Genomic DNA, 57671 nt, shown 5'->3' on the forward strand with positions numbered 1-57671 from the left:
CTTTTTAATCATTTGAATCACCCACATAAATTTAATAATTTAAGTATAACATAAAAGACCTAGAAAATTGTCTCCTGACAATTTTCTAGGTCTAATTTGCTAAAAGGGACTTTTTCAGTGCCCTCGCGACTTTCTTCAGTGATTTTTTTGCGCATCTGCCTTTTCTGAACGTATGTGAAGAATCTTACAGGCGATATATTCTTCTTTTTTATTCTTTGACTTATACTATATATTAAGTCTGTTCGCATATTTATCCACAGATATAATTTACATATAATTTTCTAAAGAATAAAGAATCCACAGATTTGCATTTATTTAATCGCAGGTCTGTGGATTTTTTAACTTAATATGTGGACATTTCTTATTTATATCCTTTTTCTTTATCTAAAGCTTCATCTTTAATTTCACTTCTAAATGAATTTAGTGCTTCTTCTCTTCTATCATTCTTTTCCTTTAAGTCCTGTTTTGTCTTTTCATCATCTGTGATTTCAATCATATCATTAGCTTTATGGATATTATCTAAAGTATCGTTAATGTGTTGTTGAATTTTATCAACATTATCTCTTCTATCATCTGGATTAACTTTCATAATCAAACATCTCCTTCACTGAATTAAATTAGTGTTTTTTTCTACTTTATTATGTGTTGGAGCATGTTTATTATACGTGAGAATAGTTTCAGTATATAGCTATTATTTCATCAATAATGTCTATAAGTTCAACTAAACTCTATGAAAGTGTAGACTTATAATAAAATATTTTTTGTTATATTCCTGCTCTATTCTTACTATTTTTATATCTTATTAATCTTAATACTAGATACGCTCCAAAAACTAAAGTGTAAGAGATATTTTTAGGCCAATCTGGATGTTTAGCCTTCATTAATATAAACATAACATGCACATACGCTAAAAGATAGAATAAATACGCCCATGTTTGAAGCTTCTTCCATACTTTAGGTTTCATAGCTTTTCTTATTTTCTTAAATGAAGTAATAAATAGTGGAATCATCAATAGGAATGCTATAATTCCTACTATCGAAATTGCTAAAGAGATTATTTTAACATTTTGTCCACTTATTAGTTTTGGTACAGTGTTTATTATAAAACTTACTAGATATACAATTCCATGAGAAAGCATTAAAATAGAAGCTATTATTGCAAGCTCCGCTCTTATACTCATAAGTTTTCGAGTTAATTTAAGCTTAGGACTCAATGCACCTGCATACATAACTAAAATAAAAAATGCTATTGCGATGATTCCTCTGGCAGACGCTCTTTCAAGTTGGTTTACAACACCTGTTAACTTTACTTTTGAAAACATCCTATAAAGTTCAAACCCTATAGTACTGCCTGTTATTAAAGTTGCTATACAATAATAAATCTTAGGATTCTTTTTTATATTTGATGAGAGGACTAAAGAAAATATTGTTACTGCAATTAATGAATAAATAAATATCATATGTGCTTCTCCTTTGTTAAGTTTTTATCGATAATGAATTTCATTTACATGTTAAATTAATTTTCATCCACTGTCAATAAAAATCTTTATTTCCAGCGAGCATATAGCTCTACCATAAAATATACTTACATCATATGAGAAAAACTTCTAAGATCATTGAAATATATGAGTTCTATTTAATTTGCTGCATCAATTAATCATCTAAAGTGTAATTACTTTAATATTCTTATGAAAAAATTTATTCTACTGCAATAATTTCTTGGCTTATGTTCAGAAAAGATGATGTGCAAAAAGACTCACTGAAGAAGAAATATTTTAACTTTATATAAAAACATTTTTATTATTTTCCTAGGGTTGTCCGTTTTTTTGTATGAATATTTACCAACATTTAATTAATATATAACCATATAAAGAAAAAATATAATGTAAGTCTAGGACCTGAGAAAATAAAAGACTATTACAAGACAGAATAAATTCCATCAAATAATAGCCTTAAGCATCATAACTAATCTATATTTATTTAATCAATTCATCGTAGTTGTTCTTAATAATTTTAAACACTATATCTTGAAAATCTAAGTCTTGACCTAGATACTTAAAATCTTTTGTTGTAGCTTTTATCAAGAATATTATATTTTCAGAATCTATTTTGGGTATATGACTTTATATATTTAACCAATTCTTCAACTTTAGCAAAAGATTTATCATGAACCGCACTGTTTCTTTCAAGAATAAATATCTTAAGCTTTCTATCAATTGCAGCTTTAATCTTTTCTTCAGTTCCACCTTCTACTCCACTATCTTTTAGAACTATTGCTTTAGCATCATATTCATCTATAAAGGCAAGATTTAGCTGGTAGCTTATAGGGCCTTTTATAGCAATCACATCTTCTGTTTTCACACCAAGTTCGTAGCATTTTTCCATGACCTTAGTTGATGGAAGAACTCTATGTATAATTCTATTATTAAGATTCATATCCATGAACTTGCCAATGTTATTGCTTCCGGTTGTATTTAGTATGGTTCCGTTAACCTCAAGTAACTTAGTATGAAGTTCATCGTAGCTTCCAACGCCTATTATATCTTCTCTGTAGTTTTCTGCAATCGATGGTCTCTCATATCTTATATATTCTATTTTAAGCTCTTTGCAAACCTTGATAGCATTCTCTGTTACCACTTGAGCATATGGATGAGAAGCATCTACAAGTATAGTAGATTTGTTATCAATTAAGAATTGCTTCAAGTCCTCAGCATCTAACGGTTTAGTATTTAATATCTTGTATCTATAATCCTTTAGTAGCTCTCCACCATAATTTGTGGCCGTAGTAACAGCAATATCCTCTGTAAATTCATTAAGCAAAGAAAGAATCTTCTTTCCTTCAGAGGTTCCAAGTATCAAAGTTATCATAACTTATATCCTCTTGGAGTTACAAAGTATCCATCTTTAATATAGCTTTGGCTGTTTCCTATAATAACTATTGAAAGCATATCTGCCTTCTCATAATCAAAAGTATCTAAAGTTGATACAGTAACCTCTTGTCCATCTCTTAAAGCATTCTTAACAAGTGCCACTGGAGTATCTCCTGTCCTATATTCTCTTATTGAATCTAAATTTTCTTTTAGATATTCTGATCTACCTTTACTTCTAGGATTATATAGAGATATAACAAAATCTCCTTCTGCAGCTAGTTTTACTCTTTTTTTAATAAGTTCATATGGAGTCATAAGGTCACTTAAACTAATATTGCAAGAATCATGCATAAGTGGCGCTCCAACTATGGAACCAGCTGCCGATGATGCAGTTATTCCTGGAATAACCTCAACTTCTTCATCTTTTCTAAGTTCAAGAATTAAACCAGCCATTCCATATATGCCTGAATCTCCAGTGCTAATTACTGCAACTGTACTATCTTTACATAATCTCAAGGCTTCTTTGCATCTTTCTTCTTCACCCATCATACCTGTTGAAAATACCTTCTTACCATCTAATAAGGGTTTGATAAATTCTATGTATCTAGTATATCCAACTACTATTTCACTTTCCTCTATGGCTTCCTTAGCTCTTATTGACATATGCTCAATACCGCCAGGTCCTATTCCAATAACATATAATTTTCCCATTATACTTCCTCCACTCCTATACATAAAGTCATTCCATCGATACTTAGTTTTTCTGTTATCAGTGTGCCTCCAAAAATTTCTACAGAAGGCTCACAAACTGCTCTAACACCTATGGTTTTTTCTACAAAATCACTACCTTTGTATCTATGCTGTATTTTTTCAATTTCTTTTAATGATGCTATCTTGAAATCAGCTTCTAAGTATTCTGTGAGCTTCTTTATAGCCTCTTCATTCTTTTTCACTTCAACTGTAGCTACAGTTTTTACAGCACTTTTATGAAAACCAAATTCCTTAAGCTTTCCTATAACAATTTCTCTCATCTTATCAACTGAATAGTCTTTTCTACAACCTATACCTAAAATGATATTTTTTCTTATAAGGCATAAAGTATTATCTTTATTTAAATATTTTTCTTTATTAGTAACTATAACAGTTGCTAATTTTTCATTATTATTATTTATAGTATTTTCATGATAACATGTGTTTTCTAAGTTTTTAGTATCACAGTTTTGCTTATCATAAGCTTCGTCAATATATCCCTCTGGTGTAGGTATTTTTTTCTCTTCATCAATAAAAAACACTTTTTCGCCTGCAACTAAAAGGGCGGCTATCTCTTTAGCCTTTTTTAAATCATCTATTACTAAGTTATTATTTTTAGCAATCATATCTGGAGCAATAAGGCCCATATTATCAGTTGCTGTTGTGATTATAGGCTCAGCTTTTATTAGCTTTGCTATTTCCATGCTAAGCTCATTTGCTCCGCCTAAATGTCCACTTAGAAGACTTATTACATACTTACCTAACACATCAATAACAAGCACTGCTGGGTCTTTATCCTTTGATTTAATATAAGGTGCAATAGCTCTTACTGCAATTCCAGTGGAAGTAAAGAAAATCAAAGCATCATATTTTTGCTTTTTAAAGATTTCACCAACTACTTCACTTATATTAAACGGTTCATTATGATTTTTATTAAACAAATCTAGCGAAATATATTTATTTATATTTTCGTAGAGTTTTTTTCCTTGGCTATTAATACAAATTGCTGCTACCTTCATTTATTACTTTATTCCTTCTCTGAACATATGAGTAAAGCTCTTATCATAAAGCTTACTCTTTTCATATTCGCAATCTATAAAATCTCCAACTAGTATCTGGGCGCACTTAGTTATTTTTGCAGCTTTAATCTTTTCTGCTATATCATCAAGAGTTCCATATATAACTCTTTCATCTTCCCAAGTAGCTCTTTCAACTACAGCAATTGGAACATTTCTTCCATATCCCTTTCTTAGCTTACCTACTACCTTGTCAATCATGCTGATAGAAAGAAATATAGCCATGGATGCTCCAATTCTAGCTAAAGCTTCTAAGTCCTCAGTTTCAGGTACTGGAGTTCTTCCTTCAACTCTTGTAAGGATTACAGTTTGCGTAACACTTGGAAGAGTAAACTCACTTTTTATTGAAGCTGCCGCTGCTGTAAAGGAACTAACCCCTGGAACAACTTCGTAATTTATTCCTAAGGTTTTAAGTTCATCCATCTGCTCTTTTATAGCTCCGTAGATTGAAGGATCTCCAGTATGTAATCTAACTACTTCCTTACCTTCAGCTTCACTTTTTTTCATAACTTCTATAACCTCATCTAAATTCATTGAGGCTGAATTGTAGATCTTTGCTTCTTCTTTGCAAAACTTTATATGCTCTTCGCTAACCAAAGAGCCCGCATATATTACTACATCTGCTCTTGATAATATATCTCTACCTTTTACAGTTATTAAATCAACATCTCCTGGCCCTGCACCAATAAAGTGAACCATTTATTTATTCCTCCTATAGCTTTAATATATCTATTCCTTAAAACCTGCATGTTTCCTATAAATTTTTCTATCTATGAGCAATAATTAAAGCCATATACTCTCTATTTCTTATTATATCAGCTCTATCTCTTATAACCTCTTGTCCTTCTCTTCCTGCTTTCTTTATATACACATAGTTGAAGCCTTTTTCTTCTAAAATATCAATTATTTTTTCCTCTTGTTTATATACTTTCATAAGTACAACATTTTTCTCATCTGTTATCTTATCTATCTGATTACCTGGAAGTATTAAAAGTGGTTCATCCCCTATTACAAGTGGTTCCTTAGCAAGACTTGCACATGCACAGAAGGAAGTTATTCCAGGAACAGTTTCTGTCTCATAACCATGCTCTTCTATATGCTTCAATAAATATATATAAGTGCTATATATGAATGGATCACCAATGGTTAAAAATGCTACATTCTTTCCTTCTTTGAGCTTCTCTTCAACTGCCTTAAAAGCTTCAAATATCTTAGCCTCTTGTTCTTCTCCTCCCATTGGAAAATGTTTTACCAACACTTCAGTGCCTTCTTTTATATAGTCCTCTGCAATCTCTAAGGCTATGCTCTTTCCTCCAGCCATTCCACTAGGAACAACTACAACTTCACAGCTTTCAATAACCTTAACTGCTTTTATGGTGATAAGCTCCTTATCTCCCGGTCCAACGCCAACTCCATATAACTTTGCCATAACTTCCTCCTAATCAATTAACTGCCGTTTTTTTAATTACTATATTATTAATTAAATCTCTCAATTAAGCACTACCACTTTACTTCTTTGTGGCAGTGATTATGAAAATAGGATTATTAGCCGTAAGCATGAGACTCTTCCCTTTTGCTTTACTTACTGCAAGCTGAGTACAATCTATTTCGTAACCTAACTCTCTAAGACAATTTACAGCCGTATATAAATTATCTATAGTTATAAAATTTAATACCATATTTCTATTAGCCTTTAATTTATTTCCATATACCTTTATTATATCCTGAAGGTTTCCACCACTTCCGCCTATAAATATCCCATCATATAGACCTTCAACTAAGTGTTCTACCTCAAGTGCCTCTCCACTTATGATCTGCATATTTTCAGCATTAAACTTTTCTTTATTTTTATGTAAAAGCTCTAGTGCCTCTTCATCTTTTTCTATGGAAATTACTTTTCCCTTTGTTACAGCCCTACTCATCTGAACAGACACTGAGCCTGTTCCAGCACCTATATCTAGCAAAGCATATTCTTCTTCAATTGCTAGCTTAGCTATACTGACTATCCTTACCTCTTCTTTAGTCATAGGGCAGTTGCCTCTTATGAATTCATCATCTTTAATATAAATCATTTTCTATCACCACCACTGATAGCTCGTCAAAAGCTTTATTCATCAATTCTTCTGGACTTCCACTTGAAATCACTTCATCCGCGTAAGATAAATTTTCTCCTACATAAACCATCGCTATTATATTCTCTTTATATAATCTTCTACATAGGCTATTCGGACTATTATTTTTATCTGTAAGCCATATAGATAGTTTGTTTTTCTTTACCTCTTCTAAAAAGCTCTCTTCTCTTCCATGAAGACTTCCTAGATGACTGTTTTGCCAAGACTTATTTAATTTGGCCATTAGGTATTGAAAAGAACTTATTCCAGGAATAACTTGCATTTCATCTTCATATTTTGCTCTTATATAATTTGAAATCCCATAAAAACCTGGATCACCAGAAGCAATAACTGAAATTTTCTTATGTTTATTTAAGTTTGCAATACTTATTATTTCTTGTAAACTATTAACGGTTATTATCTCAGTCTTAATATGTTCTATGCTTTCTATTGCTCTAGAAAAACCTAAGATTAGATCTGAAGTTTCAAGTATTTCTGTAGCCTTTGGAAGTATGTACTCCTTACTTCCTGGTCCTATACCTACTATATATAACATAAAAAATCACATCACTTCCTGCTATCGTAAAGCACTCCACTATCCATAGCATACATTATAGCTTCAACTTCCAGTTTATTATAAGTAAATATATTTATTCTATTTATTATCTTCTCTCCAATATTTTTGTACAATTGATCATATCCGTCTCCAAGAAGCTTAACTGCACCTTCTGTAGTTTTTTCTTCATACACCTTTTTAATCAGTTCAGTACTTTCTCCCATCAGTGCTAGTTCAAGTGCCATGACCTCAAGTCTAACATCACACACTCTACTATGTGTATTAAAGCAGCCTGCAGCTATCTTGCATATCTTACCTATGTGACCTACTACGGTAACTTTTTTGATTTCTTTTTCCATGCAATAGTTTAGAGCATCTCCCACATAGTTGGACATTACAACAAATTTACTACTGTCTAAACCTAGACTTTCAGCCTTATCTTCACCCATATTACCAAATAGAAGAACAAGTTCATCATGTCCATTTGCAACCTTTTGATTTATCTCAAGCTTTATAGACTCCCTTAAGGCTTCTTCTGACATAGGGGTAACTATTCCTGTGGTTCCTAAGATTGAGATTCCCCCAATTATATTGAGTCTAGGATTAAAAGTTTTTTTCGCAACCTCTTCTCCCTTTGGAACAAATATTGTTATTTCTATTCCTTTCCCAATAGGCAAAACTTCCTTAACCTCTTTTTCAATCATAGTTCTTGGAACTGGATTTATGGCTGGTTCACCCTTTTTGACATATAAGCCTTCTCCCATTACTACTCCTACACCTTTACCACCTTTTAAACTATATCCTTCTTCTTTTTTTGTAGCTCTAGCCCAAATCTCCAGACCATGAGTAACATCCGGATCATCACCGCCATCCTTTAGTACGCAACACTCAACATAATCCTTACCTCTTACTATCTTTTCTATAGGAAGCAATAGAACTATCCCTTTGGGCGTATCTATTTTTATCTCACTTATATCTTTCTCTTCATATAACATCTTTGTAGCTGCCTTAGCTGCTCCAGCAGCACAAGATCCAGTGGTATACCCACATCTAAGCCTCTTTCCATCGCAGTTAACATATAAATCTAACATTTTAGCCTCTATTCACTACTAGATACATCAACGCATTTACGATAGCAGCTGCAACGGTACTTCCACCTTTTCTACCTCTTATAGTTATCATAGGCAGTGGTAGCTTTTCAGCCTCTTCCTTAGACTCAGCTGCACCTACAAAACCTATTGGTGCTCCTATAATAAACTTAGCATTAGCTTTGCCTTCTTCTATAAGTTCTTTAAGTCTATATAATGCTGTTGGTGCATTTCCAAAAACAAAAAACTCTACTCCTTCTTCCACAGCCTTTTCTACTGCTGCCATTGAGCGAGTGATTCCTCTTTCCTTTGCTATTTGAGCTACATCTTCTCTATCTACGAAACACTCAACCTTGCAATTAAGATCACTTAAAGCTTTTTTATTTATACCTGATAAAGCCATCTTAGTATCTGTATACACTGTAACTCCGCTTTTTAAAAGCTTTAACGCTTCATCTATAGCATTTTCTCTTATATATAATAAATCTTTATATTCAAAATCTGCTGTAGTATGTATAACTCTTTTTACTATACTAAGCTCTCTTTCATTAAAACTGTGCTCTCCTAGCTCTTCACCAATTATTTCAAAACTTCTCTTTTCTATATCCATTGGGATTTTTATATATTCCATGTTCTCTCTCCTATTTGTTTTAGAGTATTATAGTTTCTAATATTATTATTAAAATTTAGGTATCTTTAAGTTTAAATACTGAATTTAATTATAGATGCACCATTTACACACAAAATGTATTTATAAAATTAAGCTCCTATTCTAAATTTATATCCACTAAACTACTAAACATTTCAATGTTTCCAAAGAAATGTACGTGAGCATAAGCTGCAAGGGTATTATTCTTGTAATAGCCACACTCCCACTGTTTTATTGAGTTATCAAAAGTAGTCTTTGAAACCTTATATATCGTCTTTTCATTGGACTCTATCTTTGATCTATGAAATTCATGACAGTTAATCTTACTTCCACTTTTAAGAATACTATTTTCCTCAGAAACTTCTAACTCAGAATAGCCAAAATTTTGTAGCCTACTAGTAAGCATAGCTTTTCCTTTAAAAAAGCCTACTGAATCAATCCCTTCTATTTGTTCCATGAGATACATGAGACCGCCGCATTCACCATAACATCTTAAACCTTTATTTAGCTGAGTATTAATGGATTTTAGCATAGATTTATTATCACTTAATTCCTTTATAAATACCTCTGGGTAGCCTCCTCCAAGATAGAGAAAGTCAATATCTTTAGGTAACTCTTTATCTTTAAGTGGGCTAAAATACACTACTTCTCCAATCTGTTCTAACAGTTCTAAATTTTCCTTATAATAAAAGCTAAACGCTTTATCATATGCAACAGCTGATCTTATCTTCTTATTAGGTAAGTTAAAATCATCTCCATATATTTCAGTATTATAAAAACAACCCATAAGTGCTTCTACATCCACATAAGCTTGTATTAGGTCGGAACATATATCAATTTTTTCATCTAAATCATTTATTTCACTGCTTTGTACCAGTCCTAAATGCCTACTTTTCAAAACTAATCTTTCATCTTTTGGAAGGTAGCCAAATACCTTTACACCGCAGTTTTTCTCAATTGCAAGCTTTAGAAGTTTATAATAACTATCACTTATATTATTTAGCACCACACCAGCTATATTAACTTTCCCAAAGCTTTGTAGCCCTAATATTTCTGCACATAGAGTTGCCACTTGAGCTTTAGGCGAGAGTACAAGTACTATAGGTATGTTCAGAACTTCCGCCAAATGTGCTGTAGAGTATTCATAGGTTATTCCCTTGCCATCATATAGTCCCATGACTCCTTCGATTATTCCATACTCCCCGACTCCTCTTGAAAAACTTGCCTTAACACCTTTATCTCCCATGAGGAAAAGATCTAGATTTCTGGAGGAAGATTTGGTTATATGGGAATGAAAGGCTGGATCTATATAGTCTGGTCCAGCTTTATAACCTTGCACCTTTAACCCTTTACGTTTTAATAAATTAAGAAGGCCTAGAGTAAAGGTGGTCTTACCTCCTCCGCTAGAATTTGAGGATATAATTATACTTTTCATAACTTGTATCCTCCTATAATTTCTTTTCTAATCCTACTATTTCGTATATCTTATCCATGTCTAAAGACTCTCTAACGATATCTGCTAACTTATCAAGTTCACTTTCTCTTAAGCTTTCATAATTGTTTGCTTTTTTATAGGGTAATCCTTTTTTCTCTCTTAATTTATTAATAACAAACTCTCTAAATGAGCATCCATCAAAAATACCGTGTATATATGTGCCCATTATATTGCCATTAGTATTTATTGCTCCATCTTTATAAATTACTTGTTTTTCTAAGGACTGACCATTTCTCTCTACTATTTCGAATAGTGGATCTGCTTCTATTCCATAGCTACTTGTTCCCATATGAATCTCATAACCATATACTTGTTCTAACTTGTTACAATCATTATTAGATGTCTTATGTTTTCTAAAAAGTTCAGCTATTACATTTGCCTTAACTCTTGTAGTAACCTTTTCCTTTTCAAACACAGTTTCTATGTCTAAAAGCCCCATGCCCTTTATCTCTTTAAGCTCTGTTTCAACCTCATATGGATCCTCTATATTTTCCCCAAGCATCTGATATCCACCGCAAATTCCAATAATCATACCATCCTTTGAATAAGTTATAATCTTATCCTCTAAGCCATTTTCTCTTAAGGCTTTTAGATCTTCTATGGTATTTTTACTGCCTGGTATTATTAGAAGATCTGGTGTTCCGAACTCCTCTATAGAAGTTATAAATCTTACAGATACACCTTCTTCATTTTTTAAAGCATCAAGGTCTGTAAAGTTTGATATTCTAGGAAGCTTTATCACTGCCACATCTATAGGTGCAGTTACCTTCTTATTAAAATCTACAGCTCCGTCTTCATCTTCTAATTTTAGTCTAAAATAAGGAACAACTCCAAGGGTAGGTTTATCTATTATCTCCTCTAACATATTAAGTCCAGGTTCAAGTATCTTAACATCACCTCTGAACTTATTTATAATCGTCCCTTTAACTCTTTTTTTCTCATCTTCCTTAAGTAAAAGCATAGTTCCAGCTAATGCAGCAAATACTCCACCCTTATCTATATCTCCAACTAAAACCACTGGTGCATCTACAAGTTCTGCCATCCCCATATTTACTATATCTTTATCTCTTAGGTTAATCTCTGCAGGGCTCCCCGCACCTTCCATAACAACTATGTCAAAGTCTTCTTCTAACTTATCAAAATGTTTTTTTAGCATATCCTTAAAGCCAGATTTCATATTATGGTATTCCATAGCAGTATAGTTGCCAAACACTTTCCCATTAACTATAACTTGAGATTTTTTATCTGAAGTTGGCTTAAGTAAAATAGGATTCATATATACTTCTGGTTCTAAGCCGCAAGCATAAGCTTGTAGAACTTGAGCTCTACCCATCTCTTTTCCATCTAAGGTTATATAAGAATTTAAGGACATATTTTGTGATTTAAACGGTACTACCCTAAAGCCATCTTGTTTAAATATCCTACATAACGCAGCTACTAAAATACTTTTACCAACCGAGGATGCAGTACCTTGTATCATGATTTTAGCCAATTTAGTCACCCCTTAAAAATTGCTAGCCATTCCTTTTTTATTTTTCCCAATACCTATGTATTTTTCACTTATAGCATCTTCTAAATGCTCAAGGTATAGATTTTGTATATTAATATTCTCACCCAAACCATGCATATACACATCAACTTCAAAGCCTTCTGTTTGAAGTATCTTTTTCCATGAATCTTCTTCATCTCCAGCCATATCATTTACGGCATGATCACCAGCTACTAGTAAAAGCGGCATTAAAGTAACTTTGTTTATATGATTTTTTCTGAGATTCTTTATAACGTGATCCAAGGTTGGATACCCATCTATAGTTCCTATAAATACCTTGTCAAAATCATTATCCCAAAATACAGTTTGTAGACAGCTATAGGTTGAATTTGCAGGATGATGTGTACCGTGCCCCATAAAAACAACGGCTTCATCTCTTAGGACTTGGTTTTCTAATGCATTTACCATCAAAGTATAATCATCTGGTATATCCTCTTCTTCTCCTTTAAAATATAAAAGAGGTCTTCCAAGCTTTATGCTTTTAAAATCATTATCCTTTGAAAAACTTTCTATTACATTTCTTATATAGTCATATTCTAAACCTGGTATTAGATGAAGAGGCTGAACTATTATTTCATCAAAACCTTCTTCTTTAAGCTTTTTTAACGCCTCTTCAGGCGTATCTACATGCATGCCATACTTACTGGCAAGTTTTTTTATTACTCCATGAGCTGTGAAAGCCCTTCTTATTTCATATTCATTATATTTTTCTTCTATTAATTTCTCTATCTTTTCTATGGTTAGCTTTCTTGTATTCTCATAAGTAGTTCCAAAGCTAACTACTAGTATTGCTTTCTTACTAATACCTTTATTTTTTGCTAGATCATTCATTGGATTTCCCCCTAAAACTATGTTTCTTTATCTATTCAGCTGGTTTATTAATATTAAAAACAAAAAAAGATAATACTCTTCCTCAAAAGAATACTATCTTCATAAAAAACGTATATAGAAATTCTGCGTATAAACTATACCAGTAACATATAGTATAATCCTGCTCACAATAAGCATTTATTAACGCATATTAATTCTGTATAAACTATCGATAAAAATAGTACTTTCCCTCCGAAAGACTTACTTTTCCTAAACTTAGGCAGGTCTCCTGGCTCGTGCTTCTTTCTCACCTTAACCTTCCCCTTTTTTCATTAGCTTAAAGTTCTTACCTAAATTTTAATCTTAGGTCATAACCTTACCTATACATAAGAGTGGTATTTAAAGGTTCGTCTTCACTTACAGTAGCGGGGGCTGCTGCGGACTTTAACCGCATTCCCTTTTCACCTTTCTAAGAATGCTTACTTGAAAGGCACCTAAATCTGTTATTAACTTGTCAAAATTAGCTTACATTTATATAAGATGTTTGTCAATAACTATAAATCTACAATAAAAATTCGCCGAATCGACTTTCTGCCGTAAATTTTTTCGCACTGCATTTTCTGAACTTAAGTGAAAAGATTCTGTCGCCACAGGTAAAAATCCACAGCCAAAAACTACATAGGCTGTGGATTATGTGGAACAGTTTTATATTGAATTTATACTATATTTGCATTATTACCTAGTCTTTAGATCTCTATAGTTTAAAAGCTCAATACCTTATTAATCCAAGTAAACATCAATACTTCTAAACTTTCCTTGTCTTATCATTTCAGCATATCGGCCCTCAACAACACTACCCACTATTTCAAATGCTTCTTCATCAAAAGTTCTGAGCTCTAATCTTTCTACTACAGCACCATTATCCCCATAAGTATTTTTGTTGCTCTTATTATGGTAAGTAACAATAGTTTTTCCAAGGAACTTAAAGCTAATTTCATTATTGCTGTTAAATAGCCAATGTGGAAGTATAGGCTTTAGCTCTAATTTTAGCTTTCCATCTTCATATCTAAATACATTTTTACCAGCCATCATTACAAACCACATACTTAACATTTCTGAGGTTGATCCAGTAAGTCTTGATACAAATCCTCTTCCATGTACTTCTTCATCTGGATTTACTGAGCTTGCTATAAATGATGAATTTTCCAGAGTACTTCTTCCATAAACCTTAGGATCTATAAAAGGTATCAACGCAGTCTTTATATCTTCAAAATATTCATCATACAAACCAGCTTTTAATAGTCCTAAAAGATATTTATATTCCATATGAAGGAATATTGACTCTCTCTCAAGCCAACCAGCAGTGAAGGCTCTAGCTCTTCCTACTTCATGAGTAGTTTCATCTAAAGGCTCTGAGGTCTTATACATATTAAGCTTTTTATCGTATATCTTACTATTCTTTATCTTATTATAAAGTGTTTTTGCCTTATCTGTGTCTTTTAAACTCTTAAGCATTCTAGCTGGACCTTCAAGGAACAGTGGTATCGGAACGCATTCGAATTCCTTAACTAAAACATTTTGATATCCATTCACAGGATTTTTCTTACCTTCTAATATCTCATACTCTTTAGCTTCATAAGTTATATAAGTAGGATATATACCCTTGCCTAATTCTAATGCTTTTTCAAGACCTTCATTAAGTTTACTTCTAAATTTATTAAAAATCTCTAGTATATCTTTACTAGTTAATTCTTTTTCTTTTCCCTCTATTCCAAATCTTATTTTTTCTCTATAAGCCTCCTTTAAATAAGAAATCTTATCCCAATACTCAAATTGACCTATTTCTCCATTAATATTTCTATTTAAAACAGCGTCAACATCAGTGATAAACTCAAATAATTCTGAATAAATTGGAACTGTTTTATCAAATCTCTCCGAAGCATCTATTACAAAGTTTAGAACTCTAAGTAACTCTGCAGACTCATTTACACTAGCTCCAAATATTCCAGGCAATCCATTCATAGCGTCATTCCAACCTGGCTTATTTGCTTCCATTTCAATTCCCATTCCCATTGGATCAAGATTTACAAACTTGTTTAACGCAAGAGAAATAAGTTTTGCATATAAATTTGTTTGATATACATCTCCAGCTCCATTGTCCTTTTTAAGCCAATTAGTATCAGTAAGATGTATATTAAGCTTATGGCATTTTTCTTCATCTTCCAAAATGGATCCATATTGACGAACCTTGCCATTGGTAATTACATATTTATCGCTTCTTGGAAGCACTCTTACTGGGCTATCGAAAAACCTATAGTCTTTAGTTTCAAATAAAAACTTTTCCAACTTATCTGGATATATATTTAAATAATTGTCTATAAGATCCATGTTATAAGTCCAGTGATCCGTCCAATATCCTTCTCCAAACTCGGCCTCAAAGCCTTGTGTAGAGTACTCCAGAACTCGTTCTACAAGCTCTTCGTAAGAACACTTTATACTTACATTATTATCAGCTATATAATTGATAAGCTTACCTGGAGTGAATTTGCCACCCAATATATTTTTCACATTATTATCTTCTTCATCAAATAGCTCAAATACTTTATCAAACTTCTCTTTATCAAAGGTAAACTCTGATCCTTTTACTGATAAAGGATTGTATCCATCTGCTTGAATTAAATCCATAAACTGCTTAACATTAAATTCTTCAACTTCTGGATTTATTAAAACATCATTTCTACGATTTTGATTAACGTCTCTAAAGTTACCGTTACCTTGAGAATAGTATGCAGGTTCTATAGAGAAGAAATTATATTCTCTTTCAAGATCTCCATGTTTTCTTGAGTATACATGATAAACATGATTCTTCCCATTACCTTTAAATACTAATGGATATCCACCTCTAAGAACATTATCCATATAGCATTGGCTTACATATTGATCGAAAAGATGATTTCCTGTTTCTGTATACGTATTATCAACTAAATCTTCAATTAATTTTCTTGCTTCTTCTTCTTTTGTTTCCACGTATGACACATTAAATCTATCTTTAATTGAATTTATAAGTTCAACGCTTGCAATATGTCCATAAATGCTGCATAAAGTAAACTTTTTAGTTAGTCTCACAGCTTTTCCTGCGAAACCTCCTGAAACTTTGTTCTGCGGCACTTGCTTCTTAGAATATATGTTATCTAAGTTATTATCTTCGAAGCCTAAAGGTCTAATAAGTGATGTATTGCATCCAAAAATTAAATCCATATCTATTATAGGGCTTATTAACTGATTATCTTCACTTGAGAATGATAAGAAGAAATTCCCCTTATTAACCTCTCCAACTTCTGCAGAATCATTTGTTGTTGCTCTAACCTTATAATAAGCTATATTGTTTTCTAGATTAAAAACATCAAACCAGGATTTCATAAGATTGGCCATAGCTTGATAATCAGCATTAGTTATTCCATATGGAAGAACTTGAGTTAATCCATCCAATACTTCTATAGACTTTTCTGTGCTATCTAAATTTTCAACATCAACTTTTCTGATTAACCCTGCATAACTTTCCTTAGGTACAGTAAAGTAAGTAACAGTAACTTTAATGTTTAAAGTCTTATTTATTTCTTCTACCTTAAGTATATTCTTTTCTATTAACATCCTTCTTTTTGTATCATCTTTTGATGCGGAAGAAAATATTTCATGTACTTCGCCATTATATTTTATAAAAGTTCTAAATCCTTGTAGTTCTATATTCTTGTACATTAAATGCGCTGGGAAGAACTCCATTATTGTATTATTCTTATCTTTTACACCAAAGCTTCCAAGACCTTGTCCACGATTTACATAATATGCCCACATAGGAATACCATCTACACCGGCAACACCAGGAAGAAAGCTAGAAAAAGTTTTTGCTTTATCATAATCTTTTATTATAAATTGATTATCTACATTAAAAATATATTCTACTGCCATATAATCACTACCTTTCAATATTATAAAAAGATGTCCCAATTCACCTTTAAAACATTTTCAAAACTTTAAATATTCTTAGGAGAGATCTTGAAAATATACATTCAGATGTGAAATGGTACATCTTTAAATTTAGGCACTAAAGTACCTTGTTGAAATTAATTGGTTACACATCTGATGTTTTAATGAGCTTGCTCATATATCATCTCCTGAATAACCAATTAATTGAAATAACTTTATTATACATAGACTAAATTTAACATAAAGCTTAATTTTAGCATTACACTAAAGAACAAATGTAGCTATAGAATGCGCTTCTAAAACATAATTAGCATATTGTCCATCAGATTCTATATCAAAACTTTCTGTGTTGTCACTTTCATTCATAACAATTAAAGCTATTGATCCATCCTCATTTTGAAAAGCAACTTGCTCAAGATTTGAAGTACTATCAATAATGCTTTCAATTCTTGTAGCACCTGGCTTAACATACTTACTAAAATGTCCTATATAGTAGTAAGAACTATTATAATGAACTTCTTGAGTTTTGGTGTCTGCAACTATAGGTGCATCACAAAGATTTCCAACATGATTTGGACCACCAGTTTCATCAAGAATTAAGTTCCAATCAATCCAACCTTCTTGCCAATTTCTAAAGTCACCTATCATATTTCTTCCATATCTTTCACCAGTTAACCAAGAACCTAGATGTAATCCACCTTCTTGACAACCTTCTGTAAATAAAATATGTTTGTCAGGATATTTATCATGAAGCTTTGAAAGATTTTCAAACTCCTCTGAAACATACCAGTGGTTTCCTGTGCCATAAACATATTTTGCTGCTTCTGGGTCAGATAAAACTGTGTCTGCTCTTTCAAATAAAATATCTCTGTTATGATCCCATATATATATCTTTACATCAGAAAGACCTTCTCTTTCTAAAGTTGGTCCTAGATGATTCTTTAAGAAATCTCTTTCTTCTTCTGCTGAGTACAAACAGGAGTCCCATACTTGCAAAGCTGCTGGTTCATTCTGAACAGTTATAGCCCAAATATCGAAGCCTTCTTTTCTCATTGCTTTAATATATTTAGCATAATATTTTGCCCAAGCTTCGTAGTACTCAGGAAGTAAGGTTCCACCGTGATTCATTTCTCCATTTGATTTCATCCAACCTGGAGGACTCCATGGAGATGCAAGAAGCAGGATTTCTCCATTTCTAGTTTTTCTAGCTGCATCTATGAAAGGTAGCACCCATTGCTTTTCATGGCTTATATCAAAAGTTTTTAGTTCAACATCATTTTCTTCTACATAAGTATAATTTCCTAGAGAAAAGTCACAGCTATGTATGTGAACTCTTCCTATAGAATAAGCTAGTCCATCAACTGGATCAAAGTATTTACTAACTATCTCATCTCTTTTTTCTTCATCCATTCTAGATAGTGTATAGGCAGCTGATTCAGTAAAAGCTCCACCAAATCCAACTATTTTCTGATACTTTTTATTTCTATCAATCTTTAAAATATTATTTCCTACCCTTTGTCCATCAAAACTAAGTGAATCTTTTTCAGTTAATCTGTCTGCAGTCTCTTTTGATGTCTTGATTACTCTTATTTTCCCCATCTCTACACCTCAACTATTCTTTTCCATAGGTTTTTAATTCCTATTGTATAGCTTTACACTTAATATGGTATAATTTATGGTATTCATGGTAAAGGGGTGTTTTTTTGGTTATAGAGTTGATTTTTTAGATGTTTTATATAACCATAAAAATACTAAATGCAAAATAAAGAAGGAAAAAGAAACTACTTTCTAATATAGTTTCTCTTCCCTCTTCTAATCTGATATTCAAATTAATTCTACGTTTCCTATTAGTTTAACACTAAATTAATCTTATAAGTCTTTACTGTAACTCCATCTTCAGCTGTTATATTAATTGTTGATGTTCCTGGAATTTTATCTACCTGACTTACAGATACATAAGCATTTGTATCATCAGCTACTGCTGTAACCTTAGGTGCAGCTGTAGTTGAAGCAGGAAGTAAAACTTTGTATTCCAGAGTGTTCTTATCAAAGTTAGCTAAAGCAGTATCACCAATTTTTATGGAGCTTGCATCTGAATTATGAGATAAGGTAGCTGAATCTACTAAGTTTACAAGAGACATTGCAAATATTTTAGCTCCACTCTTATTTGGAAGTGTTATACTATCAATTTTCTTAGAACCATCTACTGTAATAGCTTGCATAAACAAATTAGTTGCTGGAGATGTAATTCCAGATTTATTATAAATTCTATGATCTATAGTATTCACTACCTTTTCACTTGAACTTGGACCTTGGCACCAGTCAGTAAAGGTTAAACTTCTTGAATCACTGGTTCCATCTGTATAATTTACTTTCACCTCAACTCCAGATTGAGTTCCAGCACCTGCTTCAACTAAATAAACTTTTTGAGCTGTAGTTGGATTAGGTAGTTTTATAGTTTGACCTACACATGAAACAATATTTTTATTTGCGCCATCCATTGCTCCAAGTATAAACTTAATGTTAGAATAGTCAATACTTGATGGCATAACTGAGCCATCATATGCCCATCCTGCTGTATCAAACATACCTTCAGCAGGCTTATCTGGAGTACTTGCACCATCCTGATTAAAATATGTGGATAAGTCGACAGAGGTAGATTTATTTTGTAGTAACTTAAAGCTTACTTCTTTACTAATAGCTCCTTGTCCCAGGACATTATAAGGAATAACACTAAAGTAATATGTCTTTCCTATCTCTAGGTTATTAATTGTGATTGAATCGTTGGTTACTCCTGTAATGGCATTATCGTATACCCCTGGTTTTGTACCATATTTAACTGTAACGTTATCTGTAGTCTTGGCAAAGCTAAAGCTCAATGTGGCAGAAATATCATTTTGAACTATACCTGTTATTTGAGGAGCATCAGGTACAGCTTGTGGGAAGTCTGAATCATCACCATAAACCTGAAGTTCGTATATTCTTACTGCAGTATTACCATCACTTGTTGGTTTAATTGCTTCAAACTTAACATATCTTCCTGCAACCGGAGTCTTTAATAGGTCTTCAGTTACATTTTCTTTATTTCCAGTACGATTAACAACTTCAGTCCAGTTCTTATTATCTTTACTTACTGATATCTTGTATTCATTAGTGTTCCAACTACTAGACTCTCCTCCAGCTCCAGCATGGAATATCTTAAATCCATCTATTGTCTTCTCTGCACCTAAATCTATGATATTCCAGTGAACTTTGTTTGTACCGTCATTATAACACCACTTTGTAGAAGTATTACCATCATTAATAAGTGATGCTGCTTCACTTGAATTCATCTGTCCATCTGCTGTAGCAGGTTTGAATAATGCTATATTTGCTCCAGCATATACGCCTTTTATATCCGAGATTGGTCCGATGTTACCAGCTTCATCTTGTGCGCATACTGCGTAGTAATATTTGTTTACACCAGCAAAATCCGAATCAGTATACTTTGTGTCAGAAGTAGTAGCCAACAGCTTGGCGTCTGATAGATCTTCTTTGGTTCCTCTATAAATAAAATAATTAGCAACACCAATATTATCTGTTGATGAATTCCAACTTAAATCAATAGATGCATTGTAATACTTCTTAGCACCAACTGCATTAAAATTCACTACCTTTGATGGTGCCTGTTGATCAGAACCTATTACAACGTCTCCATCAACAAAAGTCATTGCAGCAATCTTTATAGCCTTAGAATTAGGTAAGGTTATACTCTTAACTTTTTCTGATGAATCTAGTGGCATCTTATATACAAATAGGTTATTATCTATATCAAAGGTATTTCCACTTGGAGTATGTGTATGGGATAGATTAAGCCCTATGGTTTCCTTTATATAAGTCTTTTGTGCATAGCCTATAGTATCCTGCCATCCTGCAAAATTAAAGAACTTTGAAGTGGAACTTCCATCTTTATAATTAACTTTAAACTCTCCAAGACCAACTCCACCTGTAGAATTTCCAAGTATAAATAAGTATTGATGTTTATCTGCCTTATCCATCTCAATAGTCTGACCTTTTGCCTGCACTATATTTTTCTTTCCATCTTCCTTTGGCCCTATTTTAAATGTTACATCTTCACTTACAACCTTATCAGGCATCAAATCTGCTGAGTATGTCTCACCATTTCCTGTTAAGTCACCATCTTTTCTATTCTTATCATAAGACATACCATCTAGATTGTAGTAATTTGAAAGATCAACTTGAGCAACTTCGAACTTTTTATTCTTCCATATCTTTTTATTGTTGAATTTAACAAGGAAAGTCTTAATCTCATATTTATTTAATGTTGTTTCGAAGCTATCTCCTTTAATACTTGGTTTAGGTGCACCACTTACTACATCTTCTATTAAATTCACTTCTTTAGCATCTGTAATTGAAGCTGGTAGAGTTACCTTAACCTTTGTATTATCTTTACCTTCTGTTTCAACTAATCTAACTATATAGCTATCTAATCTATCTTCGTTATTATTTTTGTCTACAGCTCTTACTTCTGCCTTCTTAAATACAGACAATATAGCATTGTTATCTTCAGAAGATGCCTTAGCAAAAGATTGAGACGAATGTAGGTCTCCAGAATGACTATTTGTCTTTAAGGTTGTTATTGGATAATTATACTCATAAGCTTTTTGCTCTACATCTGCTGACTTCCAGTCACCACTATGAGGGTAGAAAGAGTACTTTATATCCCTCTTTCCCATATCTGTTGCTCCTCCTCTATTATCAAGTGGGGATCTTAAAAGTGAAAGACGTAAAACTCCATTAGGACAATCCCATCCTTCTTTACTATCACTTAACACAGAGACACCATATCCATCCTTAGACATATCTGCGAACTTATATCCTTCAACTTCAAACATTGCCTGTGTGTTAGTGGCAGGTCTATTTATAGTAGAATATGCTATATCATAAGTAACATTTTCAGGGTGTATACTCATTGGGAATGCTACCTTTAGCATAGTTTGTTTTTCATTCCAGTTTATCTTAAGCTCCGTATCTATCCTATTAATATTGTTATAAAGAGTTATATACTCATCGATTGTAGAACTTCCTGATGGTGAAACTTTCGAAACCTTAAATGTAGCTTTTGTAGGTCCATTCTCAACTAAAGTTATAGGTGCAACAACAGTATTAGCTTCCTTTGGAGCTGCCATCATATCATCATAGTCAATATTCCAGGACTCCCATTCACGAGGAGTATCTGATAAAAATTGCAACTTATTAAATTGTTGACCTGCATCAACTACTTCTTTATTATTCTTCTTGTCTAATATACTCGATATATTACCTGTAACAGGATCTATACTTACTTTAAAGAACTGGTTTTCAAAAGTTTTATTTGATTCATCTACCTTTATTGTTGATGAATCACTAGAGCTATTCTTCTTTTCAGCTACTCTGTAAACTGAATATCCTAGTGCTGGAACAGAAGCTTCAAAAGCCACTACAGCATTATTACCATTCCTGCTTATAATTTGACAAGGTATTTTTTTGTCCTTATCGTCAAGTACCACTACAGAACTTTTGGAAGATGATAAAGTAATATCTGTTTGAACTGAATCTTTTCTATCCCAGGACAATGAATTATAAAGTATTATAGGTTGTCCTTCTCCCTTTGTATTAATCCTGTTTGCAATGCCAGCAATTGCAGTACTTTTTGCACTATTAAGCTCATTTAGTGCGATTTCAGCATCATTAAATGCATCCGCATACACTGGTGCTATAGCAGAGCCAGGTAGTACATCGTGGAATTGATTCAATAAGGTTTTCTGCCAAGCAGCATTAATTTTTTGTTGAGGATACTCTTCTGAGCCCATTAGTGATGCAACAGAACTAAACTTTTCGGTTTGCTCAGCACTTACTTCAGTATATCGATTATATTTTTTCATAGGATCTGCGGTAGTCATTACACCTCTATGATATTGAAAATATAACTCGTTGTTTACATCTGGTATAGATACATTTTTGTCCTTAACTTGCTTCTCTAAATCCTTTAAGGTGTCAGCAGCTGTACTAATTTTGATTGTTGGTCCATCAGCTTTACTGTTGATATTTTTAATATTATTCAAATCACTCTGTGTTGGCCCACCACCATGATCTCCTGACCCATATAATACAAGACTAGAATTTAGTCCCAGGCTAGAAGGATAGTTTAATGTATTTGATAAAGATCCTGCAGTTATAGCACCTCCGCTAAATGAGTAGTCGTTTGTTGGCTTATAGCTTTCAACAGTGCTACCATCTGGAGCTGTCCAGTTAAAGTATTCATAAGGCCATTTATCTTTATCTTGCCAGTTAAGCTTTGTGGTTACAAACTTATCCATACCACTCTTTTTAAATATCTGTGGCATATTATAATTGAAACCAAATACATCAGGAACCCAAGCTACATTAGGTAAAATACCATAAGTATCTCTAAAATAGTTTTGAGCGTACAATGACTGTCTTACCATGGACTCTCCATCAGTATTGTTTAAGTCTGGTTCAATCACTTGCCCACCGACAATTTCCCACTGTCCATTCTTTACTTTATCAGAGATTCTTGCAGCTAAATCAGGATAATATTCTTGTGCCCACTGATAGAATTGAGAAGATGATTGACTGAAACGATAATCTGGATTAGCATCCATTAAGTCTAGTGCTCTCTTAAAGGTATCAGGGATTATAGTACTAATGGTCTCAGCATACCTCCAGTTCCATGCAGCATCCATATGTGAATTACCGATCATATTGACTGTTGAAGTTTTATCATATGCTTGTGCAACATCACCAGGAAGGGTAGTTAACAACATTGCTGATACAACTCCCACTCCTATTGTCTTTTTAAACTTCTTTTTCATATTCTCTCCCCTTTAACTTCTTTATTTTTTACTGAATCTTTATTTAGTCACCTCCTTATACCTCTTTAGTAAATACTTTTTATATTGATTTTGGAGTTTGTATTTTTCAAATTATTTTAAGTTTTTCTTAAAAGTGTTCCATTTTTCTAAATTACTTTGATTTGCCAAAAGCTTTTCTCTTAGTGATGGATCATTGTATTGTACATTGCATATCTTAGACCTAAGCGCATACTCCTTGAGTAAATTATAAATTGTTCGTCCTGAGCTTCTTACCACTTCTTCAGTGTCTTTATCAGCAAAGTGAACCTCTTGTTTCTCTGCCTCTTCTGCTATCTTTGTAAGGTCAGTTTCATCTATCTTGTCATATTGATAAAGTTGATTCTCCATACTAAACCAGGTATACATATCATACTCATAACTATTTAACCTACCTACTATAGCTTTATCACTTTCTGTCCTGTTAGTGATGGTACTCCAAAGAGGTAATGGCTCAGCTCCATGTAAGTATTTCTTTATAAAATCATTAGAATCTTTGCCTAATAGATTGGTAGTTATATTCTCCACTGTTAATAAATTATTGCTACTGTTTTTAAGTATATAGTTTAAAATGTTATCCTTTTTGCCAGATTTCTCTTTTATTAAACTTTCCATATAATTAATAGTTATCGGCATCTGTGTATAGTGAAGAAACTCAATTCTTCCTGGAGATTGCTCTAGTTGTACCTCCGAAAAAGGAGCAAGGGCTAAATTTACAGGTTCCTTTAGTCTCATATAGGCATATCGCTCAAATAAATATCCAATTTCCTTTTCAGACGAAATATCTAAACTACTTCTTATATTTTCTGGTAAACTCTCCATTGACATATTTTCATAGTAAGTTGCCAAGCCCTCGTAGAATCCTAAGTATGGTGCTTTTAGATATTTATCTGATGTGACTTTAGATTCAAAAAACGAATGAAAAAGCCTGTGAGATAATAGTTGCCAATCTCTTTTATTTTTAGGATCAAATGTGCTAGCTAAATTCTGATTACATAACCCTCCGATTATATAATTTGATTTCTCACCATCTTTTCTAAGTAATACTATAGAATAATTATCTAATTTGTAATCGAATAACTTAGAATAATAATTATAAAGGCCTTCTATACCGGTTTTTGCATCCAAATCATAATACTGCTTAGCTTTTGGATCTATATAAACCGTATATCCCTTACCTAAGTTTACATGTATATCTTTTTCAAAATTACCACACGTAAAGGTAGCTTGTCTAAGTTCGTACAATTGAAGCCAGCTAGGATCCTTAAGTTCAGAAATATTCTTTTTCCCCTCTTTTGCATATGGAATAATAGCTTCCCATGATTCAGGCACTGAACATTGAACTGTAAGCTTTCCTATTTTATCTTCTTTAGGATCATCATAATTTAAGGCCCTTAAAGGTAATGCTAAGACAGATTCTCCTGCAAAGGTTAGTAAATCCTGATAGGTCTGTCCATTCTCACCATGCTTCCCCAATGAACTTATGTTTACATTATAAGAATAATTTATATAGTCAGCTCCACTAGTTAACTTATCTATTACTACAATCCCATTCTCACTCTTAAAATTAACCTCTCTATTAAGGTTGTCCGTACACTTTTCACTACTGGTATACATGCTTCCTTTGACTAATACAAAAGTCTTTTTTGTTCCTGCATTTCTTGGCTTTATCTTTACATTTACGTTTAAAATTTTTTGATCTACGGAGTAAGTTTTTATAGAATACTCAAGTTCGATTTTTCTTGGTTTGTTGTGAATGCTATAAAATACTATGCCTGCTAATAAACATAACAAAAATACTATAATTTCGATTTTATAACTGCTCTTAATCCTTTTGTTTTCGCTAGCCATATTACTCTTTGTGAGTTTTTTCTTCTTTTTTGCCATGCTTCTCCTCCAAATAAATTCAAATTATATAGGGCAAGCTTAAAGTTATTTTCACGGTTACTTGCCCTATACAAAGTCTATTTAAGAATACACAAAACTATTGAAGCCTCTGTAACTCAAATTAGGTATTTATTATCTTCAGAGCTTCTTGAATAATTTTTGCAGCATTTTTAATTACAGGTTGTGCCTCGCATCTATATATAGGCTTGCCCTTAAACCTGTTTTCTTCTTTTACTGCTACATCCACTGCAAGTATAACTAGGTCTGCAGCTAGTACCTCTTTGGCACTTATCTTATTTTCAATACCTATAGATCCTTGAGTTTCAACCTTTATGCTATGGCCTAGCTTTTTGGCTGCTTTTTCTAAAGCTTCCGCTGCCATATATGTGTGAGCAATACCTGTTGGACACGCTGTTACAGCTACTATTTTCATTTCATCCCTCTTTTCTTTTTCACATGTTCTATTTTATTTAGTAATATACTTACACACCTTAATCTTCTTCTGCTTCTTCAGTATCAGCTACTGGTTTCTTTAAAAGATTTACCATTAGAACACTTATAGCTACTCCAACTAAAACTGAAATTATAAACCCTAAAGGGTTATCAACAACAGGAAGTACTATAGGACCTCCATGTGGAGCATGGTCTCCTACTTTTAGAAGTGCAGCTACAGCAGCACCAATTGAAGATCCAACCATAATTGAAGGTATAACTCTTAATGGATCACCAGCAGCAAATGGTATAGCCCCCTCAGTGATTCCAATCAGTCCCATAGCGATAGCACCTTTACCTGCTTCCTGTTCTGTTTTCGAATACTTTTTAGGTGCAACCAAGGATGCGATACCCATAGCTAATGGTGGTACACATATTGCTACAGCAACAGGTCCCATTACTGTAAATATGTTCTCTTGGATCATTGCTGAACCAAACATAAAAGCAACCTTATTTACTGGTCCTCCCATATCAAATGCAATCATCGCTCCCATGATTAGTGCTAGTAAAACAGCACTTCCAGAACTCATTGACTTTAGACCGCCAGTCATTGAAGTCATTAGTGCACTTATAGGTCCTCCAAGGACATAAAGCATCAATAATCCAACCGTGATACTAGTTAGTAGTGGTATAATAAATATCGGCATTATAGGCCTTAAACTCTTAGGAATCTTCCAACTCTTTATCCATCTTGCAATATAACCTGCAAGTAAACCACCTATTATACCTCCTAAGAATCCTGCCTTTACATCATTGGCAAGAACTCCGGCTACAAGACCTGGTGCGATACCTGGTCTATCAGCTATACCATAAGCGATAAACCCTGCAAGTACTGGAACCATTAGAGAAAATGCATCACTTCCGATTTGCATTAATTTTTTCAAGAAGTCGTTATCAACTACAGCGCCTTGCCCCGCTTTGACACCGCTGAGCATAATAGAGAAAGCAATGAGGACACCGCCTATAACAACTATAGGTATCATGTAAGAAACACCTGTCATAAGATATTCTCTAAGTCTTTTTAGTTCTTCTTTCATTCAATATACCTCCATCTTTAATTTTTTCAAAAACCTTTAACTTTTCTACCTTTTCAAGAACCATGTCCATTAAATCTATGCCACCTCGATGCTGCGTAAGATATAATAGACCTCTTCTTCAGTAGCTGCACTTCGCAATAACTTAACAAAATCCTCGTCCATAAGTTTTCTTGACAGTTGAGCAAGTATCTTAAGATGTAGATTCTCTTTGTTTTTCTCAGGCACTCCTAGTAAAAATATTAAGTTAACCCTTTCACTATCCATAGACTCCCAATCTATGCCGTTTTTTAATTTTGCGAATACTATCAAAGCCTCTTTCACAGTTTCTGATTTTCCATGGGGTATAGCAATACCATTGCCAACACCTGTTGAAATTTCCTCTTCCCGTTCTAGTACACATTTTAAAAAGTTTTCTTTTGAAATTATCCTGTCTTCCTTATAGGCTAGATCAATCATCTTTTTAATAACCTCTGTTTTACACTTAGCATCCAAATCAAGCACTATAAGATTTTTATTTATCAGCATATATAAATTCCTCCACAACTCTAGAAATTTCTTCTGAACTTTTTATGCTCTTCAAGAATTTTACATTGCTACTATCTTCAATAAAATTGTATAGGTTTCTCATCCATTTCTTTGATTTTTCTCTGTCCGCTTCACTTATACATAACATAAAAATTATTTCTACACTTTCATTTCCCCAACATACAGGATGATCCAATATACTGATCGCAAAGCATGAGCGTTTAACCAGTGCTACATCACCATGAGGTATAGCAACTCCACCCCCTAGTCCTGTGCTGTACATCTTTTCTCGTTCCAATACGCTGTAAACGTATTCATCATCTACATGTTTGCTCCTTACTAAATCATTACATATTTCTTTTATCAATAATTCTTTGCTTTCTACAGCCCCCTGTATCTTTATTAAGCTTTTGTCCATAATTGAATATGTTTCATTATTTTTGCTTTTATTACTATAAACTTCGTCAATAAAAATTCCAAGTCTTCTAATATCGTTTTGATTGAGCAGTGGACTAATCATTAGTTTAGGTCTATTTACTTCCACTGGAACTGTAGATATAACTATATCAATATCCTCCAAACTTCTCTGCTTTAACTCAATAATGGATATTACATCGATAATCTCTATTTGTCTGAAGCTCCTCTCAAGCCTAGCGGCAATAAATTGAGATGTCCCTATACCACTAGCACAAACTATTAATGATTTTAGTGGATTTTTGTTACGTTCTACTGATGCTGCTAGATGAAGACATATATATCCTATTTCTTCCTCTGGCATTTTTACACTCAGATATTTTTCAAATACAGTGCTTGTCATCCAAGCTACTCCATATATTTCAATGTAATTTTCCTTTATCTCCTTAAGCATTGGATTTCTTAAGGCAAGATCATATTTTAATCTATTTATTGTGGGGCGAAGATGTAAAATCAACCCATTTAGTAGTTGCTTATCATTACTTAAATTCATATGAAGGGCTCTCTCTGCAATACTTATTATCTCTCTAGCCATTATTACCGCCAGTTCACTATCACCTTCCCCCTCCAAGGCAATAGTTAGATTTTCGCTTTTTCCTTCAAGAAGTTTTGTGCCTAAAATATGGAGAAGTATATACCCTATTTCAGATTCAGGCAGTTTTATTTTAAATGACTCTTCAATTTCCTCTGCTATCTGCCTTGCTTCTTCATACTCCTCATTTTCCTTCAAACTATTTAGTATTTCCTCAGAAAGCTTTACATCTTTTCCTTCTTTTAACCTTTTGATTGATATTGCAATATGCATAATTAAGCTGACAAAAGCTTCATCTGAGAATTTAAACTTTAATTTTTTTTCTGCCTTAGTGATTATCTTTTCTAAAAGTCTATAATCAATATTTACTAGTTCTTTTAATTTTGAAATAGATTTATAATCAATCTTCCTCTCGCATTCATCATAAAGAAGTTCTTTTAGTTCTTCGTAACCTTTATTGCTTGTCAATGCTAGTAAGTTTGCAATAGCTTTTCTCCACTCCTCTTCGTTACCAACAATCTCAATGCCATAACTTGGTTTCTTTTTTAAACTTAAATTGAACCTAGAAAGCCATTCTTCAACTTTCTCTAAATCTTTCTGAATAGTAACTCGACTTACGTATAAACTTTGTGATAGTTCTTTCACTGTAATAGTTTCTTTACTTATAAATAATTGTTTTAAAATATAGTTCAATCTATCCTCTGGAGAAAATGGTTCTATATAGCTATTATCTTCTTTTAAAAATTCTTCAAGTTTCAGTTTTCTTTCTTCTAATCCCTCGATGATAATCCCTACTCCTGGTTTTTTAGTAAGCTTTAAATTGGCTTCATCAACAATCTGTTGAACTTTAGAAAAATCATTTCTAATTGTTTTATTTGATACATTAAGATTTTCTGCAATAAAGTCTACAGATACGGGGCAATTACTTTTTAATAACAAATCTACTATTTTATAAACTCTGTCCATATTTATTCACCTTTTACCACAAGTAATGTGGCATATTGTTTTACATTTATTTCCATCCACAATCTTATTATAATGTTTCTACAGCCTAAATTCAACGTTTCAACTGCTCCATTTATTACCTCATTAATGTGGCAATATTTTATTATTAATGTAAATTATCACATAATTTTATTTTTTACTGTTTACTCTAAATATCTGTTCTAACCCATTAATATTACTAGATTTAGATATCGAAAACTTTTCTGTTTTTCTAGACATCAAAAAAGATACCCGAATCGAGATCCCAGCCACTCTGATTCAGGTACCTTTTTCAACCTATGGACTTATGTGTTGCAAACATTAGTATTCTTGCCATATAAACAAAATTTATTCTTAGTTCAAATGTTAAAATAAAAGAAATTATTCTTACTTTTAATCCCTATACCATATGCACTTTTCCAACCTTGTATAAGCTTATATATCTTTAATCAGTTAATGAATGACTCATCATATCTTTAGCTATATAACTTGGAATTGATATATCTATTGAAATTATATTAAACTATAAATTTTTCTGCCTAAGTGATATAGATTTCGTAATAACAAAGAAAGACTTCTTATAATCAAGGATTATAAGAAGTCTTTCTTTACTGTAAAGGAATTTTTAATAATCTATATTTTAAACTGATTTATAGCTTCAACCATACTTGTGGACATAGAAGAAAGTATTTGAGCTGATTTGGCCACTTCTTCAGAAGAACTATTCATCTGCTCAGAAGAAGCTATAATTTCTTCTGAAGAAGCTGAATTTTGCTCAGCGACTGCAGAGGTGCTACTTATCTTTGATATAATATCGCTTTTCTCAGAGCTAACACTTCCCATGGATTCTCTTATATTTTCCATAAGTGGTATTACTTTTTCGACCATTTCTATTATATCTTTGAAAGAAGTTATTGATTGATTTATTATATCTATTTGATCTGTAAATTCACTATTCACATCATTTGTTGTTGTTACAACCTCATTGGTCTCTTTAGAAATAACTCTTAATAAATTATTTATCTCTGACGATGCAGATTTACTTTGCTCTGCTAGATTTCTTATCTCATTCGCAACTACAGAAAATCCTTTTCCAGCCTCTCCTGCTCTTGCAGCTTCAATAGCTGCATTTAATGCCAATAGATTTGTTTGGTCCGCCACACTATTTATGAGAGATGTTATTGCATTTATTTCTTTTATATTAGTCCCTAGATGATCTATTCTTTGGGTAACGCCATTAAAAGAACTGCTTATAGTCTTAACTGAAAATATAAGATTTTGTAGTTGTTCATTACTTACATTTGCCATGGACCCCACAACTTCTGTGATATCATTCACATCTTTAATAATAGAAGCCATACTATCTATTTCTTCTCCAAACTCATTAACTATTTTAGCTATATTTAGTAGTTCATCTGCTTGTGATGTAGAACCTAATGCAACTTCTTGTATTGAGCCACTAACTTCTTGAGAAGATGAACTCATTTCTTCTGCCACTGTAGAAAGAGATACCGCATGATTATTTATCTTACTTGCATTTTCTTTTACATCACTTAATATTGATGAAATAGAATCTACTGTAACAGCTAATTCTCTTTTCATAATACCAAATTCACTGCTTTCATTTCTATCTATGTCTATAGTCAAGTCTCCTGATGCCAACACCTTTAGTTGATCCGTAAATATTTTTATTGATTTTTTTATGTAAGTTAATGTAACCATGGATATAATAACTATAATAATAGCTACTGCTATTGAAATTACTATAAACGTATTTCTTGTACTAGTAAATTGCTGCTGGCTTTGCTTACTAGTTGCATCCGATGACTTTTTTTCACTTATAACTAACTTGTCTATATTTTCTCCTACTAAAAGTCCAGCATTAGTATAGTCATCCATATATTCTCTTGACATTACCTCTCCAATTCTTCTTTGTTGCCTAAGTGGAGAAAACTTATCCATATACTTCTCATAAGATTGCTTAAGTTTTGCTATCAGCTTGTCTTGTTCTTCTGTATTCTTTGAAGTTTGAAGTTTACTTAATAAAGATATTATCCTAATGTTGGTGTCACTTACTGTCATCGCCATAGACTCGTCATAAGGTTCAATAATTATTTTTGAGATAATATTCTTCATACCATTAAATGCACTATCTACATCAACTAGTATTCTCATATTTTCTAATTCGTTATCATTAATTGATTTTAAATTATTATTTATTTTGTATAAGTTAGATAATGAAATTACTCCTACAATTATTAAGGAAAGCACAGACATCGAACAAATTGCTAGTATTCCTTGCACAGCTCTTGCATTCTTTAATTGATTTTCCTTCTTCTTCATCACTTAATCCCCCAATTATATTGATGTACCCATTATTTATAAACCTTATATTTTAAGATTTCTTCAACAAAATCCACGAGAATCATATGAATGGATTTTTAATAAAATTGACACGATTTAAGTTAACCGTTTACAAAAGGCACCTTAACATAATATTATATATATAATTTTAAGATTAAAAGTAGATAAATTTTAGAATTAGGTGTTTTTTTTCAGAAATTTTAAAAAAGCCACTGAACTTTCTCAGTGACTTTTTTATGTATGTGCCTTTTTATATCTTATATCTTAAACTTATTAATTGCTTCTACCATACTACCAGACATTTCAGAAAGGACTTGCGCTGATTCAGCAACTTCCTCAGATGAACTGCTCATTTGCTCAGAAGATGCTGTTATCTCTTCCGCAGAAGCTGAATTTTCTTCTGCCACTGCTGATGCATTTCCGATTCTTCCTATAATCTCAGTCTTTTCAGAATCAATATATCCCATTGAACCACTTACTTCCTTCATTAAAGGTATTACTTTTTCAACTAAATCTATGATATTTTTAAAGGAAACTATCGACTGGTCAATAACATTTATTTGCCCTGCAAACTCATCGTTAACAACATTAGTAGTATTTACTACCTCACTTGTCTCTTTTGATATTACTTCTAATAAATTGTTTATCTCAGTAGAAGATGTTTTGCTTTGTTCTGCTAACTTACGTATCTCATCAGCTACTACAGCAAATCCCTTTCCTGCTTCTCCAGCTCTTGCAGCCTCTATAGCAGCATTTAGTGCTAAAAGATTAGTTTGATCCGCAATACTGTTTATAAGAGATGTTATACCATTTATCTCTTGTATATTATCGCCAAGCTTATCTATCTTTTGTGCAACCTTACCAAAGGATTCACTTATAGTCTTAACAGATAGTATAAGGCTTTGTAACTGCTCATTACTTAGATTAGCCATAGTACTTATAGTTTCAGTTGAACTATTTACGTTGTTTACTGTTTGTGAAATGCTTTCTATAGCTTGTCCAAACTCATTAACAACACCAGCAATGGTCATAAGTTCTTCTGCCTGCGATGTAGACCCTACCGCAACCTCTTGTATAGCATTACTTACTTCTTGAGATGATGAAGTCATTTCCTCTGAAATTGCTGATAAAGATAATGCCTGTTCATTCATCATCCCTGCGTTTGACTTTACATCACCTAAAATACCTGATATAGCTTCTACAGTAACTGAAAGTTCTCTTTTCATTATTCCAAATTCATTCTTTTCATCTCTGGCTATATCAACCGTTAAATCTCCAGAAGCTACAACCTTTAATTGGTTTGTAAACTCCATAATCGATTTTCTTATATACCCTAAGATAAACATAGATATCATAGTTACTAAAACTACTACACCTATAGAAATAGCTATAAAAGTAGTCTTAGTTGACAAAAATTGCTCTTCACTTTGTTTACTTATAAGATCAGCAGATTCTTTTTCGCTAGCTACAAGCTTTTCTATGCTTGCACTAACTCCAGTTCCAACCTTAGTATATTCATCCATATATGCTTTATCCATGGTTTGTCCAGCTTTTCTTTTTTCCGCAAGAGGCGGGAACTTCTGCATATATTGATCGTAATATTCTTTCATATCACTTATTATCTTATTTTTATCTGAAGTATTACCTAAAGTATTCAATTCACTTATTAAGTTTCTTATTTTCGTATCAGTATCCTTAACCGTGGTCACCATTGCTTCATCATAAGGTCTATCTATTATTTTGGTAAGAACATTTCTCATACCATTAAAAGATCCATTAACATCTCCTAATATCTTTATGTTTTTTAGTTCTTTTTTGTTAATAGCCTCCAAATTACTATTTATTTTAGACATATTTGTTAGTGAAACCATACCTACTACTATCAAAGAAACAATTGCAATTAGCCATAGAGCTATTATTCCATGGACTATCTTAACATTTTTTAACCCTTTTTCTTTTTTTCCCATACTACTCCTCCAAATAAAATAATATAACTCTAAAATACAATTTAAATCTAATGGGCCTTTTTACTAAGTTTTTTTAAATAATATTAATTATTAATTATATTATCGTACACTACTTATTTATATTTATAGTGAAAAAAATTTTATTTGGAGTGAGAACTAAATAATTATTTTATCTATCACACTTTTCTTACAATTCTATTTTTTTCAATCCACTTTATAGCATAATCTACTAAATCCCTTTGTCTCATAAATCTTACAGTTCCATTACCAATAGTGATAATTTTCACTTCGTATTGTTTTTCAAAATCTCTGCCTATATCTTCAAAATCCTCGCCATCTACCGATAACGTCTCGTAAGTGACCCACTTTCTTTGTCCATCAACCATAATAGCAGTGCTATTAAATTCATTATGTTTACTATCATACTCAGCAATCACATCTGCTAGGTGAATAGAAGTATTCTTATCATATCCAACACCTATTAACATTACATACCCATCTAAATTATATAACTTGTCTATAGGCGATCCTTTTCCAAATATATTAGATAAATCATGGTCTTTTATTAATAGCTCAGCATTCTTTCCAACAGCTGCAAAGGATCTTACTGGATGATCACTTCTTTTTGCATTTGGCCAAGACCTAAACATTTCTGAAATCGCACCCATGGTATTTGTCGGTGTAATAGCCTTATCATAAGCTGGCCAATTATCTCTTATTATTTGGTACCACTCTTCTGGTTCCTCCCAATGTACTCCCATATTAGGATCAAGATTCTTCCAGGTTTGAGTTGGCATCATAATGGTTCCATCTTCTCCCACTGCTTCTAGTAGAGCTTCTATTACAATTTGAGGTCCTCCACAGACAAAGCCTAGACTAGTCAATGATGCATGAACTATTATATTTTGACCTTTCTTTACTCCTAAGACTTCAAATCCTTTTAATAAATCTTCTTTTAAAACAAGCTTTCTGTTTTCAATCTTCAATTCCTTTCCCCCTTATATCCTCTTACACTAGTTTTTTGATTAGCTTTACATGTAATAGCGTATTATTACCTTTTTGTTACCACTTTTGATTAAATATCATTATATATATATGGATAATTTATTATTTCTAAATTCTCTCACCAGAATCCATGATTTCCGAACATGCATAACTTAAGTTTTCGTAATGGAACCCTATAGCAGACATCTTAAGAAATTAATTGTGCTACCGCTTGCACATTAATGTTCGATATATAAAGTCAATTCATTTCTACAAATACTAGATGCATAAGTTTTCTTAGATAGTTATAATATCGCTCTATTTGGTTCTATCAAAAAGTGCCTTTTCTTACTTTAAAATTTATGTTATCATAATTTTCCATATATAACAATGAATTAATTTAACACCCTTATAACTAAAGAAGCTCTCTGTTTATATATTGAAACTTTTATAATTCCAATGCAGTAAAAAAAGGCCACAGCTTATATTGATGTACCACTTCGTAATAAAACTTATTATTTTAAAATCTTCTCACCAAAAGCCGTGAGAGCTTTAAAAATAGATTTAGGATCGAAGTGGTACATCTATAGCTATGACCTCTTATTATTTAATTGTTATTTAACACTTCTTTTTCTAACTAAAACCCCTGCACCTAATGCTAACATCATTAATCCTAAAATTAATAATATATTGCTGTCAACAGTAGAACCGGTCTTAGGAAGTACTTGCTCACCAGCAGCAGCTTTTTCAGCAACAATAAATTTAGAGAAGTGAGCTGTTGTGAAGGTTACTTTATTGCCATCTACTTTAGTGTCCATAATCTCAAATTTCTTTGTACTTTCATTATAGTAGAATACTGCAATATTATTTTTGTCTAATCCCTTAAGCTCTTCATCAGTTAATATTAAAGATATTTGAGCCTTACCATCAGCAAAGTTGTGTATATCAACTTTAGAATCACCAGTTACTATCGATAATCCAAAATTATATACTTTCTTAACACCTTTAATATTTTTAGTTATATCATTGCCACTTTCAATACTAAAGTTTACAACTACTCTTGAACCATCTTTTAAAAGGCTCTTGCTTATTATTGAGAATGGAATTACAGCATCAATATTTGTGCCTTTTACTTCTATACTTCCATTACCATTTTTAATAGCGTTTGTATCTGTAACTTCTAGAGTAAATCCTTTTGAAGCATCCTTTATCTCAATTACATTATTACCATTAGATATTTTTGATACTTGAATTATCTTCTTGCCATTTTCATCTGTTATAACAGTTCCACCTTGGTTGTTTCCGTTTCCAGGATTATTACCGTTATCTCCTGGATTGTTGTTACCACCATTACCTGGGTTATTGCCGTTATCCCCTGGATTGTTGTTGCCACCGTTGCCTGGGTTATTACCGTTATCCCCTGGCTGTTGTGGAACTTCCTTTACTATAACAGTTCTTTCTTTATTTATTACATTGCCTTCCTTATCAACTACTTTATATACAACCTTGTAAGTTCCAGCCTTAGTTGTATCAACGTTATTTGAAACCACTTCAAGCTTAGAAGTTAAATCTTCTCCATTTATATCTATTGCTTTTACGCCATCTAGTGGATTAAACTTATCTCCTACCTTTATAGTTAAGTCATTTGTATCAATTGCTCCCATGCTTAAAACTCTTACTATAAAGAAACTTACTGATCTATTTCCAGCAGCATCAGTAGCAGCTACTTTTACTCTAAATACTCCATCCTTTGAAGTATCCACAACATGTGTTATTACTGCTTTAGCTGTAATATCTCCATCTTTATTGTCTGTTATCTTCAATCCTAAAGCTTTTACAGGTTCAAAGTTAGTTCCTACAGGTAGGACTACGTTGTGACCTTCTATAACTGGTGCTATAGCATCTTCCTTAACAGTTACTTTAAAGCTCTTCTCAGCTTTGTTTCCTGAAATATCAGATACAGAAGCAATAACTTCATAAGTACCTGCTTTATTTACATCTAACTTGCTATCATCTAAAGTCACCTTACTAGTGATATCTCCATCCATATCATCTACTACACTAAGTCCTAAAGCTTTTATTAAGTCTGGTTTTTCACCTTGTTGAACTACGGCATCATTTCCATATATAGTAGGTGCGGTATTATCATTGGTGTATTTTAAAGTTAATGATCTTATATTAAATCCATCTACATCAACATAAACTCTTAAAGTTTGTACCCCAGCTTGAAGGTAAACAGGTGTTGAATCAGAATTAGCCCATTTATTCCAATCTCCTGTACTTGGCATTTTGGTTCTTCCAAGTTCCTTACCTTGACCATCTTGTAATACAGCTACAGGTACTGAACTTACTGAATCTGCATAGTTGTAAGATACTTTGTAAATGCCAGCTTTCTTAACATTAACAGAGTAATCCATATATGATCCAACTGTTGTATCACCTATATTCTTTACTCCATCTTTATTCTCAATAGCATAACCTTTATCTCTTGAGCCACCAAATAAGCTATCTGCATTAATTACAGTTGTATCACCTGAATTATCTGCTTTGATTTCTTGAGGAGCCTGCTTCTTTGATATTTTTATTGAATCAAGAGTAAATCCTCCATTTACAACCTCTATTCTCAAAGTTTGAACTCCAGACTCTAATCTTACAGTATCCTTCACAGAAAGAGTATTACCCCAGAACTTAGCAAAGCTTAGTGTAGCTATATTTCCAGCTACATTTATATCCGGACCAACACTTAACTTTATTGCATTTGTAATTGCTGCATTATTATTAGCAGTATAAGTTATAGTATAATCCCCTGCTTCAGGAACATCTAAATAATAATCTACTCTGTTACCTGCTTGAACATCAGATTTAAGAGATCCCTTTGTTCTATATGCCATATCTTCAGTTAAAGTAAGGTCTTTATCACTCACTTTATATGGTGTAGGCTTTTGGTCACTCTTTTCACATGTAATTGAAGTTGTTAGAGTAGGATCATTTGTTGAATCACTATAAGCACTTGCAGGAACATTTACAACTAATGAAAGATCTTCATAGTATACTGCTCCCCAAGTTAAATTCAATCTTACATGAGTTGCATCTAAATACTCTACAGAAGTAAGCTTTACATACTTTCCTTCTACTGCAGGACCTGATATAGTAATACCTTCTACTTTATCTTTATTAAGTGTTCCTCCAGTTAGAGTAATATCTACAGAACTTGTATTCATTGGTATAGCACTTGTTGCAGCTAGCTTCTCAACATCTGGATTAGCAGTTATTATAAAACTACTTCCTATATTATAGGTTTTATCTGATAAGCCTGAAACTTCTTTTGCAGACATTAATACATTTATAGTCTTATCATAATCAAAATCTAAGCTAGAACTTCCATGAAGTATGATCTTAGCAGCTGTGTCGTTAACCCTTGTAACCTCGTAATCTATACCTGCTGGTAGGTTTTCTAACTTCCAGTTAGCTTTTGTAAGTGTATCAGCAAACTTTCCATCATAAAGGTTTACGCTTATTACACTACCTTCTTCTTGGCCTTCATTTATAATGTTATTTGTAACTCCAATTGCAGAGCCCACTGTGAACCAATCTAAATTAAATCCACTCTTAACTAAAAATCTAAGTGTATGCTCTCCCTTTGAAAGTGTAACTTTAGCATTTTCAACCTTCCAAGTCTTCCAACCACCAGTAGCTTGAAGGTTTACTGTTTGTACTAATTTATTATCTGAATATAAATCAAAGGATGGTACACTGTTTTCTGATGCCATATTTAAATTTAAAGTATACTCACCATCTTCAGCTACATTAACCTTGTATTCCATAAAGTCGTCTTGATCTACGAATCCAAGCTTATCATCTTCTATTACTATACCTTTTGAGTTAATATAGTTCTTACCTTCTATTCTTCCTGGAAGATTATATATAGAAACTGCCTTCTCAACCTTAATATTCTTTATATTAAATTCACCTGCATCTATATTATATCTAATCTTCTGCAGACCTTTGCTTGTGAAATTGATTGTATTTTTAATTGTAAAGTAATTGCTCCAGGTACTGTTATCCCAAGCTGATTGCTGAACAAAAACATTAGTTAGTTCCTTATCACCAAGCATAACATGTATCTGTCTATTCTTCTTAGCACCATCATCATAGTTTCCCCATGGTGTAGCTGTTTCAAAAGTCATGTTATATAAACCAGCTTCATCTACATTTACATAATATTCAAGGTAATTTCCATCATGTACATATCCTACATGATCTCCTTCAACCTTTATATTTGAGCTTGCATCAGTAAAGTTAGCTGAACTGAAGGTTCCTGGTAACTTGTTTATTTTCTCTGCAGCTATTGGATTCCATTTGTAAGTAGCTACATTCTTTGCAGGTATTGTTCCAGTGATTTGTGTACCGCTGCTTGTTAACTTGAAAGATTGTGCATTTTCTGTTTGGTTAACTACAACTGCAACTAATGAACCATCTGGATTTTTAAATACAACATTTGTTACTGTATCCTTTGAGCCATAATTACTATCTATTCTTACAGCTCCTGGTTTTATAAACTTAGAAAATTGTCCTGTTATATAATATTCAGGAGTAGCCCAATAATTATTACGGTCATTTGCATCTGCCACGAACATTGTAGGGTCTGGAGTTCCAGTCCATTGTTCTGGAGAAATATTGCTATCTAGCATTGTTACCCATGAATTATAACTTTCAGCATAATTTCTGTAGTATTGAATAATTCTATCAGCTCCAGAAGTTCCCCAAACTGATCTTTCAGTTAGATTTACAGAATGACCTGGGAACATATCATGAACTTGTGTCATAGCTGTTGGCTCTCCACCATAATCATGGAAGGCTATACCATCTATTGCAGCTTTTCCAGCATCGTTATTCATTGCTTGAGAGGCAAAGCTTACTCCGCTATCAAAATTATGATCAAATGCCCAAATCTTAATTTCTTTACCCTTTAGTATTTCACTCTTAGCTATATCAGCTTTAATTGCTATAGCTAATTTTTGCTCTTGCTCTGGTGTCATAGCGCAGCTTGGATAATCAATTTGAAGTCCTGGTTCATTTTGAAGAGTCATAGCATATATAGGAATTCCTAATTTTTCATACTCCTCAAAGTATCTAGTGTAATACTTAGCAGCATCAGCAATGTGAGCATCGCTTAGCTTACCACCTTTTATTAACTTCCCATTATTTTGATAGCTCTCACTACTACTTGTTTGATCTTTCATCCAACCTGGAGGTGTCCATGGTGATGAGAACAACTTAAGATTTGGATTGATTTTTAATGCTTCTTTTATTGTTGCTACTATATTGTAGTCAATATCTTTTTGTATAGAGAAGCCCTTACCAGTAGTATTGTACCAATCTGGTCCTGAAGCCCCTGGAACATTATCGTAATATGTGTAGAATTCTCTTCCTGTAAAATCTGCTGTACCTATAGTAAGTCTCATTAAACTCATCCCTGCACCAGTTACAGGATCAACCAATTTCTTTAAAAACTCTGTTCTTTTTTCTGGTGACATCTTAGAGATATTATTAATTGTTGATTCTTCTAAAGAAGTCCCCATACCTAAGAAGCTTTGGTATTGCTTTGAAGGATCAATCTGTATATTTGTTATCTTTGAATCATCTTGTGAAGTTATATCAAGATTATCTTTCTTTGTTAAAGTATTTGATAAATCCTTTGGAGCATCATACCAGCTCATACTTCCTGATTGCTCTGAAGAACTCATATATACTTCAACAGCTCCTGATTTTATAACTGGACCTGAAGGTGTAGTTCCTGGATTTTGTCCACCACCATTATCATTTCCAGTCTCTTCATAATCACCGATCCTAGTGAAGTTTATCCAATTGATATTGAAGTTTCCGTTTCCAGCCTTAAAGGTTAGACTTTGCTTTCCAGCCTTTAGATTTGCAATTCCTTCAACAGTCTTCCAATTTTGCCATCCACCTGTATCTGGCACAGTTGCTTTTGTAAGATTTTTAGTACCTAAAAATAATTGAGCACCATCCTTTGATCCACCTGGACTTGCTACTCTAAATTCAACCTTATACTTTCCATCTTGAGCCACATTTACATCATAATTCATCCAGTCTCCACCATCTATATAACCAAGGTTCTTTCCACCACCCTGGTCACTAGTGTTTTCACTCTGAATGCCATTCATACTCGTATAAGCTTCAGCCTCAACTTTTCCTGGGATAGCTATTGAGTTATCTGGTTGTGTTGGTTTTTGTGGTAATACTGCAGTTTGTCCTTTTTTAAGCCCATATCCAAACTTAAATAAAGCTTTTCCATTATCATTTTTGCTTGTTATATCAGAAGCATACCATGGCCAAGTTATATTTAATTTACCTGTAAAATCATAGTTTCCAAATAAAACATCAGCAACTCCTTGTCCTTCTGTTCCTGGAAGCCATGCTTCTACTAGTCCATCCATGCCATCTATTTGATCTGCTATAGTTAAAGGTCTTCCTGAAACTAATACCACTACAACAGGAAGCTTTGGATTAGTCTCTTTTATATTTTTAAGAGTTGTTAAATCATCTGAATCTAACTTTAAAGCATCTGGAGATCTGTCTCCATCAGTTTCTGCATAAGGCTTCTCACCTATAACAACCACTGCCACATCATTATCTGTTGATGCTCTACCACGCATATTATAAGTTACTTTAGTATCGCTACCTACTGCATTCTTAATTCCTTGTAGTATTGTAGTTCCAGTAGTTGTGTTTCCAGCAGCTCCCTGCCAGGTTATGGTCCATCCACCACATTGAATTCCTATATCATCAGCACTTTTTCCTGCTACAAGTATATTCTTTTTATCTTTTAACTTTCCAACTATATCATTATCATTCTTTAATAATACTAAAGATTCTCTCACTGCTTGTCTTGCTATATCTCTATGAGCCTCTGATCCTACAGTTTTAAGCAAATCTCTTTGTGCATACGCATCTTCAAACAAACCTTGCTCAAATTTAACTTTTAATATTCTTGTTACTGCATCATTGATTCTGTCCTGTGAAACTTCATTTTTTTCAGCTAAGTCCTTTAGATTTGTAATGAAGCTTCTCCATGAATTTGGAATCATAGCCATATCAATTCCTGCATTTACAGCTTGCTTTATCTTATCTCTTTCAGTACCTGAAAGTTGAGCTATTCCTTCATAATCTGATACTACAATTCCTTTAAAACCTAGTTGCTGTTTTAAAACTTTAGTAATAAGATCAGCACTTCCATGGCACTTTTCTCCATTTATACTATTGTAAGAAACCATAACTGATCTAGCACCAGCATTTATTGCTGCTATATATGGTGGAAGCAATTCATTTTTTAGAGTTTCATCAAGATTGCTAATCACAGCATTACCTTGATTTACTCCATCAGTAGTCAAGCCTTCACCAATATAATGTTTTGCCGTAGCAATTACAGTATTATTCTTTTTAAGAGTTCTGCTTGGGTCATCCCCCTGTAAACCTTTTACATACGCCTCTCCAAGGTTTGAAGCTAGGGCTGAAGTTTCTCCAAAGGTTTCATAAGTTCTTCCCCATCTTTCATTGTGAGCTATTCCAAGTGTAGGTGCAAAAGTCCAAGTTACACCCGTAGCTCTCATTTCCTCAGCAGTTGCTTGACCAATCTTCTTTACTATATCAGCATCTCCTGATGCACCAAGCCCTATGTTATGTGGAAAAATTGTTGCTCCAAAAACATTATTATGTCCATGAACAGCATCTACTCCATATAATATTGGAATTCCAAGTCTAGTTTCTGATGCAGCTTTTTGGAATCCATCCACCATATTAGCCCAGCTCTCAGCAGTATTTGGAGTAGGAAGTGATCCGCCTCCACTTAAAATTGAGCCAAGAAAATAATTTTTCACATCTTCTGTAGTAGCTGTCTTTCTTTCAGCCTGTACCATTTGTCCTATCTTTTCATCAAGTGTCATTCTAGATATAAGGTCATTTACTCTTTCATCCACTGAAAGTCTAGAATCTAGATATTTAGGAGCGTCCTCTGCTTTAACAATGGATGCTACTCCATTTCCTAGAACCATAGTTGTAACGAAGGTTGCTGTTAAAAATCTGGATAACCACTTTTTTAACATATTTATTATTCCCCCCTTAAATGTTTAATCTTCTCTCTAATCTTTACCTTTAACTCTTTGTACTTATGTTATTCATTTAAAATTACACCTAGTACAATCATTTTACATTGCTTATATTTTCACTCTTTACCTCCTTATCTATCTCTTTTAGAAAGTAATCTGGGTTTATTCTTCCTGCTGCCAACTGATAGCATAGTTCTTCTATGGTCAACTTAAAATTTGGAGTCAAGCTATCATGCCATGAGGTGCCACTCAATGATTTAGAATTATTGAGTATGCTTACCAATTCTTTTTGTATCTTTGTTTCTTTTTTATTTGAATAGTTCTCATACTTCTGTGCAGGAACTATTAACCCCTTTTCAAAACCTTTCTTAGCCCAATTTTCTGGTTTCATTAAATACTCTAAAAACTCTATAGCTTCATCCTTAACCTTAGATCTAGAAGAGATGGCGTAACCTCCACCATTCCAAGCAATCAGAGCATCATCATTAACCTTAGGCTGTAATATTAAAGGTATCTTACTTACCTCCATTTGACTTCTAAACTCCTCAGGTAATCCTGTATTGTTTACCATTCCAATCTCCCATGAACCTGTGTATATCATTGCGCTCTCTTTTTTTGTAAATAAATTCATAGAAGTATTGTAATCAAGCTGTGTCATTGTGTCTTCGATGCCGCAAGCATCTATAAGTAGCTTTAGATCTTCTGCTGCTTTTTTAAATACAGGATTGTCTATAAAACTCTCCTTACAATGTATAGCATCATATATAAAGCTTTGATCTTGTCCCTCCATAAGCACTAATTCTTGATATAGTAGTGCCAATGGCCACTTATCCTTGATATTTATAGTAATTGGAATAATTCCTTTATCTTTAAAGCTCTTGCAAACCTCAATAAGTTCTTTAAAGTTTTTCGGAATATCTATTCCATTTTTATCAAATAAGTCTTTATTATAGTAAAGAACCATATAGTCCATACTTTTAGGCACACCATATAGTCTTCCATCAAGACTAAAGCCTTCTAAGGCGCCATCTTTAAATTCATCTTTTTTGAACTTCTTAGTATCTAACTCGCAAGCATATCCCCCCTTCATCACTGGGTAGAAAAACGAAGGCTGTCCCCACACAAAAAATATATCTGGCAAATTATCACTTATGGCATATGCCTTGAATCTCTGTTTGTAAGGTTCATCTTGATATGCTTCCACTTCAATATTTACATTACTATTTTCAGTCATATATTTATCTATTAATAGCTGCTCAAGCTTCCCTTGACCTGATTCTCTTTCTGGTAAGTTAGATAAAAATCTTATAGTAACTTTTCTATCTTTATGATAACCTTTACTTGATGTAGTACTAATAATATCGCTGCTACAACTAGTACAAGTAACCACAATAAACACTGCTATTACTATATATCTAATAATTCTATAACTTTTTATTTTCATATATTTCTCCAATTTGCATATGACTTTATCTACTACTGTGTACTAGAATTTATAAATATAGTTAATCTACAGAGTAATTATATAAACCTTAGGCAAAAATTAGTAGTATCCAAAATTCAGAAAGTGGTATTATTTTTCAGAACTTAAAGTTTATTTAATAATAAGTTTAGGTGCTGTCAAAGAACTGTGTTGAAATTAAGTGGTCACGCATCCAATGTTTTAATGAGCTTAAATATAGCCTAAATTTAATAAGTTAACCTTCCGTAAATTGAAACAATATTTCTTTTAATGTAAAATATATATGAAACAAAAATCAATCTATACCATATAGAAGGAGTCATATATGAGCTACCTAAAGAAACACTTGGTAAAATTCAATATAAATTATATGAATCTTAGTATTAAAAATAAGATATTGATTTTTTATGTCTGTATTTTATCTATAATTTGTTTAATACTAGGTGGTTATTCCTATTTAGTTGCCTCAAAATCTTTAAAAGATGAGGTAACTTCTATCAATATTAAAGATATTAATCAAACTGCAGACAGTATAGACTTCTTGCAAAAAGATGTTACTGACCTATCTACCTTTATATGTTTAAATCCCTTAATTCAATCTTTAGTAACTACTAATGAATCTTCTGATGAGTATGAAAAGTTTACAAAGTATGGATTAGAGCCATTAAATATATTACTTGCATCTAAGGATTATATAAGTTTTATAGTTATATATGGTGATAAAGGTTCAAAATATTATTTAAGTAAGGATGGAAGTAATGGCCTCTCCTCTTATGATGCTATAAAAAAAAGTGAAGTTTATAAAGATGCACATGACTTAAAAGGTGCTCCGTTATGGGTTAATATCGGAAACAGAAATAATATACTAATTTCTGATAACAGAAGTCCTAAGATAGCAATGGTTAGAACTATCATTGATACCAATACCCTTGAAGAATCTGGACTTATGGTGATATGCATAAATACATCATTTATTGAAAACCTTTACTCACAGGGCCTAAAAGGTTCTGACAGTATAGCCCTTATCGATGATAAAAATAACATTATCTCATCAAAAGATACAAAAAAATACCTAAGCAGTACAAATGTACACTATGTTTTTTCTAAACTATCTGAAGATAATAAGTATGAAAATGTAAACTTAAATGGTTCAGACATTTTAGCTACTTCTAGCATCATAAAAGAAAGTCATTGGAAATTAATATCTCTTACCTCCCAAGTAGAAATGTTTAAGAGTCTTAGTTCCATAATGACAATGACACTTACAGTAATCGGTTTTTGCCTTATAATTTCATTTTTTATATCAATATTTGTTTCATCTAAGCTTACAAACCCTATAAAACAGCTACTCTCATCTATGAGAAGAGTAAAAAGTGGAAACTTTAAAGAAAAGGTTGATTATAAATTTAATGATGAAATAGGAATGTTAGTATTTCAGTATAATGATATGATTGATAACATACAGAATCTTATCAATAGCGTCTATAAACTGCAACTTAAAGAAAAGGAAGCTGAATTAAAGGCTCTACAAGCCCAAATCAACCCTCATTTTTTATACAATACTTTAGATATGATCTTTTGGAAATCAGAAAAAGCTAAGCAAACTGAAATAAGCGAAATGGTATATGCTTTATCAAAGCTATTTCGTACTACTCTAAATAATGGACAAGATTTCATCTTAGTAAAATCAGAAAAAGAGTTTATAGAGAACTACCTACTGCTTCAAGGTAAGAGATTCAGAAATAAACTTGAATACTCTGTAGCTATTGATGATGATATACTTGGTTATTCAATTCCAAAATTGATAATACAACCTTTTGTAGAAAATGCAATAATACATGGCACAGAAGCTGATAGTGATAAGAGTTATATTTCTGTAAATGGCTCTGTTATAGGAGAGAACCTTGTATTTTCAATTGAGGATAATGGTAATGGCATTGATGATGAAACCATGAATTCTTTACTAAATAGTAATTCCAATAATACTAACCAGCTTAACAAGCAAAAAGGCTATGCAATAGGTAATGTAAATCAAAGACTATCACTTTACTATGGAGAAAATCACTCATTAAATATGGAAAGTAAACTTGGAAAGGGGACAAAAATTGTAATCTCTATTCCAATTAAAGATGTATCACTTTAATATAGGGTGTGTTAAAGCACCGTGTTGAAATTAATTTCAATAACAGTACTTATTAGAATAGTACATAACTCTTTTCATGAATTTTATTGTTTATATAAAGGAGAGAATTTGCATGTATACATTATTTTTGGTTGACGATGAAATAGAACTTGTTGAAGGTTTAAAGGAACTAATTGACTGGAATAGTTATGATATTGAGATATGCGGTGAAGCAGATAACGGAGTGAGTGCCTTAGAGCAAATTCTTAAAATAAAGCCAGACATTATAATAATGGATATAAAGATGCCTAAAATGAATGGACTTGAGCTATTAGAAAATATATTTTCAAAGGGCTTAAATTCAAAATGCATTATATTGAGTGGTTATGATGATTTTGCTTATGCAAAAAAAGCAATTAGCTTATCAGCCTGTAACTATCTCTTGAAACCTTGCCGTCCATCAGAGATATTAGATTCGGTAATAGATGCTAAAAACAAGCTCCTTGAAGAGAGATTAAAAGATGAACTTCTAAAAAAATATGAAGGTAATATTAATGAATATTTGCCAATCATTAAAAAAAATATACTTCAAGACCTTATATTAAAACCCTATAACAAAACTAAAGTCTCTGAAGATAATATATCACTATATAATCTTCAATATGAAAACTTATTAATTTTTATAATATCTATAGACCACTCTACACTTATATATGACCTGTTTAATGATTCTGATATAGACTTCATAAAAAGCTCTATAAAAACCATTACTTCAGAAGCCTTAAATGCAGTGGAATATATGGATTACTTTGAAGAAGCTGACGATATTATTGTTTTCCTGTCCTTCAATAATGAAACGGCAAGAAATGATACTATTTACCCTGCACTTGAAAACATAAGGAATTCTATAAAATCCTTTTTAGGTTTTTCTGTAACTGTGGCACTTGGAAAGATAGTAAATAGATTAGAAGATATCAATTCTTCTTATTTAAATGCTAAAGCCGCTTTAGAATTCAAATTTTTTCTTGGTGATAACAATATAATTCATTCAGATTATATAAATAGTTATGAGGTTGTAAATAATCCCTATCCAATAGATGAAGAGCTTAAGTTAATAAATTATCTTCGAACTGGTGCAATTGAAGAAATCAGACCGTCCTTAAATAACTTTTATGATAAACTTTGTACTGGTGGTATGCCTACAAAGAAGAATATTCAAGGTGCTACCCTGTCTCTTCTAGGGTCTATCAATAAGTTCTGCATAGAAAATGACCTTGATATAAATGCTTTATCAAAACTAAGTTCACCTTTTGATGTGGTACTTCAATGTGAAACAATCGATGAGTTAAAAAATCAACTTGAGCTTATTATATCTAATATATTTACAATAACTAACCCGCTAAATAAAAATAATTCCCTGATAAAACTAGCAATAAACTTTATTACAGAAAACTATTCCAAAGATATTACATTGGAAAGTATCGCAAGAGAAATACATTTAACTCCTGGTTATATCAGTCAGTTATTTAAGCAGGAAACAGGAATAAACTTTCTTGAATTCCTTCATAAATACCGTATAGAAAAATCTAAGGAATTATTAAAGAATAAGTTCCTAAAAAACTATGAAATTGCTTATATGGTAGGTTATACAAATGAAAAGCATTTTTCTAAAATTTTTAAAAAATATACAGGCCTTACTCCAAGTCAATACAGAGCAAGTGTTGCTTCTTAAGATTAGGCTCATGTATAAGATGTACCACTTTGAACCGCAATCTATTTTTAAAACTCTCACGGCTTCTGGTTAGAGAATTTAAACATAATATATTTTAATACAAAGAGGTACATCTATAGTTCAATGCTTTCGCCATATTTATGAGTTTTTTATTTGAAACCTCCAACTTTTATTGAAACAATGTTTTATCTTAATAAGGGTACACATAATCCACTTTTGGTTTATCTGCCTTCTCTACAGATTCTCCTATAATTACTGGCATATCCTGACCTTTGTAATTCTCTACATCTATAGTTCCCTTAACCAAAACCCAGGAATCCTTTGTTAAAAGTTCTCCCTCATTATATCTACATAAGAACCCTACTGGCTGTAAATCTGCCGTGCAGCAAGTCATCATAAGTCTAGCTGGCACAAACTCATTTTTTGAAAGCATATCACTCTTAAAAACAAATCCCACAACACTGATCTTTTTTCCTTTGTATTTATTCATGTTATCTGATATCTCAGATACCCACTTAACAAAGTTAGTATCAGTCATTACAATCTCATCATTAATCATTAAAAGTCCATTATTAGTATCAATTTTATCATCTGATCCATTCTGTGTATCTTTACTGGAATTGGCTTCATTAGATTGATTAGAGCTATTAGTAGTTGTACTATTATCTTTTGCTTTAGAAGCAAGGGTATTAGCTTCTATACTACTAAAAGAGATTGTACTAGAATCCATAGTCTTTCCTGGTATTAATATAGCTAAAGCTATGGGGATTAGGAAAATCATATACTCACTTTTATTGCTTATTTTCCTTCTAGAATGAAATATTTCTGGCATATTAGCAATGGCTAAAATTAGCATGACAGGTATAGAAAACTTTATATAAGGAACAATTCTAGGATGCACATATAAAAGTACTTTTCCTGTTGTAACTATATATATAAAGAAGATGGCAATGGATATCAAAATTAAGCTTTTCATTAGGGGTTCCACTTTGTATCTATTATTACTCAAATCCTGTTCCTCCCTTTAAACTAGGTTCATATTGTAAGCCTTATGAAAGCTACAAAGAATATTATAGCCACAAGCTTTATTACAAACCTCTTTTTGAAACTCCCTAATAACATAGATAAATTTTTTATATCTATCATCGGACCAATCACCATAAACCCTAAAACTGATCTAAGAGGTAACTGATTTATGAAAGTTCTAGCTATGAATGCGTCTGAAGTAGAACATACAGATAGTACAAATGCAGCTAACATCATAATAATTAGAGAAGTTAATGTAGTGCCTCCTAACTCAAATATAAGCTCTTTGGGTATTAGCACTTGCATTATCGAAGAAAGAAAAGCTCCTATTATAAGAAACTTACCAACTTGAAAAAACTCTAAGCTACTATGGGTTAATATAGCTCTAAACTTCTTCTTAAAGGATTGTTCGCTACCGGAATAATCCTCACATACTCCACATTCACAGCTATTTATTATATTTTTATCTGCTAAAAATATATCTTTTTCAGGAAATATATAAAATGCTAGTCCTGTAAAAAATGCTACCGTAACTCCAAAATATATTCTATACAATGCTATAGAAGGTTGAGTTGGAAAAGCATAAAATGTCGAAGCAATTGTCACAGGATTAACTATTGGGGCCGCTAACATAAAAGTTATAGCAATAGGGACTGGAATTCCTTTTTTAATTAATCGAGAAGCCACTGGAACTATGGCGCAGTCACACACAGGTAGAAAGACTCCACTTACTAATGCAGCTATAAATCCTAGTCCCGGGCTTTTCGGAAAAAACCTACTTATGGTTTCACTTGTAATAAACACCTGAATAATCGAAGAAAAAACAACTCCAACCAAAATAAAAGGAATTGCTTGAATCAAAATACTAAGAAATACAGTACTAAAAATTTGGATTTTACTATAATCAATAAACGGTATGCTTGTACCTTTTCTTATGAAATAAAAAACAAAGCCAACTAAAACTGATACTAAAAATATTATTAATTTATTCATAATATTTGAATATAGACCTGGTTTTGCTATCTTCTTTTCTTCATATACATCTAATTGATTTTCTCCAACCTTTAAGCTTATTAATAATTTTATATTATTATTTATGCTTCTAATAGTTGACTTTATATTCTCTAGCTTCTCTTTTTCTATATCATTGCTGTGATTTAACACAATTAGATCACATATAAGTATATTTTCTAACATAATTGAGTTTAAGTTATTAAAGTATATCTCAAAGCTATTAGCTTCAATTAGGTTTATGACATTTCCAAGGAAGCTTATTTTTCTTAAAGGTCTTTTATCTATCTCATCAATTATGTCCTGAGTCTTATCAAAACCATTGCATTCAATTATTAATGTGTCTGGCAAATACTCTTTTATAATCCCCTGTAAATAATCCGTTGTTATGTCCTCATTTTTTGAAGCAGTGATTATTTTCAAATCTTCATTACTATGCTTAGCTTCTCCTTGTCCTAATTCTCTTTGTATAACTACTGCTTTTTCTTTCTGTTCAAAAGCTTTTTCTAGTAGCCCATTTATAAAAGATGTTTTTCCTGCACCCAAAAGTCCTGTTACTAAAATTATATTTGTTCTCATAGTCACCACCCTTAGTTCAGCTTTCTATTATCTTTAATATTTATATTTTATAATTTATCTTCATACCGAGTCTTATAGCTGATTAACAATTTTTCTCCTTACTCTTTTAAAACATGTTTTTGCAACTATCAATACTAACAGCATAATCACTCCTATAAGTACTATAGTTCCTCCTGGTCTCAAGTTACAGTAATAAGATAGATATAATCCGATTACGGTAAAAGATACTGCAAATAATACAGCAGAAATAATGGTTTGTTTATAACTTCTAGCCACTTGCATAGCACAAGCAACTGGCAAAACCATAAGAGAAGAAATAACTAAGGTTCCAACAGTTCTAGAAGCCAAAGAAATAGTTAATGCTGTCAATATCATAAATATGAAATTAACTATCTTTACTGATATTCCAGCTAGTCTTGCTGCTTCCTCATCAAAAGTAATATAAAACAATTCTTTATAAAGAGCTACTATAGAAATAATAACTACTATGCTCAATATAACCACCATCTTAAGCTCAAAATCCTCTATAGCTACAATGCTTCCAAATAGAAAACTGTTAAAGCTCGCACTATTCTTAACAAATCCAGAAAGCACACCTGCAAGACCAATACCAGTGGCCATTATTATTGCTATAGCTATCTCAGAATATTTATAAAAAGACTTCTTAATTCTCTCTATTGCTAGTGTAGAAACTACAGAAAAAAATATTGCTCCTAACACAGGATTTATTCCCATGATAAGTCCCGCAGCTACACCAGCTAGAGAATTGTGGGAGATTGCATCCCCAATCATCGAAAGCCTTCTTAGTATAATGACAACTCCTATACAAGGTGTTATTATTGAAACTAATGTTCCTACTATAAATGCTTTTATCATAAAATCATAGCTAAAAATACTCACCATTTTATATCCTCTTTATTAATAAATTCTTATATGGATGTACAACTTCCTAATAAGGTTTATATCTTAAAATTTTTCGTTCTTTAAATATTTCTGTTTTTATAGTTCTTTCAGATAGAGATTTATTTGTCATTACCAGTACTCTATGGCAATACTGCTCTATAGCTTGCATATCATGCGAAATTATTAGAACAGTAACACCATTCTCCTCATTAAACCTTTTTACTAATGATAGGATTATTTCCTGAGATTTTGCGTCTATACCTACGGTAGGCTCATCCAATAGCAATACCTCTGGTTCATTCACAATCATTCTAGCGATAAACACTCTCTGCTGCTGTCCTCCTGACAGCTCACCTATCATTCTTTTCTCATATCCGTACATTCCAACCTTCTGTAGGGCCTCACTTATCATTTGCCTATGTTCTCTTTTTATTCTTTTAAATAATCCCACTTTCTTATAAAGATTTGCTCCAACTATTTCTTCAACTGTTGCTGGGAAGCTTAAATTGAATGAAGTTACTTTCTGTGAGAGATAACCAATCCTATCCCAGGAAGCAAAAGCTTCTATTTTTTCACCAAAGATAGTTATTTCTCCAGTATCATATTTTAAAGACTTTGTAATTAATTTCATTAAAGTGCTCTTCCCAGCTCCGTTTTCTCCTATAATTCCAAGAAAATCACCCTTATTAACTACAAAATTTACATCTTTTAAGGTTTGTGCCGAATTGTAAGTAAAACTTAAATCTTTAACTTTTAAAACTTCATTCATCTTCCCTTCTCCTTGTGTATGACTAATCTAGTGCTTTTTTTAGAACCTCTAAATTTTCTCTCATTACTGAAAAATACTCTTTTCCAGCTTTTATATCATCATCTTCTAAGCCTTCTAATGGATTTAGAACCTCTGTCTTAGCTCCCACTTCTTTAGCAATAGCTTCTGAAACCTTAGGACTTATAAGCTCTTCATAAAAAATGTATTTTACATCATTCTTTTTAGCAAAATCTGATATCTCTGCCATTTTAGCTGCTGTTGGTTCAGCATCTGCTTGTAACCCCTCTATCGCCACTTGATTAAGCCCATATGCATTGCATATGTATCCAAAAGCTTGATGAGCTACAACTATATCTTTTTTCTTAAAATTAGCAGAGGCATCCTTAAACTCCTTATCAAGGGTATCTAATTTCTTTGCATTATCCTCATAGTTACTTTCATAATAATCCTTGTTTGATGGGTCAGCTTTTACTAAAGCCTCCTTGATAGCTTTCATTTCTTCCTTTGCGTTAATCGGATTTAACCATACATGAGGATCATACTTTAAGTCAGCTTCATCCTTATCAGGATTATCCATTAATTTTATATTTTTTGATGCCTCTACCTTTATGAGCTTATCATTCTTAAGTGTTTTTGAGACCTTATCCAGCCAATGCTCCATACCTGCTCCATTGTATACTAGTACGTCTGCTTTCTCTAAGTTAACCATATCAGAAGTACTTGGTTCCCAGTCATGAGGTTCTGTTCCTGCTGGAACTAGATTGGACACATTGACCTTATCTCCACCAATCTTTTTAGTGAGATCATACATAGCATAAAAGCTAGTATAAACAGATAACTTTTTACCTTCAGAATCACTTTTTTTATCTATGCTTTTAGTTCCACACCCTGATAAAAAACTTGTACCAATCATCAGACAAACTATACTACCAAGTACTTTAACTTTACTTTTTTTGTTCATTTCAAACCCTCCCAAGACTTTTTGCAAATGCCTTGCATTTGCATCTCTATTAATTAATATAGTTTATGCTGTAAAAATATGCAATATTTTTTTTAAATTTATTAGTTATTATTTTTTATTTACTATAGTATTTAAATTAACTTGCAAATAATATATACTTTTTGTATAAGACTATTAAAGATGTGCCACTTCATAATAAAAACTATTAATATAGATTTCATTATGAAGTGGCACATCCAAAGATATTTAAGTTATCCATAATTCAGGAGGTTATTTCATGTCAAAGCTACTTAGTTCCTTAAACACTAATAAATTAAACTTACCAAACCGTCTAGTAATGCCGCCAATGGCTACTTCTAAAGCTGGAGTAAACGGTGAACTTACAGAAGATATAATAAATTACTACGATGAAAAATCAAAAGGTGGATATATCGGGCTAATAATTATTGAGCACAGTTATATTTCAAAAGAAGGTAAAGCTAATCATAATCAACTATCAATCTCTAGAGATAATGATGTTAATGCTCTAAAGGCACTAGCTAAAACTATTCAAAATAATGGTTCCAAAGCTGTTATGCAGATTAATCATGCTGGAGGCTCTACCAAAGAAGAAGTTACAGGCACACTGCCAGAAGCTCCTTCTGCTATAGAAAACCCATACACAAAGATTGTTACAAAAGAGCTTTCAAAGGAAGATATAAAGAAGGTTGTAAAGGATTTCGCCGAAGCTGCCAGAAGAGTTAAGGAAGCTGGTTTCGATGCTGTAGAAATTCACTCAGCGCATGCATATTTACTTAACCAATTCTACTCTCCTATGTTCAACAAGAGAACTGATGAATATGGCGGAGAGCTATTAAACAGGATAAGAATACATCTTGAAGTTATCAAGGCAGTAAAAGAGGCTGTTGGAGATGACTTCCCTATATTATTAAGATTAGGTGCACTAGACTACGAAGAAGGCGGAGCTACTCTTGAGGATGCTAAAATAGCTGCTAAAGAGTTTGAAAAAGCTGGAGTTGATATTTTAGATATCTCAGGTGGATATAACCGATTCATGGTTCCAGGATTTACAGAGGAAGGTTACTTCTATCCTGTAACTAGAGAACTAAAGAAGGTTGTTAATATTCCTATAATTTTAACTGGTGGGGTTGTTTCTGCTGATGCAGCTGAAAAACTTCTAGCAGATGATAAGGCAGACTTAATAGGTGTTGGTAGAGCTATACTAAAGGATTCAGAGTGGGCTAAAAACGCTGTAGAAAGTTTAAAGTAAAAATAAATGGAGCTAAGAATAAAATATATTTCTTCTTAGCTCTATATTTTTATATCCATCTCTATATTGCTTTTCCATCTTCTATTCTTATTGTCCTTGAACAATAGTTAGCTATATTCTCATCATGAGTTATTATAACAACAGTCTTACCATTCTTATTTATTTCTTTAAGAAGATTAATAATCTCTATTCCTGTATTTTTATCAAGCGAACCTGTAGGCTCATCAGCCAAAATAATATCTGGATTTGTAATTAAAGCTCTTGCAATAGCAGTCCTTTGCTGTTGTCCACCAGACAGCTCATTTGGCGCCTTTTTAGCATGATCCTTGAGACCAACCTTGTCCAATATATCTATAGCGGCTGTTTTCATAGAGCCTTTGAATTGTTTATCATAAACAAGTGGCAAAGTAACATTATCTATTAAATCATAATCATTGAGAAGATTAAAACTTTGAAACACAAATCCAATATTTTTATTTCTGATTGATGCCAATTGGTCTTTTGTGAGTTTATCAACAGATTCACCATTTAGAAAATAACTCCCAGAGGTTGGTGAATCTATACACCCAATAATGTTTAACAAAGTAGATTTTCCAGATCCTGATGGCCCCATTATAGCAACCATTTCTCCTTGTCTTATCTCCAAATCAATACCTTTTAGCGCTTCAGTTTTTATTTCTTTTCCATAAACCTTTACTATATTATTCATTGATATCAAACTCAAAATTAATTTCCCTCCTTGTACAGAAAAACTCTACTTACGAATCAAATCAACTACATCTAATTTCATTATTCTCCTTATTGGAATTATTACTGAAATAAATGTGGTTCCTAAAATTAAGGCAATTAATATGATAAACAGCTTATAGTCAAAGGTAAGTGTATAAGCCATACTAATATCCTTTTCTCCATTTTTGTTTACAAAGTATTCAAATATTTTGAAAGGTACAACGGAAATCAAAAAAGCTGCTAAGTTTTTCAAAAACACTTCTGCCAATACTAATTGAGCTATGTCTTTTAACCTGGCTCCTTGCGAAAGTCTTATGCCAAATTCCTTATGCCTAAGATTTATTGAATATAACGTTGTGCCAGTTATACCAACTATAGAAAAGAAAAATAATACGATAGTTAGTATTAAAAGTCCAATCTCTAACTGCCTAAATACATTTGATATAGCTCCATTAGTAGATTTAATATCTTGTATCTTATAGCCACCCTTAATATCACTATTAAACTTAGCTAACATAGCCTTAACACTATCTACACTCTCACCTTTATTTACTACTATCTGAAATTGAAAATCTCTTACTGCTTCAACATAATCGCTATGTTCAGTAATTATTGTATTGCCTTTTACTTCATAGCCCAATCCCGATTTCTTCTTGCCTTCTATATCTTGATACATCCTGTTCTTAGCTTCAGTCTTGTACGTCGTATAGTACTTATAATATCCTAATGGTGAGTATATGCCATAATCATTTATAAACATATTCATAAGGTCAGAACCTGGTGATATAAATGTAGCTAAGCTTCCTGGTTTAGCTATTCCCACAACCTTGAAGTTTCTCTTATAGTAGCCAGTAAATTCTCCTAGGTCATGATCATAGGAATCCGATATAACATCTCCTACCTTCAGGATTTCCCCTAATTTACTGCCTATTATTATAGGTAGCTCATCTTTATACTTTGTATAATCCAGCTCATCATCGGTGAAGCTTCTCCCTTTTGCAAGCTTAATATTAAGCTTATTAAAGAAACCAGAGCTAACTTGATAGCATAAATAATTTTCATTGTTTATAACCAATCTAGCTGAGTACTGGCTATAAATCATAATATCAGAGATTTTCCCTTTATTCTTCAAAGTATTCAAATAGTCCATAGTTTGAAAAGCCTTCTGTGAACTACTCGGGGGTCCTGATGAATATTTCGCATATGTCAACGTTCTATTTGCCTCAAAGATATTATTATATCTATTGTATCTCTCATTATAATAATTAACTAATTGGAATAAGAATAGAAAACTAACTATTGATATGGATAGTTGTACAATTATTAATTTTGTTAAAAATCTTCTTTTTCTTAATGCTTTATAAGCTTGGACAAATATGTTTCTCATAATTATTCCTCCTTCAGTACTATTGCTGGACTTATTTCACTTGCTTTAAAGTAAAGAGGAATAGTTGATAAAAGTGATATAGTGTAAGAAACTATAAAGGATGCTATAAGATTTTTTATAGAGATCTGTAAATATATTTCTAATGATCCCATATTATTTATAATTCTATACATTATAGCTTGAAAACCTATTGAGATTACTAACGCAACAATAGATAAAGCCAAAATCTCGTTAAATATCAAATTTCTTATGTCCTTGTTGGTTGCTCCAACTGTCTTTCTCAATGCTATTTCTTTGGTTCTTTCAGATATCCATAAAACAGTAAAATTCATAACATTAATTATAGCAATCACTATAATTATAAAGGTAATCACATTTAATACTCCATTTGAAAAATTATATTGTTCCGACGTTAGATCGATTACCCCTCCGTTTATATTTGATAATCTTTGAAAATCTTGTTCTAATGAATATTTGTTTATATTATCTGATATCATCA

At 32.4% G+C, this 57671-nt stretch carries 38 protein-coding genes and 1 riboswitch (1 of these 39 running past the window's edge); of the genes, 3 read left to right on the top strand and 35 right to left on the bottom strand.

Annotation, left to right across the window (positions count from 1 at the left end; all coding sequences use genetic code 11):
- Positions 1-361: 361 nt before the first annotated feature.
- The 27 genes from tlp to JHL18_RS17465 form a co-directional block, all read right to left on the bottom strand.
- Positions 362-589, bottom strand: coding sequence for a small acid-soluble spore protein Tlp (gene tlp, locus JHL18_RS17335; protein WP_200271551.1), 228 nt, complete (start codon positions 587-589; stop codon positions 362-364).
- A 175-nt stretch (positions 590-764) separates the two neighbouring features.
- Positions 765-1460, bottom strand: coding sequence for a ferric reductase-like transmembrane domain-containing protein (locus JHL18_RS17340; RefSeq protein WP_200271553.1), 696 nt, complete (start codon positions 1458-1460; stop codon positions 765-767).
- 637 nt (positions 1461-2097) lie between these two features.
- Positions 2098-2868, bottom strand: coding sequence for a cobalt-precorrin-6A reductase (locus JHL18_RS17345; RefSeq protein WP_200271555.1), 771 nt, complete (start codon positions 2866-2868; stop codon positions 2098-2100).
- Positions 2865-3581 carry a precorrin-3B C(17)-methyltransferase gene (cobJ, locus tag JHL18_RS17350; protein WP_200271557.1) on the bottom strand — a complete coding sequence of 239 codons (717 nt, stop codon included), beginning with the start codon at positions 3579-3581 and terminating at the stop codon, positions 2865-2867. The genes JHL18_RS17345 and cobJ overlap by 4 nt, the downstream gene beginning before the upstream one ends.
- Positions 3581-4639: a cobalt-precorrin 5A hydrolase gene (cbiG, locus tag JHL18_RS17355; protein ID WP_200271559.1), complete on the bottom strand. Its 1059-nt coding sequence runs from the start codon at positions 4637-4639 to the stop codon at positions 3581-3583. Before cbiG ends, cobJ begins: the two co-directional genes overlap by 1 nt.
- Before the next feature lie 3 nt (positions 4640-4642).
- Positions 4643-5395 carry a precorrin-4 C(11)-methyltransferase gene (gene cobM / locus JHL18_RS17360; RefSeq protein WP_200271561.1) on the bottom strand — a complete coding sequence of 251 codons (753 nt, stop codon included), beginning with the start codon at positions 5393-5395 and terminating at the stop codon, positions 4643-4645.
- Positions 5396-5462: 67 nt separating this feature from the next.
- Positions 5463-6125 (bottom strand): cobalt-factor II C(20)-methyltransferase, encoded by a 663-nt coding sequence (locus tag JHL18_RS17365; protein ID WP_200271563.1) that lies wholly within the window; start codon positions 6123-6125, stop codon positions 5463-5465.
- Between the two features lie 79 nt (positions 6126-6204).
- On the bottom strand, positions 6205-6768 hold the full coding sequence (cbiT, locus tag JHL18_RS17370) for a precorrin-6Y C5,15-methyltransferase (decarboxylating) subunit CbiT (RefSeq protein WP_200271565.1): 564 nt from the start codon (positions 6766-6768) through the stop codon (positions 6205-6207).
- Entirely contained in the window at positions 6755-7363 is a 609-nt protein-coding gene (cbiE, locus tag JHL18_RS17375) for a precorrin-6y C5,15-methyltransferase (decarboxylating) subunit CbiE (protein ID WP_200271567.1), read from the bottom strand. The genes cbiT and cbiE overlap by 14 nt, the downstream gene beginning before the upstream one ends.
- A gap of 11 nt (positions 7364-7374) precedes the next feature.
- On the bottom strand, positions 7375-8454 hold the full coding sequence (cbiD, locus tag JHL18_RS17380) for a cobalt-precorrin-5B (C(1))-methyltransferase CbiD (RefSeq protein ID WP_200271569.1): 1080 nt from the start codon (positions 8452-8454) through the stop codon (positions 7375-7377).
- 1 nt (position 8455) lies between these two features.
- Complete coding sequence (locus JHL18_RS17385) at positions 8456-9082, bottom strand: precorrin-8X methylmutase (RefSeq protein WP_200271571.1); 627 nt, start codon at positions 9080-9082, stop codon at positions 8456-8458.
- Positions 9083-9218: 136 nt separating this feature from the next.
- The gene (locus JHL18_RS17390) at positions 9219-10535 is read right to left on the bottom strand and encodes a cobyrinic acid a,c-diamide synthase CobB (protein ID WP_200271573.1); all 1317 of its coding nucleotides are present in this window, start codon (positions 10533-10535) and stop codon (positions 9219-9221) included.
- 13 nt (positions 10536-10548) lie between these two features.
- On the bottom strand, positions 10549-12087 hold the full coding sequence (locus JHL18_RS17395) for a cobyric acid synthase (RefSeq protein ID WP_200271575.1): 1539 nt from the start codon (positions 12085-12087) through the stop codon (positions 10549-10551).
- A gap of 12 nt (positions 12088-12099) precedes the next feature.
- Positions 12100-12975: a sirohydrochlorin cobaltochelatase gene (locus JHL18_RS17400; protein ID WP_200271577.1), complete on the bottom strand. Its 876-nt coding sequence runs from the start codon at positions 12973-12975 to the stop codon at positions 12100-12102.
- Between the two features lie 241 nt (positions 12976-13216).
- Positions 13217-13467, bottom strand: a riboswitch (cobalamin riboswitch).
- 267 nt (positions 13468-13734) lie between these two features.
- Positions 13735-16920, bottom strand: a complete 3186-nt coding sequence (locus JHL18_RS17405; RefSeq protein WP_200271579.1) for a cellobiose phosphorylase — start codon at positions 16918-16920, stop codon at positions 13735-13737.
- A 282-nt stretch (positions 16921-17202) separates the two neighbouring features.
- Positions 17203-18537, bottom strand: a complete 1335-nt coding sequence (locus tag JHL18_RS17410) for a glycoside hydrolase family 30 protein (RefSeq protein WP_200271581.1) — start codon at positions 18535-18537, stop codon at positions 17203-17205.
- Positions 18538-18785: 248 nt separating this feature from the next.
- Entirely contained in the window at positions 18786-23813 is a 5028-nt protein-coding gene (locus JHL18_RS17415) for a glycoside hydrolase family 38 N-terminal domain-containing protein (RefSeq protein ID WP_200271582.1), read from the bottom strand.
- 111 nt (positions 23814-23924) lie between these two features.
- Entirely contained in the window at positions 23925-25736 is a 1812-nt protein-coding gene (locus JHL18_RS17420) for a hypothetical protein (protein ID WP_200271584.1), read from the bottom strand.
- A gap of 121 nt (positions 25737-25857) precedes the next feature.
- The gene (locus tag JHL18_RS17425) at positions 25858-26169 is read right to left on the bottom strand and encodes a PTS fructose transporter subunit IIB (RefSeq protein WP_200271586.1); all 312 of its coding nucleotides are present in this window, start codon (positions 26167-26169) and stop codon (positions 25858-25860) included.
- Positions 26170-26227: 58 nt separating this feature from the next.
- Positions 26228-27265: a PTS fructose transporter subunit IIC gene (locus tag JHL18_RS17430; protein WP_200271588.1), complete on the bottom strand. Its 1038-nt coding sequence runs from the start codon at positions 27263-27265 to the stop codon at positions 26228-26230.
- Positions 27266-27340: 75 nt separating this feature from the next.
- The gene (locus tag JHL18_RS17435) at positions 27341-27790 is read right to left on the bottom strand and encodes a PTS sugar transporter subunit IIA (RefSeq protein WP_200271590.1); all 450 of its coding nucleotides are present in this window, start codon (positions 27788-27790) and stop codon (positions 27341-27343) included.
- Positions 27777-29762, bottom strand: coding sequence for a BglG family transcription antiterminator (locus tag JHL18_RS17440; protein ID WP_200271592.1), 1986 nt, complete (start codon positions 29760-29762; stop codon positions 27777-27779). The genes JHL18_RS17435 and JHL18_RS17440 overlap by 14 nt, the downstream gene beginning before the upstream one ends.
- A 651-nt stretch (positions 29763-30413) precedes the next feature.
- Positions 30414-32123, bottom strand: a complete 1710-nt coding sequence (locus JHL18_RS17445) for a methyl-accepting chemotaxis protein (RefSeq protein ID WP_200271594.1) — start codon at positions 32121-32123, stop codon at positions 30414-30416.
- Between the two features lie 278 nt (positions 32124-32401).
- The gene (locus tag JHL18_RS17450) at positions 32402-34111 is read right to left on the bottom strand and encodes a methyl-accepting chemotaxis protein (RefSeq protein WP_200271596.1); all 1710 of its coding nucleotides are present in this window, start codon (positions 34109-34111) and stop codon (positions 32402-32404) included.
- Positions 34112-34287: 176 nt separating this feature from the next.
- Positions 34288-35097, bottom strand: coding sequence for an AAC(3) family N-acetyltransferase (locus tag JHL18_RS17455; protein WP_207753049.1), 810 nt, complete (start codon positions 35095-35097; stop codon positions 34288-34290).
- 612 nt (positions 35098-35709) lie between these two features.
- The gene (locus JHL18_RS17460) at positions 35710-43218 is read right to left on the bottom strand and encodes a glycoside hydrolase family 3 N-terminal domain-containing protein (protein ID WP_200271598.1); all 7509 of its coding nucleotides are present in this window, start codon (positions 43216-43218) and stop codon (positions 35710-35712) included.
- 97 nt (positions 43219-43315) lie between these two features.
- Entirely contained in the window at positions 43316-44665 is a 1350-nt protein-coding gene (locus JHL18_RS17465) for an ABC transporter substrate-binding protein (protein ID WP_200271600.1), read from the bottom strand.
- A gap of 343 nt (positions 44666-45008) precedes the next feature.
- On the opposite strand from JHL18_RS17465, the gene JHL18_RS17470 reads away from it, so the two are divergent.
- On the top strand, positions 45009-46826 hold the full coding sequence (locus JHL18_RS17470) for a sensor histidine kinase (RefSeq protein ID WP_200271602.1): 1818 nt from the start codon (positions 45009-45011) through the stop codon (positions 46824-46826).
- Positions 46827-46938: 112 nt separating this feature from the next.
- The gene (locus tag JHL18_RS17475; RefSeq protein ID WP_200271604.1) at positions 46939-48537 is read left to right on the top strand and encodes a response regulator; all 1599 of its coding nucleotides are present in this window, start codon (positions 46939-46941) and stop codon (positions 48535-48537) included.
- 190 nt (positions 48538-48727) lie between these two features.
- Here the strand turns inward: JHL18_RS17475 and JHL18_RS17480 are convergent, their stop codons facing one another.
- From JHL18_RS17480 to JHL18_RS17500, 5 genes are all read right to left on the bottom strand, one after another.
- Positions 48728-49546: a TIGR03943 family putative permease subunit gene (locus tag JHL18_RS17480; protein ID WP_200271606.1), complete on the bottom strand. Its 819-nt coding sequence runs from the start codon at positions 49544-49546 to the stop codon at positions 48728-48730.
- Between the two features lie 26 nt (positions 49547-49572).
- Complete coding sequence (locus tag JHL18_RS17485) at positions 49573-51153, bottom strand: permease (protein ID WP_200271608.1); 1581 nt, start codon at positions 51151-51153, stop codon at positions 49573-49575.
- Between the two features lie 72 nt (positions 51154-51225).
- A complete protein-coding gene (locus tag JHL18_RS17490) occupies positions 51226-52056 on the bottom strand; it encodes a metal ABC transporter permease (protein ID WP_200271610.1) in 831 nt (276 codons plus the stop codon).
- Between the two features lie 46 nt (positions 52057-52102).
- The gene (locus JHL18_RS17495; RefSeq protein WP_200271612.1) at positions 52103-52825 is read right to left on the bottom strand and encodes a metal ABC transporter ATP-binding protein; all 723 of its coding nucleotides are present in this window, start codon (positions 52823-52825) and stop codon (positions 52103-52105) included.
- A gap of 22 nt (positions 52826-52847) precedes the next feature.
- Positions 52848-53786 carry a metal ABC transporter substrate-binding protein gene (locus JHL18_RS17500; protein WP_200271614.1) on the bottom strand — a complete coding sequence of 313 codons (939 nt, stop codon included), beginning with the start codon at positions 53784-53786 and terminating at the stop codon, positions 52848-52850.
- 277 nt (positions 53787-54063) lie between these two features.
- Between JHL18_RS17500 and JHL18_RS17505 the strand changes: the two genes are divergently transcribed.
- On the top strand, positions 54064-55056 hold the full coding sequence (locus JHL18_RS17505; protein WP_200271616.1) for an NADH:flavin oxidoreductase: 993 nt from the start codon (positions 54064-54066) through the stop codon (positions 55054-55056).
- A 61-nt stretch (positions 55057-55117) separates the two neighbouring features.
- On the opposite strand, the gene JHL18_RS17510 is transcribed toward JHL18_RS17505, so the two are convergent.
- The 3 genes in view from JHL18_RS17510 to JHL18_RS17520 are tightly spaced (at most 30 nt apart) and all read right to left on the bottom strand, a layout consistent with a single transcriptional unit that may run on beyond the window.
- The gene (locus JHL18_RS17510; protein WP_200271618.1) at positions 55118-55780 is read right to left on the bottom strand and encodes an ABC transporter ATP-binding protein; all 663 of its coding nucleotides are present in this window, start codon (positions 55778-55780) and stop codon (positions 55118-55120) included.
- Positions 55781-55810: 30 nt separating this feature from the next.
- On the bottom strand, positions 55811-57172 hold the full coding sequence (locus JHL18_RS17515; RefSeq protein WP_200271620.1) for an ABC transporter permease: 1362 nt from the start codon (positions 57170-57172) through the stop codon (positions 55811-55813).
- 2 nt (positions 57173-57174) lie between these two features.
- Positions 57175-57671: the 3' portion of an FtsX-like permease family protein gene (locus JHL18_RS17520; RefSeq protein WP_200271622.1), read on the bottom strand. 568 nt of this gene lie beyond the right edge of the window; the window shows 497 of its 1065 coding nt (coding positions 569-1065); its start codon lies off the right edge, out of view; the stop codon is at positions 57175-57177.

Source organism: Clostridium yunnanense (genome assembly GCF_016595795.1).
Classification (GTDB): domain Bacteria; phylum Bacillota; class Clostridia; order Clostridiales; family Clostridiaceae; genus Clostridium_AR; species Clostridium_AR yunnanense.

Excerpts from the sequence above, each read along its gene's own strand:
- tlp (WP_200271551.1), bottom strand. The coding sequence starts at position 589 with ATGAAAGTTAATCCAGATGATAGAAGAGATAATGTTGATAAAATTCAA.
- JHL18_RS17340 (WP_200271553.1), bottom strand. The coding sequence starts at position 1,460 with ATGATATTTATTTATTCATTAATTGCAGTAACAATATTTTCTTTAGTC.
- JHL18_RS17345 (WP_200271555.1), bottom strand. The coding sequence starts at position 2,868 with ATGATAACTTTGATACTTGGAACCTCTGAAGGAAAGAAGATTCTTTCT.
- cobJ (WP_200271557.1), bottom strand. The coding sequence starts at position 3,581 with ATGGGAAAATTATATGTTATTGGAATAGGACCTGGCGGTATTGAGCAT.
- cbiG (WP_200271559.1), bottom strand. The coding sequence starts at position 4,639 with ATGAAGGTAGCAGCAATTTGTATTAATAGCCAAGGAAAAAAACTCTAC.
- cobM (WP_200271561.1), bottom strand. The coding sequence starts at position 5,395 with ATGGTTCACTTTATTGGTGCAGGGCCAGGAGATGTTGATTTAATAACT.
- JHL18_RS17365 (WP_200271563.1), bottom strand. The coding sequence starts at position 6,125 with ATGGCAAAGTTATATGGAGTTGGCGTTGGACCGGGAGATAAGGAGCTT.
- cbiT (WP_200271565.1), bottom strand. The coding sequence starts at position 6,768 with ATGATTTATATTAAAGATGATGAATTCATAAGAGGCAACTGCCCTATG.
- cbiE (WP_200271567.1), bottom strand. The coding sequence starts at position 7,363 with ATGTTATATATAGTAGGTATAGGACCAGGAAGTAAGGAGTACATACTT.
- cbiD (WP_200271569.1), bottom strand. The coding sequence starts at position 8,454 with ATGTTAGATTTATATGTTAACTGCGATGGAAAGAGGCTTAGATGTGGG.
- JHL18_RS17385 (WP_200271571.1), bottom strand. The coding sequence starts at position 9,082 with ATGGAATATATAAAAATCCCAATGGATATAGAAAAGAGAAGTTTTGAA.
- JHL18_RS17390 (WP_200271573.1), bottom strand. The coding sequence starts at position 10,535 with ATGAAAAGTATAATTATATCCTCAAATTCTAGCGGAGGAGGTAAGACC.
- JHL18_RS17400 (WP_200271577.1), bottom strand. The coding sequence starts at position 12,975 with ATGAATGATCTAGCAAAAAATAAAGGTATTAGTAAGAAAGCAATACTA.
- JHL18_RS17405 (WP_200271579.1), bottom strand. The coding sequence starts at position 16,920 with ATGGCAGTAGAATATATTTTTAATGTAGATAATCAATTTATAATAAAA.
- JHL18_RS17410 (WP_200271581.1), bottom strand. The coding sequence starts at position 18,537 with ATGGGGAAAATAAGAGTAATCAAGACATCAAAAGAGACTGCAGACAGA.
- JHL18_RS17415 (WP_200271582.1), bottom strand. The coding sequence starts at position 23,813 with ATGAAAAAGAAGTTTAAAAAGACAATAGGAGTGGGAGTTGTATCAGCA.
- JHL18_RS17420 (WP_200271584.1), bottom strand. The coding sequence starts at position 25,736 with ATGGCAAAAAAGAAGAAAAAACTCACAAAGAGTAATATGGCTAGCGAA.
- JHL18_RS17425 (WP_200271586.1), bottom strand. The coding sequence starts at position 26,169 with ATGAAAATAGTAGCTGTAACAGCGTGTCCAACAGGTATTGCTCACACA.
- JHL18_RS17430 (WP_200271588.1), bottom strand. The coding sequence starts at position 27,265 with ATGAAAGAAGAACTAAAAAGACTTAGAGAATATCTTATGACAGGTGTT.
- JHL18_RS17435 (WP_200271590.1), bottom strand. The coding sequence starts at position 27,790 with ATGCTGATAAATAAAAATCTTATAGTGCTTGATTTGGATGCTAAGTGT.
- JHL18_RS17440 (WP_200271592.1), bottom strand. The coding sequence starts at position 29,762 with ATGGACAGAGTTTATAAAATAGTAGATTTGTTATTAAAAAGTAATTGC.
- JHL18_RS17445 (WP_200271594.1), bottom strand. The coding sequence starts at position 32,123 with ATGAAGAAGAAGGAAAATCAATTAAAGAATGCAAGAGCTGTGCAAGGA.
- JHL18_RS17450 (WP_200271596.1), bottom strand. The coding sequence starts at position 34,111 with ATGGGAAAAAAAGAAAAAGGGTTAAAAAATGTTAAGATAGTCCATGGA.
- JHL18_RS17460 (WP_200271598.1), bottom strand. The coding sequence starts at position 43,218 with ATGTTAAAAAAGTGGTTATCCAGATTTTTAACAGCAACCTTCGTTACA.
- JHL18_RS17465 (WP_200271600.1), bottom strand. The coding sequence starts at position 44,665 with ATGAAAATAAAAAGTTATAGAATTATTAGATATATAGTAATAGCAGTG.
- JHL18_RS17470 (WP_200271602.1), top strand. The coding sequence starts at position 45,009 with ATGAGCTACCTAAAGAAACACTTGGTAAAATTCAATATAAATTATATG.
- JHL18_RS17475 (WP_200271604.1), top strand. The coding sequence starts at position 46,939 with ATGTATACATTATTTTTGGTTGACGATGAAATAGAACTTGTTGAAGGT.
- JHL18_RS17485 (WP_200271608.1), bottom strand. The coding sequence starts at position 51,153 with ATGAGAACAAATATAATTTTAGTAACAGGACTTTTGGGTGCAGGAAAA.
- JHL18_RS17490 (WP_200271610.1), bottom strand. The coding sequence starts at position 52,056 with ATGGTGAGTATTTTTAGCTATGATTTTATGATAAAAGCATTTATAGTA.
- JHL18_RS17495 (WP_200271612.1), bottom strand. The coding sequence starts at position 52,825 with ATGAATGAAGTTTTAAAAGTTAAAGATTTAAGTTTTACTTACAATTCG.
- JHL18_RS17500 (WP_200271614.1), bottom strand. The coding sequence starts at position 53,786 with ATGAACAAAAAAAGTAAAGTTAAAGTACTTGGTAGTATAGTTTGTCTG.
- JHL18_RS17505 (WP_200271616.1), top strand. The coding sequence starts at position 54,064 with ATGTCAAAGCTACTTAGTTCCTTAAACACTAATAAATTAAACTTACCA.
- JHL18_RS17515 (WP_200271620.1), bottom strand. The coding sequence starts at position 57,172 with ATGAGAAACATATTTGTCCAAGCTTATAAAGCATTAAGAAAAAGAAGA.